This window comes from Thermogemmatispora tikiterensis (genome assembly GCF_003268475.1).
Taxonomy (GTDB): Bacteria; Chloroflexota; Ktedonobacteria; order Ktedonobacterales; family Ktedonobacteraceae; genus Thermogemmatispora; species Thermogemmatispora tikiterensis.
This window is the reverse complement of sequence record NZ_MCIF01000002.1, coordinates 4,813,332-4,871,002: the sequence shown is the minus strand read 5'-3', so window position 1 is coordinate 4,871,002 and position 57,671 is coordinate 4,813,332. Positions and strand designations below refer to the sequence as shown.

General features: G+C 64.1%; 40 protein-coding genes (2 of these 40 cut by a window edge). 17 read left to right on the top strand and 23 right to left on the bottom strand.

Going from position 1 to position 57,671, the window contains the following annotated elements; all coding sequences use genetic code 11:
• Both A4R35_RS19485 and A4R35_RS19480 read right to left on the bottom strand, forming a co-directional pair.
• Positions 1-2,547, bottom strand: partial view of a beta-galactosidase gene (locus A4R35_RS19485; protein WP_112432336.1) — the 5' portion only. 543 nt of this gene lie to the left of the window's left edge; only the first 2,547 of its 3,090 coding nucleotides appear in the window; the start codon lies at positions 2,545-2,547; its stop codon lies off the left edge, out of view.
• A gap of 214 nt (positions 2,548-2,761) precedes the next feature.
• The gene (locus A4R35_RS19480) at positions 2,762-3,874 is read right to left on the bottom strand and encodes a LacI family DNA-binding transcriptional regulator (RefSeq protein WP_112432334.1); all 1,113 of its coding nucleotides are present in this window, start codon (positions 3,872-3,874) and stop codon (positions 2,762-2,764) included.
• Positions 3,875-4,113: 239 nt separating this feature from the next.
• On the opposite strand from A4R35_RS19480, the gene A4R35_RS19475 reads away from it, so the two are divergent.
• The 8 genes from A4R35_RS19475 to A4R35_RS19435 all read left to right on the top strand — a co-directional run bounded on the left by A4R35_RS19475 (position 4,114) and on the right by A4R35_RS19435 (position 16,093).
• Positions 4,114-5,385, top strand: a complete 1,272-nt coding sequence (locus A4R35_RS19475) for a glycoside hydrolase 5 family protein (protein ID WP_112432332.1) — start codon at positions 4,114-4,116, stop codon at positions 5,383-5,385.
• A gap of 382 nt (positions 5,386-5,767) precedes the next feature.
• Complete coding sequence (locus tag A4R35_RS19470; protein ID WP_112432330.1) at positions 5,768-6,670, top strand: NotI family restriction endonuclease; 903 nt, start codon at positions 5,768-5,770, stop codon at positions 6,668-6,670.
• Positions 6,671-7,663, top strand: a complete 993-nt coding sequence (locus A4R35_RS19465; protein WP_223258414.1) for a DNA adenine methylase — start codon at positions 6,671-6,673, stop codon at positions 7,661-7,663.
• An 824-nt stretch (positions 7,664-8,487) separates the two neighbouring features.
• On the top strand, positions 8,488-9,765 hold the full coding sequence (locus A4R35_RS19455) for a hypothetical protein (protein WP_146747271.1): 1,278 nt from the start codon (positions 8,488-8,490) through the stop codon (positions 9,763-9,765).
• Between the two features lie 19 nt (positions 9,766-9,784).
• Complete coding sequence (gene cutA, locus A4R35_RS19450) at positions 9,785-10,126, top strand: divalent-cation tolerance protein CutA (protein WP_223258413.1); 342 nt, start codon at positions 9,785-9,787, stop codon at positions 10,124-10,126.
• Between the two features lie 548 nt (positions 10,127-10,674).
• Complete coding sequence (locus A4R35_RS19445) at positions 10,675-12,585, top strand: hypothetical protein (RefSeq protein WP_112432322.1); 1,911 nt, start codon at positions 10,675-10,677, stop codon at positions 12,583-12,585.
• A 69-nt stretch (positions 12,586-12,654) separates the two neighbouring features.
• A complete protein-coding gene (locus tag A4R35_RS19440; protein WP_112432320.1) occupies positions 12,655-14,961 on the top strand; it encodes a hypothetical protein in 2,307 nt (768 codons plus the stop codon).
• 4 nt (positions 14,962-14,965) lie between these two features.
• On the top strand, positions 14,966-16,093 hold the full coding sequence (locus A4R35_RS19435) for a hypothetical protein (RefSeq protein ID WP_112432318.1): 1,128 nt from the start codon (positions 14,966-14,968) through the stop codon (positions 16,091-16,093).
• 35 nt (positions 16,094-16,128) lie between these two features.
• Here A4R35_RS19435 and A4R35_RS19430 read toward each other — a convergent pair whose 3' ends face one another.
• The 12 genes from A4R35_RS19430 to A4R35_RS19365 form a co-directional block, all read right to left on the bottom strand.
• Positions 16,129-17,040 carry a class I SAM-dependent methyltransferase gene (locus tag A4R35_RS19430; protein WP_112432316.1) on the bottom strand — a complete coding sequence of 304 codons (912 nt, stop codon included), beginning with the start codon at positions 17,038-17,040 and terminating at the stop codon, positions 16,129-16,131.
• Positions 17,041-17,476: 436 nt separating this feature from the next.
• Positions 17,477-19,204, bottom strand: coding sequence for an NAD(P)/FAD-dependent oxidoreductase (locus A4R35_RS19420; RefSeq protein WP_112432311.1), 1,728 nt, complete (start codon positions 19,202-19,204; stop codon positions 17,477-17,479).
• 18 nt (positions 19,205-19,222) lie between these two features.
• Positions 19,223-21,037, bottom strand: coding sequence for a YCF48-related protein (locus A4R35_RS19415; protein ID WP_112432309.1), 1,815 nt, complete (start codon positions 21,035-21,037; stop codon positions 19,223-19,225).
• 226 nt (positions 21,038-21,263) lie between these two features.
• Positions 21,264-22,949 (bottom strand): TCP-1/cpn60 chaperonin family protein, encoded by a 1,686-nt coding sequence (locus tag A4R35_RS19405; protein ID WP_112432305.1) that lies wholly within the window; start codon positions 22,947-22,949, stop codon positions 21,264-21,266.
• The gene (locus tag A4R35_RS19400) at positions 22,946-23,665 is read right to left on the bottom strand and encodes a hypothetical protein (RefSeq protein ID WP_112432303.1); all 720 of its coding nucleotides are present in this window, start codon (positions 23,663-23,665) and stop codon (positions 22,946-22,948) included. The genes A4R35_RS19405 and A4R35_RS19400 overlap by 4 nt, the downstream gene beginning before the upstream one ends.
• Before the next feature lie 233 nt (positions 23,666-23,898).
• Positions 23,899-24,933, bottom strand: coding sequence for a carbohydrate ABC transporter permease (locus A4R35_RS19395; protein ID WP_112432301.1), 1,035 nt, complete (start codon positions 24,931-24,933; stop codon positions 23,899-23,901).
• Positions 24,934-24,989: 56 nt separating this feature from the next.
• A complete protein-coding gene (locus A4R35_RS19390; protein ID WP_189362055.1) occupies positions 24,990-25,931 on the bottom strand; it encodes a carbohydrate ABC transporter permease in 942 nt (313 codons plus the stop codon).
• A gap of 332 nt (positions 25,932-26,263) precedes the next feature.
• Complete coding sequence (locus A4R35_RS19385; RefSeq protein ID WP_189362053.1) at positions 26,264-27,958, bottom strand: ABC transporter substrate-binding protein; 1,695 nt, start codon at positions 27,956-27,958, stop codon at positions 26,264-26,266.
• Positions 27,959-28,299: 341 nt separating this feature from the next.
• A complete protein-coding gene (locus tag A4R35_RS19380) occupies positions 28,300-29,442 on the bottom strand; it encodes an ABC transporter ATP-binding protein (protein ID WP_112432295.1) in 1,143 nt (380 codons plus the stop codon).
• Complete coding sequence (locus A4R35_RS19375) at positions 29,439-30,707, bottom strand: ABC transporter ATP-binding protein (RefSeq protein WP_112432293.1); 1,269 nt, start codon at positions 30,705-30,707, stop codon at positions 29,439-29,441. The genes A4R35_RS19380 and A4R35_RS19375 overlap by 4 nt, the downstream gene beginning before the upstream one ends.
• 149 nt (positions 30,708-30,856) lie before the next feature.
• On the bottom strand, positions 30,857-31,963 hold the full coding sequence (locus A4R35_RS19370; protein ID WP_189362051.1) for an ABC transporter ATP-binding protein: 1,107 nt from the start codon (positions 31,961-31,963) through the stop codon (positions 30,857-30,859).
• Positions 31,964-32,307: 344 nt separating this feature from the next.
• Positions 32,308-33,399 (bottom strand): LacI family DNA-binding transcriptional regulator, encoded by a 1,092-nt coding sequence (locus tag A4R35_RS19365; protein WP_112432289.1) that lies wholly within the window; start codon positions 33,397-33,399, stop codon positions 32,308-32,310.
• 283 nt (positions 33,400-33,682) lie between these two features.
• Here A4R35_RS19365 and A4R35_RS19360 point away from each other — a divergent pair, with 283 nt between their 5' ends.
• Positions 33,683-36,112, top strand: a complete 2,430-nt coding sequence (locus tag A4R35_RS19360) for a TIM-barrel domain-containing protein (RefSeq protein ID WP_112432287.1) — start codon at positions 33,683-33,685, stop codon at positions 36,110-36,112.
• A 38-nt stretch (positions 36,113-36,150) separates the two neighbouring features.
• Positions 36,151-38,196 (top strand): beta-galactosidase, encoded by a 2,046-nt coding sequence (locus tag A4R35_RS19355; protein ID WP_112432285.1) that lies wholly within the window; start codon positions 36,151-36,153, stop codon positions 38,194-38,196.
• Here the strand turns inward: A4R35_RS19355 and A4R35_RS19350 are convergent.
• The 6 genes from A4R35_RS19350 to A4R35_RS19325 form a co-directional block, all read right to left on the bottom strand.
• Positions 38,174-39,781: an alpha-L-fucosidase gene (locus tag A4R35_RS19350; protein ID WP_112432283.1), complete on the bottom strand. Its 1,608-nt coding sequence runs from the start codon at positions 39,779-39,781 to the stop codon at positions 38,174-38,176. The two genes, A4R35_RS19355 and A4R35_RS19350, sit on opposite strands and share 23 nt — an antisense overlap.
• Positions 39,732-42,710 carry a GH116 family glycosyl hydrolase gene (locus tag A4R35_RS19345; protein WP_223258412.1) on the bottom strand — a complete coding sequence of 993 codons (2,979 nt, stop codon included), beginning with the start codon at positions 42,708-42,710 and terminating at the stop codon, positions 39,732-39,734. Before A4R35_RS19345 ends, A4R35_RS19350 begins: the two co-directional genes overlap by 50 nt.
• A 239-nt stretch (positions 42,711-42,949) precedes the next feature.
• Positions 42,950-44,254, bottom strand: coding sequence for a GTP-binding protein (locus A4R35_RS19340; RefSeq protein ID WP_189362049.1), 1,305 nt, complete (start codon positions 44,252-44,254; stop codon positions 42,950-42,952).
• A 568-nt stretch (positions 44,255-44,822) separates the two neighbouring features.
• Complete coding sequence (locus A4R35_RS19335; RefSeq protein ID WP_112432247.1) at positions 44,823-45,185, bottom strand: hypothetical protein; 363 nt, start codon at positions 45,183-45,185, stop codon at positions 44,823-44,825.
• 781 nt (positions 45,186-45,966) lie between these two features.
• A complete protein-coding gene (locus A4R35_RS19330; protein WP_112432245.1) occupies positions 45,967-46,296 on the bottom strand; it encodes a hypothetical protein in 330 nt (109 codons plus the stop codon).
• A 77-nt stretch (positions 46,297-46,373) separates the two neighbouring features.
• Positions 46,374-46,667 (bottom strand): hypothetical protein, encoded by a 294-nt coding sequence (locus A4R35_RS19325; RefSeq protein WP_112432243.1) that lies wholly within the window; start codon positions 46,665-46,667, stop codon positions 46,374-46,376.
• 220 nt (positions 46,668-46,887) lie between these two features.
• Here A4R35_RS19325 and A4R35_RS25395 point away from each other — a divergent pair, with 220 nt between their 5' ends.
• From A4R35_RS25395 to A4R35_RS19310, 3 genes are all read left to right on the top strand, one after another.
• Entirely contained in the window at positions 46,888-47,106 is a 219-nt protein-coding gene (locus tag A4R35_RS25395) for a helix-turn-helix domain-containing protein (protein WP_112432241.1), read from the top strand.
• 396 nt (positions 47,107-47,502) lie between these two features.
• Positions 47,503-47,805 (top strand): helix-turn-helix domain-containing protein, encoded by a 303-nt coding sequence (locus tag A4R35_RS19315; RefSeq protein WP_189362047.1) that lies wholly within the window; start codon positions 47,503-47,505, stop codon positions 47,803-47,805.
• An 89-nt stretch (positions 47,806-47,894) separates the two neighbouring features.
• A complete protein-coding gene (locus A4R35_RS19310) occupies positions 47,895-48,101 on the top strand; it encodes a helix-turn-helix domain-containing protein (RefSeq protein WP_223258411.1) in 207 nt (68 codons plus the stop codon).
• A 251-nt stretch (positions 48,102-48,352) separates the two neighbouring features.
• On the opposite strand, the gene A4R35_RS19305 is transcribed toward A4R35_RS19310, so the two are convergent.
• Positions 48,353-48,574 carry a hypothetical protein gene (locus A4R35_RS19305; RefSeq protein WP_112432235.1) on the bottom strand — a complete coding sequence of 74 codons (222 nt, stop codon included), beginning with the start codon at positions 48,572-48,574 and terminating at the stop codon, positions 48,353-48,355.
• Between the two features lie 464 nt (positions 48,575-49,038).
• On the opposite strand from A4R35_RS19305, the gene A4R35_RS25105 reads away from it, so the two are divergent.
• The 4 genes from A4R35_RS25105 to A4R35_RS19285 all read left to right on the top strand — a co-directional run bounded on the left by A4R35_RS25105 (position 49,039) and on the right by A4R35_RS19285 (position 56,181).
• Positions 49,039-52,548 carry a LuxR C-terminal-related transcriptional regulator gene (locus A4R35_RS25105; RefSeq protein ID WP_112432233.1) on the top strand — a complete coding sequence of 1,170 codons (3,510 nt, stop codon included), beginning with the start codon at positions 49,039-49,041 and terminating at the stop codon, positions 52,546-52,548.
• Between the two features lie 397 nt (positions 52,549-52,945).
• Complete coding sequence (locus A4R35_RS19295; RefSeq protein ID WP_112432231.1) at positions 52,946-53,953, top strand: ABC transporter ATP-binding protein; 1,008 nt, start codon at positions 52,946-52,948, stop codon at positions 53,951-53,953.
• Positions 53,954-53,959: 6 nt separating this feature from the next.
• Positions 53,960-54,853 (top strand): ABC transporter permease, encoded by an 894-nt coding sequence (locus A4R35_RS19290; protein ID WP_112432229.1) that lies wholly within the window; start codon positions 53,960-53,962, stop codon positions 54,851-54,853.
• Positions 54,854-55,284: 431 nt separating this feature from the next.
• A complete protein-coding gene (locus A4R35_RS19285) occupies positions 55,285-56,181 on the top strand; it encodes an ABC transporter permease (protein WP_112432227.1) in 897 nt (298 codons plus the stop codon).
• An 87-nt stretch (positions 56,182-56,268) separates the two neighbouring features.
• On the opposite strand, the gene A4R35_RS19280 is transcribed toward A4R35_RS19285, so the two are convergent.
• Both A4R35_RS19280 and A4R35_RS19275 read right to left on the bottom strand, forming a co-directional pair.
• A complete protein-coding gene (locus A4R35_RS19280) occupies positions 56,269-56,823 on the bottom strand; it encodes a hypothetical protein (protein ID WP_112432225.1) in 555 nt (184 codons plus the stop codon).
• Between the two features lie 138 nt (positions 56,824-56,961).
• Positions 56,962-57,671: the 3' portion of a coiled-coil domain-containing protein gene (locus A4R35_RS19275; protein WP_112432223.1), read on the bottom strand. Its footprint extends 841 nt past the window's final position; 710 of the gene's 1,551 nt are visible here — the last part of the coding sequence; its start codon lies beyond the right edge, outside the window; its stop codon occupies positions 56,962-56,964.

Here is a 57,671-nt window from a genome sequence, read left to right as displayed (position 1 = left end):
GCTCACCAGGGCCGTTCCACCGCGCTGGACATAATCAAGCACAGCGAACCAGGCCGCCGGCTCGCAGAGCTGCAGAGCAGGCAAGATGATCAGCTGGGGCCGATGCCCTGTCCTCTCCAGCTCGGAGGCCAGGCGCTGCTCCCCAATGAGCTGCGGGATCACGCCCAGCTCATAGGCCAAAGCTCGCACCGCCTGGCGCGTTGGCAGGGCACCCAGGTCCGGGCGCACGAACCACTGGCTATACGGGATCACCAGCCAGACCGGCGGAGGCTCCGGCGCCTCCTGCAGCTGATCCGCCAGTGCTTCCGCCAGGCGACAGAACTCGCGCATCACCAGCAGCTCCGGCTTGGCGCTGCCATCGGCGCGGACCAGGCCGATGCTATTCTCGTTCTCGCTGGTCATGTAGGCATTGGTATGCCAGAGCCACTGGATCAGGCCAGCCCCATTGGCCATCAGGCCCATGATCAGCTTGCGCTCCAGCAGCCAGGCATTGGCCTGCTCCGTACGCCAGGGACGGCCATCGACGTCGCGCACCAGCATCACACCCGTCTCCTGGATCAGATTGGGCCGCTCCGGCGTCTTGTCGAGCAGCATGTCCCAGAGCAGATCATCAACATTCCACCAGGGATGCGTCGTCGTATAATCGACAGCCGTGGCATAGAACTGCGGAGCGATGCGGGCCCCCGCCTCATCCTGGCCCACGCCGATCAAGGTCTGACTACCAGCGGCCCGAATGGCGCGATACATGCGCCGCGCCCAGGTCACAAACATCTCCTGCGAAAAACGCGTATAGTCGGCCACCTTCAGCATGGCGCGCGCCGTCGTATCGCGCACCGAGGTCGAATAGTCGGCCTCGCGCGGCAGGCGCAGCTGCTCCCAGGAAGATAGCTCTGCCGGCGTCTCGCGCCAGCGCAGCTGCAGCTGCTCCAGCGTGTAGCGCTCCTTGAGCCACTGTACAAAAGCCTGCTGCTCGTAGCGATCATAATTGGGCAACGGACGCTGAGCGAAGGCCCGAGCCGGATCGCCAAAGCTCGGCTCATTGATCAAGTCCCACGACAGCAACTCCACCTGTGCATAGCGGCGGGCTAGCAGTGAGAGAAAGCGCTCCTGAGCCTCCAGCGAGCGCGGATCGAGCCAGGGGTTCAGGCCATCGAAGAGAGGGGGAAAGAAGGCAAAGAAGGTAAAGATGACCTGCAGCTCTTGGCGGCAGGCTGTCAGCACAAAGGCATCGAGCGCGCGCAGAAAAGACTCCGTTGGCACCCCGGCCACCGGCAGCACGTCGCGCCAGGCTGTCCAGAGGCCAGTACGCAGTAGATTGATGCCGGCAGCCTTCATCTCGGCCATCTCGCGCTCCCAGCGGGCCGGATTCGGCAGGCGCCAGTACTTGCGCTGCACGCGGCTATCCATATAGGTTGTTCCGCAGACCAGAAAGAGGCGCTCGCCCTGATAAAAATAGTCACGCCCAGCCACCAGGCGCTTGCCGCGTGTCGCCGCAATCAGCGCCTCATCCCAGATCCAGAAGCCTGTCTCCTGGCTCAGCCACTGGCCGCCCACGGGCCGATACTCGGTGTGCACGCGATAGAGGCCGGCTTTGGGCGGCAGCGCCATCTGCAGATAGCGCTCGGAATGCACCGGTGAGGCCGGAGCTGCGAAATCCCAGCGACGCAGAACCTGGCCATCATCGGCCTGCGTCACCGTGATACGCAGCTCCAGATCCAGCCGCTCAGGCAGCGTCACCACCAGCGCTGGCGCCTCTTCAGGTCGATAACAGGCTAGCACTGGGCGAACGGCGCAGCAGAGCGGATCTTCCAGTGCCAGGGCCAGCAGACGCTGAATAGGTTCAGCCAGGGCCAGCCAGTCCTCTGCAGTCTCAGGCTCCCACAGCGAGAGCAGCCAGCGCCCTCCCTGGAAGCGCCCCCCCAGCTGATCAAGTACAAAAGCCGGCGTCGCCAGCCGTTCCTCGCCATAGGGCGTTGTCGCGACAGCGAAGAGCAGTGGCCGCAGCAGCGTATCGAACGGTCCCGCCGAGCCAATCTCTTCAGGGTAGTCGGACGTCTGCGTCAAACGTGGATAACAGGCCCAGAAGCGTCCTGGGCGCTCAGAAGATAGTGGAAGAGCACAATCACGCAGGAAGAGTGCTTCCGGGGCAGCGACCAGACGGAGCGAAGCAGGTTGGGCCCCGCTCGCCGCCAGATCGACCGGAAAGAACGGTCCCAGGCAGAGCTGACGCGCATAGACATCCTGCTCCGGTTCCACCTCGCCAGCAGCGGTAACAGGCCGGGCAAAAGGCATACCACCGAAGACGGCCAGGTTGCCCCCGCGCTCCAGAAAGCGCAGCAGAGCATTCCAGGCGGCTTTTGGGAAATAGGGGCCGTGAAATGAGACCAGGAGACGCGGAGCGTCCTCCAGAGCCTGGGCCAGGTGGGACGCATCGCTGACCTCAAAGGGGCCGGGCAGTAGCTTGCGCAGGAGAGCCTGACTGCAAGCTCGTGGATAGGCCGGATCAGCGAAGACCAGCACGCGATCTGAGCGAATCAATGAGACCATCGTTCCTCACACAAAAGCATCCAGACAAACAACGCACTTCCGCCCTGGCAAAGGGCGCAAAGGCTGGATCAGCCGACACGTCAAACAAGCCAGGTTCAGGATGCAGCGACCCAGACAGAGCATCGGCCAGAAGAGGGGTGGCGGGCAGCATCCCTGCTCAGCTCAGGGACGAACCACAGCGCTTCCTTCTCAGCCTGCCGGGAGCGAGCCAGGTTCAGTGGCGGACAGAGGCAGGAGGAGCACAAGCTGACTCGCGTTTCACCAGCTCTACGTCTAGCATAGAGACCACGTGCACGGGGTCGGGATGACTGATCAAGGCGAGCAGCCGCCGCAAGGCCACGGCGCCCAGAGCCTCCTTATTGACGCGCACCGTCGTCAGAGCCGGCGTCAGGTGTTCTACCATATCGATGTCATCGAAGCCCACTATAGAGATATCCTCGGGCAGACGTAGCCCGGCCTCGCGCAGGGCCTTCATGGCTCCTACAGCCATCTCATCGTTGGCACAGAAAATCGCGCTGAACTGCTCGCCGCGCTCCAGCAGCCGCTTGCAGGCCAGATAGCCCCCTTCCATCGACAAGCCCCCATCCTCGTACAGCTCTGGCACAATGGGCAGGCCAGCCTCCAGCAGGGCCAGACGATACCCCTGAGCACGGCGCTCAATCGTGTAGACGCGATTTCTCGGCGGTCGCTGCCTATGCTGCTCCGCTTCCTGGCCTGTCTTCTCCACAAAAGGACCACCCATGAAGGCGATGCGGCGATGGCCCAGACTGATCAGATATTCAACGGCCTGGCGCGCGCCATCCAGGTTATTCCCCAAGACGGCATCGGTCTGGGGAACGTAATTGTCAACGAGGACCAGCGGCGTGCCTGCCTGCTGGATGGTCTGCACGGTGACGGCCTCCGCCGGACCGACCAGCAAGATGCCCCCGAGACGCATGTCATAGATAGTGGTCAGCAGGCGATCAGGGTCCTCCTGGATCTCGCTAATGGCGCGATAGGTCACTTTGACATTGGCCCGCCGCGCCTCACTCTCGACACCGTGCAGGATATGCGACCAGAATGGATTGGTGGAAACCGTGGTCTTGGGCAGAAAGGAGCAGAAGAGAAAGCCGATCTCTCTGACAACGCGCCCTTCAACAGGTGGCCGCTCTTCGTCCCCCACTCCCTGCCTCACCCCGCTAAAGTAGCCGAGCCGCGAGGCCGCGCGTAGCACGCGCTGGCGCGTCTCTTCGGTCACGTTACCGTGGTTGTTGAGGACTCGCGAAACGGTGCCGACTGAGACTCCCGCCTCCCTCGCGATGTCTCTCAAGGTGACAGTGTTTGCCAACGCCGATTCCTCCAAGGCTGTGAAACGTTCACGAAAAAGATAACATCAATATTGATATCTGTCAATCTTAAGGCCGGCTCGTGGTCATCAGAATGATGCTCAACCATGAGAAGGGGCACCTATTGACAGAATGGTCGGTAAGATGGTACCATTCTTCCGTGTAACGGTTCATTGAAAAATTTGCATTGTTCATTGAACCATCTGGAGCGCAGCCACTCATCCAGGAAGGAGCAGAGCATATGCAGGATGCACATGCTGAGACCCCGCGACCACAAGCGAGCAGGAGAGCTTTTCTGGAAGCTATAGCCGCCGCTGGTCTGAGCTTCTGGGCGGCGGGTACGGGCTTGGGTGCGGGAACGGCTTTTGCGCGCCCCAGTGCCGATGCGGCATCATCCTCTCGTTTCACGGCGGCCAGCCTGCGGCAGCAACGCAACAGTTTCGTGAGCCGGCGCGGGCCTTTCTTCATTCTGGACGGCCAGCCTTTCTATTTCGCTGGCACCAACAACTATTATATGCATTATCAATCTCACTTTATGATCGACGACGTCCTCAAGGATGTCGCCGCTATGGGCCTGCCAGTCTTACGTATCTGGGGTTTTCTCGACGGGCAGCCGCACAATGGTTTTGTCATGCAGCCTGAGCCAGGCGTCTATCCTGAAGATGGCTACGAGCGTTTCGACTACACCGTCTGGCGTGCGGGGCAGCTTGGCATCAAGCTGGTGGTACCGTTCGTCAACAACTGGGACGACTTCGGCGGCATGAATCAGTACGTGGCCTGGTTCGGGGCCAGCGGTCATGATGACTTCTACACCAATCCCCAGATCAAGGCCGCCTACAAAGCCTACGTGCGTCACTTCATCCACCGCGTGAACCGTTACACAGGCAAACCGCTCTATCTCGATCCGACCATCATGACCTGGGAGCTGGCGAACGAGCCGCGCTGTCAGTCGGACCCCAGCGGCCAGACCCTGACGGCCTGGGTTCATGAAATGAGCGCCTTCATCAAGAGCATGGATGGCCTCCATCTGGTGGCGGTCGGTGACGAAGGCTGGTACAACGAGCCGGGCAACTCCGACTGGGCCTATAACGGCAGTCAGGGCGTGGACTGGAAGCGCCTGGTCGCTCTTCCCACAGTGGACTACGGGACGTTACACCTGTACCCGGACTACTGGGGCAAAGACAACGCCTGGTCATTGCAGTGGATCGCCGATCATATTCACGATGGCCATGCGCTGGGCAAGCCGGTAGTTCTGGAAGAGTATGGCTGGCTGGACATGGCTACGCGCGATGATATCTATCGGCAGTGGACCGACCAGGTCTATCGCTTGAACGGCAACGGTGATCAGTTCTGGATTCTGACGGGCCTGCAGGACGACGGCACGCTCTACCCGAACTATGATGGTTTCCGCGTGACGTATCCGAGCAGCACGGCCACGGTGATCGCCCAACATGAGGCCCAGATGCGGGCTAAATCCGAGCGGTCTGGGCGTGGCCCTCGGGTCGGAACGTAGCGCCGGAATGGCGTGAGCGTGCGTAGAGCACGCTCGATGAGCAAGCAGATCGCTACCATCAACCACCACACTCACACCCTCACGCCCTGGGTTTCCTGCTTGTTGTGACACTGGACTGCCTGGATCGCCCGGTCCAGGCAGTCACTTTTGAGGATGCCTGGACCGCCACTACCATCTGCTCTCGCACCCTTCTCACCTGAACAAGAAAGAGGCAACAGAGCCTTCTAAGGCCGAGAGGCTTGGGAGAATCTCTTGACAAAGGAGAGAAAATAGAGCTGACCCAGCTGCTGCGCAAGCCCAGTGACTTGCATGATCGCTGGACAAGCGTGAAAGAGAGATTTCTCTAAGAGTCCCTTCCTTTTCCTGGAGGAAGACAGCAAGCATGGTTCCGCTACCTAGACACCCCCTGGCAGAAGTCTTTGGTTTCCCCACCACGAATTTCTCTGCAGAGGCAGAGCGCCACCGACAACTCAAGCTTTGCCCTTTCCATAACCATGTGCCCACGTGTACGAAAGACAAAGCCGAACAGCCTCTTGGGGTATGCAGCGTTTTCGAGGGAAGTAACATTGTCATCACCTGTCCCATACGTTTTCGAGAAAACTGGCTTGCTATCAGAGATGCCGCCACGTTCTTCTTCCCCCCGGGAGCGCAGTGGACAGTGCTTTCAGAGGTTCGTCTGAACGATCGCTTTGGGCAGTCAGCAGGTAACCTCGACTTCGTCCTTGCCGCGTACGATCATCTGGGTAAGATTATTGATTTTGGTGCATTGGAAGTACAGGCTGTGTATATTTCTGGCAATGTTCGCGCTCCTTTTGAGCAGTATATGGCCGATCCTCAGCAACGAGCCAATATGGACTGGTCACGGCAGCGCTTCTATCCTCGGCCCGACTATCTTTCATCTTCTCGTAAACGTCTAGCTCCGCAGCTATTGTATAAAGGGGCAATTCTCTCGTCTTGGGGGAAAAAGATGGCAGTTGCTGTTGAAAGCAATTTTTTTGCCACTTTGCCACAGATGGAAGAGACCGCTCCTGAGTATGCAGAAATTGCCTGGTTGATCTACGATCTCCAGTATCGGGAGCAGGAAAACCGCTATCATCTTACACGCACAAGAACTGTTTACACTGCTTTCCAGACAGCCCTTACAAAAATTATTACAGCGGAGCCAGGCCATCTAGGCGATTTCTTGCAATTGCTCCAGAGCCGGCTTGACTCCAAGCGGGAAAACGGAGATCGGCAGAAAAGCCTCTTTCAGCTTTCGGAGCCGCATGAGTGGGAGGAGGATTGAGTGGCTTCAAAAGAACAACCCTTCTCGTTGATGGTCCCTCTCTTTGCTGATGGCCCCGTGGTCAGCAGCTCCAGCAGCCCTATCCCCAGCCAGGGGGAACTGGCACGGCCCATCAATGTAGCCAGCGTGCCCCAACGTAGCCCCTTTCGCTATCCAGGTGGCAAGACCTGGCTTGTCCCTTACATACGCCGCTGGCTCTCTCCCGCGAGCAGAGCGGCCCGTGGTCTGTCGCCAGCGCGCCCGACTGTGCTGCTAGAACCCTTCGCCGGTGGCGGCAGCGTCAGCCTGACAGCAGTGGCAGAGGGCCTGGTCGAACGGGCGCTGATGGTAGAGCTGGACGAGGATGTAGCAGCGGTCTGGCAAGCACTCTTGCAAGAGAGTGCACGCACTCAGCTTCTGCAGCTTCTGCACTCTTTCGAGCTGACACCTGCAGGAGTGGAGGACTGGCTGGCCCGCGAGCGCCACTCTCTTGCCCTCGCCGAGCACGCTTTTCAGACCTTGCTCCGCAACCGCGTCAGCCACGGCGGTATTCTGGCCCCGGGCGCCGGTCTTCTCAAGCACGGCGAAGGTGGACGCGGCTTGCGCTCGCGCTGGTATCCAGCCACGCTGCGGCGGCGCATCGAGGAGATCGCCCGCCTGAGTCCACGCCTCACCTTCAGACAAGGCGACGGCCTGGAGTTGCTGCGCCACTACCTGGAACGCCATGACGTGGTCAGCTTTATTGACCCTCCCTATACCCTCACCGGCAAGAGAGCCGGGCGCCGTCTCTACCGCTACGCTGAGCTTGATCACGAGGCCCTCTTTAGGCTGGTGAGCCGCCTCGCGGGCGATTTTCTGGTTACGTACGACGACACACCAGAGGTACGCGCACTGGCCAGGCGCTACGCTCTGACCCTGGCCGCCGTGCCTATGCGGACAACCCATCACACGCAGCAGATGGAGCTGCTCATCGGGCGTGACCTGCGCTGGTTAGAGACATCATGGCCATCATAGAGAGAAGGGCCTTGTTTGCCTGCCGGTCTTTTTGGGGAGCAGACAAGACCCTTCTCCTGAGAGCCTGGCTCTCATACTCTACGCTGTCCTCTCAGCAAGGAAGGCAGAGGAGGCCCCTTCGCTTCCTCCTCTTTCCAGTTCGATAGCTCTGTCTCCCCATTTGGCGTCGATCTAGGGCCTGCGATAGGAGAAGGACGGACGCGCCAGCCAGACACCCAGGATCAGCCCACACAGCAGACAGAGCAGAGCAATCGTACAGAGCAGCCAGACATCTAGCGTCACCATGTGCAACCTCCTGCTTATTATTGACATTCAATATATCCAGAATATAATTTATATAGAAAGCCGTCATATCTCGCTCTAAGCATAGCACGCCCCTGGGACGCCAGGAACCTCCAGCAAGGAGCCAGCGCAGGAGCAGCAACGGGGCCAGGAGCATACAGGACAGGGGCCAACAGGGGGCCAGCTAGATTTTCTCCATCTTCTGCCCGAAATACCCTTGAAAGGTGGTCCCTCCCTGAGTAAACTGAAAGTGAGAGCAGCGATGAGCGACGGGGCCAGAGAAGCACCTTCAACCAGGAAGGCCAATCAGCTGCTCAGGCGTGCACGCGAGCTGCGCGGCTGGTCACGCCAGCGACTGGTTTTGGAGCTGCAGCAGCGCTTTCCCGGCGTGGCGGTTACCGCTAAGGACATCGCTCGCTGGGAGCGGGGGAAACGCAGGCCAGGCCCATACTATCGAGAGAAACTCTGTCTGATCTTTGAGCTGACCGCAGAGCAACTTGGCTTTATCGAATCGTCGCCCGCCGCAACAACGGCAGAGCCTTATGTCAGCCCCCTCGCCTTTGCCCAAGCCCGAGCCACGCGCTCAGCCTGCTCATGGGATACTGTTGGCTTCGCCCCCGGCCAGGCAGGACTCAGAGCCGGGCGATCTCGCTACCTGGCTCGGCCTCAAGCTGGCGCAGATCGTGCGGATGATCAGCACCTGGCAGGGCCACGCTCTCGCCTGTGAAGAGGTACAGGCGCTGATCGATCAGGAGCTAGTCATGATCGACGATACGTTGCAGCACTACAGCAGGCACGAAGAGTTAGAGCTATCGCGGCGCGAGGCGCTCGTCACTATTGCCGCCCTCCCCACGATCTTGCTCTCCTGGCGCCGCCCCGAGTGGACGAACGAGATGCTGGCCGAAGAGTTCCTTCCCCAGTGCTCCGCCAGCCTGGCAGCCTGCTGGCATCTGCTCAAGGGCAATGGCCTGACCACCGTCCAGGAGATTCTCCCCCGCTTCGCCCCAACACTCATCCTGATGGCCCGCCAGGCGACGCGCTACCAGCGAGTGGCGGCGCGCCTGGCCACGCAAGCCGCCATTCTCCAGGCCATCCTGGCGATGCACCGCCTGGACATCGCCGGGCGGGAACGCTCCTGCCTGGAGGCCCTCCGCTGCAGCCGTGCGGCTGCCGATGAGCGCCTGGAGTGCGCGGCGCTAATGTACCTGGGCTATACCTATTCGTTTTGTTACCGCCCGCGTCAGCCCCGCAAGGCGATCGCGGTCTTTGAGGAGGCGCTGCGTGTGCTGGGAAGCCAGGATTCGCTTCTGCGCAGCGATGTGGCAATGGGACTGGCCGAGGCTTATGCTCAGTGTGGCGACGAGCGTCAGGCGCTCCACTATATGACGCTCGCTCAGGACGCTTTCCCTACTCGCCCGGAACTCGACCCTAGCTTCGCCTATGCCGAATGCGGCCTGAACGTACTCTACCAGTGGGAAGGAAAGATGTGCCTGGAGCTGAGCGCTCACTTCCCCGACTTTGGCTATCAGCAGCGTGGCTGGCAGGCCATTGAGCTGAGCCTTGCCACCCCGTCGATCTCAGAGCGCGCCAGCAATGAGTCTCTTATTTATCAGGCCGACGCCGCCCGTCTGATCGGTGAGCTGGATCTCTTCGCCCGCTATGTACGCCAGGGGGCCGAGCTGGCCCTGACACTGCACAGCCAGAAACGCTATAATGAGGTCCGCGAAGTCTTTCAGCGGGCGCCGCGCTCCTGGCAGCATGAGCCACAGATCCAGCGGCTGGCCCGTGATTTCTTCAAGCCGTTGCCTAGCTCAGGTTGAAGGAAGGATGACGCAGACAATGGCAGAGTTTCTTGAGGTACGCACAACCATCGATTCGGAGGAGGGCGCACGCCGGATCGCCCAGCAGCTCGTCGAGCAGCGCCTGGCCGCCTGCGTGCAGATCTCCGGTCCTATCCAGAGCGTCTACTGGTGGCAGGGAGCCATCGAGCAGGCCCAGGAATGGCTCTGTAGCGCCAAGACGCGCGCCGATCTCTACAGCGCTGTCGAGCAGGCCATCCGCGCAGCCCATTCTTACGAGGAGCCGGAGATCATCGCCGTGCCGCTCGCCGCCGGCAGCGAGGGCTACCTGCGCTGGCTGACGGCTGAGACGACTCGCCCCACGAGCGACAACCCACAGTGAGCCAGCGCTGAGTAGACAGCGGACAGGAGCGGAGCCTGTTCCCCTCCTGTCCGCCGCTTTTCTGGCGTGACGCGACTTGACGGAAAGCCAGGCAAGGATCGCCGGCAAAAACAACTCCCCCGTTGATCCTCTCATCATGAGATCAGACTAACTTGCACATCCTGCCAGCTTCTCATCAGTCAGGCAATCTTTGGATCATCGACCTCCCAGCACCAGCTATCGCCCCGCCAACGGTGACCAACCCTTGCCGAAAAGGGAAGCTCCTCAGCCAGGGTTTTGCAGCGAAGAGAAGAGTGTTTCTCTTGATTGTGGCTCCTTCTTTGGAGTATAGTAACTCTCATCAATGGGGCTGCGTCGGGAAAGAGAGGTGTCCGCGATGGCCGCGGGTGCCTCCACTAGTCGATCTTGCCTGATAGCCAGGCTGTAGATCAGTTCACCTCTTCCTGGTGGGAGAAGGCCCACCAGCGAAGAGGCCTATTTCTCCCAAGGCCAGGTAATTGCGGTGGGTGGTTGCCATAAGCAGCCCGCGAGATGGTGGGAGCACGCTGATGGCTAAGCTCTTTCTGGCGAAGGACGAGAGCCACTACTATATTGTCGCAGGCAAGAGTCAGGGCACCTTTCAGCTCTCGCTGGCGGGCCTCTTCTGGCTGGCTCAGATGCAGACTCCATTCCCCCGCCCTGGTAGACAGAGAGATGAGGGCGTCCCGCTCACATGGGGTACATTTCGTAAGCTGAGAGACGAAGGCTACCTGTTTACGAAAGGCCCCTCTCTCTCAGCCACTACCAGCCGGCCTGGCCACCACAAACACGACGATGACGATCAGGAGCAGGATACAGACGAGGCCCCTGTACCGGCAGGGCTTCCTTTGCTGCTGCGCACGGAAGGAGAAGGCCCCGACGAGCACTGGCAGCTCTTTCTCGATCTCTCCGACCTGAGCGAGGAGACCTGGCAGGAGCTGCAACAGCTCGCTGGCTCGACAGCTGGTGCTCGCTTGCTGGCCGGTCGAAAGGAGCTGGCCAGCAGCGAATCACTCAGGCATCTCTTCTTTTCTCCTCTTCTACCGGTCCATCCCCAAGCCGAAGCCTATCAGCTCTGCTGTCAGCTACCAGATGGATACTACGAGCTGGGGGCAGCACCCCGGACGCCTGGTCTCAGCCCGACCTGGCAGGGCACGCTCTTTTACCAGGAGGAGGAGGCCGAGCTGCCTCGGCGCCTGCTCCGCGGCGAACGCATCAAGCTCTATGCCGGAATACGGCTCTACTGGCTTGTACAAAACACTCATGACGTTCAGCGCGGACTGCTCCGGAACTGGCCAGGCTCGGCGCGCCCGCTTGGCCCACCCGTCGCTGACTGGCAGCTGTGGGAACTGGAGCTGACGCCCTCAACCCTGGCCACCCAGGATGCAGAGGCCCGGCTTGAGCGCTGGCTGAACTACAGCGAACTGAAGTTGCAGCAGCCGAGCTGGTCGCTGATGCTGCTCAGTCCGCCCCTGCTGCTCCCGAAGGCGGGATCACCCGTGCTAGGTCCTCACTCTAAGGTGATCATCGGCTGCAGACCACCCGCTACCAGCCTGGCCCCTCTCCAGTCAGGGCGAGCTGTCGCCATGACGTTGGATCTGCGTCTTTCTAAAGAGGGCAATGGTCCACCTCTAGAGCGGCGGTTTTCACTGACCGGAGAGGCCAGCATGGTTTACGTGGCACTGGACAGTTTGGAGCCAGGGACATATCAGCTCGGGCAGGGGAACCTGCCGGATCGCTTGACCTTCACTCTTGATCCCTGCGCCGCGCAGGCCGGGACTGATCCCTTGCCGCCGGAATTGCTGGCGGGCTTGCGCTGCACTGCGGTGACCGAGGGCGACGCCCGGCAGGAGTTCGCCGCCTTCAGCCCCACGGCAGAGGAGGCAGCGGGAGCCACAGAGTCACGCCGCCTTCTGTTGAAGAGCGCAGAGGAGGGAGCCACGCTGGTATGGGAGCTGGCTCCGTCGGGCCTGCCGGTCAGCGTTTCCTGGCGCTGGTGCACTGCAGAAGCGTTCTGGGACCAGGGCCGTGCCTTCTCTCCGGTGACCACGGGCGAGAAGCTGACAGCCCTCTGGCAGCAGCAGATCTGGCCGGCGCTCGCCAGGGCCAGCCAGGCCCGTCTGATCTTCGACGGGGGTGCCCTGGGCTGCCTGGAGATCTCTCTAGAGCCTGCACCCAGACCGGTCGCTGCATCACTACGGATCAGGACTGCCCAACGCGCGCAGTTGCTCTGGCTGGGCAACTGTCTCACCGCCCTGCCAAGGGCTGAGCTTGCCCATACGCCAGGGCTTCCGGTCGCTCTGCAGCAGCGGCTGCGCGCTCTGGAGCAGGCCGCCCGTCAGGATGATCCGCCGCTGGCCCTGGCGCTGCGGCGCCTCCTGACTGCTCGCTTGCAGCCCTGGATAGTGGCCCGCCTAATGGCCGTCTTCCAGGAGCACTAGCACGATCATTCGGCACACTCTTTGCTCTGCTCGCCTCGCTGTTCCCTTCGGATCGGAAAGGCTTCAACCATGATCGACGTAGAAAGCTATCAATGGATTGGAATTATTCATCAGGACAATTTAAAGGAAAATGTTGCTTTTCTTACCCCTCTAGCGTTCTTCGATGATGAATCCCGGACCTGGGAGCCTCTCACCTGGCAGGCTCACAAAAGCTGCTTTCCCAACGCCGGTAAGGTTGCCTGGCCACGCGGGCCGAGTGAATGGAGATCAGAGCTGCTCTATAGCTTTCGCGTTGAACCGGCGCAGGGTCGCGAGGAGTTCAAAGATTCACCGACCTACTCATACTACCGCATCGCTGGTTCCCCCTGGCCCTCGCCCGAGGGACTGGCCCAAGTCCTCGACTGGAGCACTACCCCGAGGGAGCGGCTCGTTGCCAGGCTGAGCGAATCTTTCACCAGGCCATGCTATACGAAAACCATCTATATCCAGCATGGGCGCCAGCTCTATGGACCCATCCCGCTAGACAGCGAGCGGCTGCGTCCTCTCGCCTACAGCAACGGCACTACGGAGCAGACGCTGCATGTCAGCGTCTGCGACCCTCCCCAGGATGAGCAGGCTATCCTTACCTTTCAGCTTGACAATGGCGAAGAGCTGCGCCTTCTGGCGGTCGAGCCTCGCGCTGGCACCGAGCAGCAGGACTGGTCGCCTCCAGGCGTCATTATCAAACAGCTCATCAAAGCCCATCGCATGCTGTCCCAGGTCGGAGATGACGATCTGGGGCAGATGCGGTACGTTCTCAAAGCCTTCAAGCATGCCCTCAGCACCCAGGAGCCGTCAGTGTGCCCACTACTGCCGGATACCGTCGCACGCGCCTGCCTCCTACTTCAGGAGGAAGAGCAGGCTATCGCCTCCCTGGCAGAGTTCAGCGACTTCCTGCTCCAATTGCCCACCGTCCAGCGCCAACTGAAAGCAGCCTGCGAAGAGGCCAGCCAGCAAGCCTATGAGGCAGCTCTGCAGCAGGTCCGCCAGGAGCTGACCCTGTTCCGTCACAAGCAGGAGGAGTCAATCGCGCGCGAGCTGGAGGCCCGCTTTGCCGAACAGCGCCAGCAGCTCGCCGCGGGTCAGAGACAGCTTGATAGGCTGACACACTCTCTGAAAGAAGCCTCCGATGAGCTTGAACTCTATGAAGAGGAAATAATCAATAAAAAGAAAGAGATAGAAACACAAAAGCGCTTGCTTCAGAAAGAAGAGGCCCAGCTTCAAGCCTTCGAAGCCCACTTCCGACAGCGGCTGGAAGAGTTACAGCAGCAGCCGCTAGAAGCGCTGAGCCAGGTGCTTGCGGATCACTGGCTCCTGGCGGCCAGCGCCGGTAGAGACAGTAGGCCAGGCAGCAGTAGCGACATGGGTAGCGGCAGAGGTACAGGCCCCGCCCACCCTCAGAGCGCCGAGCAGCTCTGGCCAGAGCTGGCCAAAGCCGGGTCGGGTAAGTTCATTCCCGATCCTTCTACCCTGCTTGATCTGGTGACCGTCCGTCAGGCGGCCCGGCAACACGGCGCCAAGCCGGCGGCTGTGCGCCTCTGTATCCTTGCCCTCCTGGCGGGTCTCATTCCCACGCTCAGCGGCCCCGTCGCTCTCGCCACACTGGAAGCCCTTAGCCTGGTGCTCAGCGCCGGACGCCTCTGCCGGGTCGCCATCCCGCTGACAGCAATGCAGCCGCTCGACCTCTTCGGCCAGCTCAGGCCCACAGAGCGCCTTTTCCTACCCGCCAGCTCATCGCTGGCCGATACCGTACTCTGGGCCGCTGAGCATCCCGAGCAACTGGCCATCGTTGTTCTCGAAGGGCTGGACCGTCTTCCCGGCGCTCCAGTCTACGTGCCGCTGCTACAGCAATACATCGCCCTGCAACAGCGTCCTGCAGCCAGGCCGACACCGGTGCCGCTCTTCCATCCCCAGGCACTCCCCTCTGACGATCCCTACCGCTCACTGGCGGCCTTTCGCTGGCCAGGTAATCTGCTGCTGACCGCGACCTGCGATGACGATCTGCACAGCCTGCCGCTACCCAAGATCACCAGGGGCTGGCTGGTCCACCTTGATCCCAGCCAGCTTACGCTCAACCGCAATCAGCAGCAGCTTAACGGTCGCCAGGAGCGGAGCGAGATCGCCGCCACGGACTGGCACCGCTGGCGCCTGACCGTCAATCAAGCGCTCGTGAGCGCAGCCAGCAACGAGGCAAGTGCCAGCGCGTCCTCTCCCATCGTGGGTCTGCTCAAGCAAACTGCCAGCTGCTTCGATTGTTCCTTCGATGAGCATCTTCTCAGCAAGGCGGCCCTTGATCCCAGCACCGGGCCTGCTGCTTCCCTGGAGGAGGTGGACTAAGGCCATGACCGTCGATATCGAGCTGCTCCAGGGCGAACAGGCCAGATACTTCGTCACTTCCTCGCTGCTGGGAGCTATCCAGGCCGCGCCGGCGGCACTGCAGGCCGAAGCCGTACGCGCAGTTCTCTGGGCCTTGTGCCGGGGAGGCACCAACTCCTTGGGCGGCGACACTCCCGTGTCGACACGCACCCTGCTCTATCACGCACGCCGCCTGCTGCTGCCTTTCCTGGAACCACAGCCTGCTTCCCTCAGCGCCGACCAGGGCCAGCCTGACGGCTCCGGCTTCGCTTCCACACAGGCCAGAGAGCAGATCGATCGCCGGCTCCTGGAGCGCCTTGCCGAGCAAGGCGATCTCCTCCAGATCAGACACACAGAGTGGCATTGGCTACCGGCCCCTCCGCGTCTCGTTCCGCTGGGCAGCCGCTATCTGCTCGCCGGTGGTCTCCCCCTGCATGCGCTGCCCGGGACGCTCCAGAAGCAGATCACGCTGCGCACCACTCTGCGCCTGCTCCGGCTCGCTGCAGATAAGGACTGGCCCTACACCTACCAGAGCCTGGCGAGCTGGCTCGGCCCTCAGCCACCCAGCCTGCGCGAGCTACAGAGCGCTTTCCTGCAGACCCCGCTCGCTCCCGTGGAGAGAACCCCAACGGCGAGCGACCAGATCGAGGTCTATCTACCCCAGGGTCACGGCCCCCAGGAAGAACGCTGGCAGCCGCTGATACGCGCGGTCACGGCGTCGGGGCGCTACCTGCTGCGCAGGCCAGGCTACTGGTCACCTGGACGCTTCCACTACAGCATCGTGCTGCTGCGGCAGGGGCAGATTCTGCAGGAATCCCCGCTTGAAGATCAGGACATTACCCGCCTCTGCTACGCCCTCGATCAGGCTGCTGGCAGACGCACAATAGCCCACTGGTATGGCCAGGCCGGCGGCCAGACACTGGAGCTGCACCTCGAAAGCCGCCTGCCCCGACGCGAGTACCGCCTGTTGCTGGCCCTGAGCGCACGGCTCACTACCGAGCGCAGCACCCCTCTCCGCTATCGCTGGCAGGGCATCGCCGTCGAAGATAGGCCCCGCCTCGAGGAAGCGCTGCGACCCCTGGGCCTGACCTTCGCTGAACATTTCAGCCGCTGAGTCGAGACCCGTCGCCAGCGCGCGTCAGGCCCACTTCAGGGCCGCGGCTTGCGGCCAATGGTGACGTGAAACTGGAACTCGGTGCCGTAGTTGCGCCACTCCTCCGGCAGCGAGGCCAGCAGCTCACGCCATTCTTCTACCGGCATAAAGGATGCCACGCGCTCGGTGAGCGCCGACATCACAGCCAGCATATCTTTCTCCAGCAGGCGCCCACCCTGGCCGCCAGCCTCACCCATCATCACACCATAGGTCCGCTTCTCGACGGCGATCGCCCCCGCCTGCGTCAAGAGGGTCGGCATATTGAGGGCAATCAGCGGATCAAAGCCCCAGCCCGCAATCGCCCGATTGACCAGATCGCGCAGATGGGCCGAGCGCGGCCCCGGATGATTGAAATACATGCCAGCCTCCGTCAACTGCAACCAGCCGCCAGGACGCGCCAGGCGCAACAGCTCGCGCAGCACCTGCGGCCAGGCCGAGGCCGGCACCGCCAGAATCAGCAAACGCTGATGGACCAGATCAAAGCTGTTCTCAGGCAAGGGCAGCCCCTTGAGGACGTCGCCATAGACATAGTCAACGTTGGCCGGCACCGTCGGCAAGCGCTCCGGCGGCTCAACGTCCACCCCCACCACCTGACAAAGCGGATAACGCTGCCCTACCTCGCGGGCCCATAGTCCCGTGCCACATCCCACATCGAGAATCGCCCGCGGATAATCGTCGAGCGGCGCAATAATGTGCTGCTTCTGCACGCTCATGAGCGCGTAATGCTGAAAGTTGAGGCGATCGATCTCGGCCTCATCCTTCGGTAAGGCATAGGGGACATCCTGGAGATAGCGGCGCTGCCACTGCTGCTCTTCCTCTGCCCGCGCATCCTGTCCACGTGGCGTCAGCTCCCCCGTCTTGATCGCCGGCAGTCGCCGCGTCCTCCTAAACAGGCCCCATAAAGGCATCCTGGCCTCCTTCTCATGATGAAATACCTATACCTGGCTCTCTCCGTCCGTCCCCTGGTGAAGATTAGCACGCTTGCCCCGTGCGCTAGAGGCCATCACACATGGAGACTGCCGCCCATCCAGGCGGCACAGGTTCGCCAACCTGCCAGGCTGGACAAGAGGCAAAGAGAGCGCCTTGTTCTCATCGTTCAGAAGAGAGTATACCTGGTCATCGTCCAAAAATGGAAGGATCTACTTGAACAGCAGATCGCTTATTCGATTGCTTCGCGCTTCCTCACAGCACAGTGAGCGATTGCAGCAATAATATCCGGCAACCGACCCCCCCAAAAAAAGGGGCGCCGGCAGCCTTGACCAGGTGGCAGCCGCGCCCGTCTGTGATGGCCTGTCACGGCCTGCGTTCTTCCAGGGTCGGGGGAGCACGCACAGCCAGCAAGCTCTAGGCCAGCACCCCAATCATCTCTAGCTGTACCAGCAGCTCAAGGCCCGAACGCAACGGCAAGCGCTCCGTCTGCGGCAGGGCTTGCAGCGCCTTCGCCGTCTCCTCCAGGTGAGCCAGGGTATGTGCACCGTCGAAGAGCGAGAGCAGCACCTCCTCACCAGGATGCAGGTCCAGATAGCGCCCCGTCTGCCGATTAAGCACACGCCGCGTCTGGCGCACCGCTCCCTGATAGTAGTAGAGGCCCTCGCTCAGCTCCACCTCCTTGAGACGCAACGGGCGCCCGGCGTACTGGGCGACCAGCTCCTCGCGGCAATAGGGTGCGCCAAAGAGGCCATTGACCAGCTGCTGCGCCTCATGCAGGGGGTAGCTGCCGAAGAGACTCAGCGACTCCGCTCGCGTCGCATAGCCCGAGGCCAGGCGCGTAAAAGCCTGGCGATCCGAGAGGTTCAGCTCACTGCCGCTGCGCGCCAGAATGCGCCGCGCCTGCCAGAACCAGCTTTCCAGCGAAAAGTTATTGCTATACCAAAACGCCGCCATATCGCGATAGGCTTGCAAATAGGTGCGATAGGTCTGGGCATAAAATTCCCAATAGCGGCGGACCTCCTCATCGTTGCTGCAGGCAAAGCTCGACACCAGAGTGTAGGCCGCCTTCTGCCCCAGCTCATGGGCCAGCATCACACCCGACGAGAGGATCGGATCGACAAAGCCCGCCGCATCGCCAACCATCGCCCACCCGGGTCCGGCCATCTGGCGGCTGCGGTACGACCAGTCCTGAATAGCGCAGACATCGCGCCGCTGATCGGCAGCAATGCGCGTCAGATGGGCCTCCTTGAGCAGATCGCGCACCTCATCACAGGCCTGCAACTCCTCCAGATAGAGCTGATCCGGTCCCGCGGGCAGTTGTTTGAGCGTCTGGCGATGGGTCACAAAGCCCACGCTCATGACATCGCGTTTCAAAGGAATATACCAGATCCAGCCACGCGGCGTCGTGATGATGCAGATGCGCGTCAGCTCCGGGTAGCCGGTATACTCATAGAGCCACTTCGCCCCCTGCCAGTAGGCAAAGAGGGCATAGTTGTTCATCTGAGCATCGTACTCACGCAGTTTGAGGGCGTGGCCGAGCAGGGCCTGCTGTCCGCTGCAATCGAGAACCCAATCGCAGTAGACCGTCTGCGGGCCACGCTCATCGATAAACTCGACGCCGATGGCCCGCGGCGCCGCCCCAGGCTGGCCGCCTGAGCCGTCGGCCCCCTCCTCGCTCGCCGATTGCTCAGGGGCGCGATCCCAGAGCACGCGCGTCACCCGCGCCCGCTGACGCACGTCGACCCCCAGGCTGGCGGCGTGGCGCAGCAGCAGATCATCGTACTCAGCACGCCGCACCTGCCAGGCCCGCGTGTAGAGTCGCGGCAGGCGCTTGCCCTGAGCCACGAGTTGCGAGATCAGCTCATCGAATTCGAAGCCCCACGGCTCGCGGCTGCGCCCCCAAATAAAGGTCGCCCCCAGCTTCTCCAAAAAGCCCGCGTTGGCCACCTTCTCATAGGCGCCCATCTCCTCCAAGACGGGCGAGGCCCCCGCCAGCAGCGACTCCCCCACATGGTGGCGGGGAAAAGCCTCTTTTTCGAGCAATAGTAGACGCAACTGCGGTGCATAGCGGCGGGTCAGGGCTGCCACCGTGCTGCCCGCCGGCCCGCCGCCGATAATGACGACATCGTAGCGCCTGGTCATCGTTGGTGCCTCCTTTCCCTAGAGGCGACGCAGACAGACCACTCCTCCGCTGAGCAAGGCCACGAGCCATGTTGACGTACAGGCAATATCGGCAATCCGCACCAGCGGCAGCCCCTCATGCTGAGCCTGCCAGCTCTGGCCCAGATCATCCGAGCGGAAGATGCCGCCGCCCGCCAGCACGAAGAGCAGACGCTGCCCGGCTCGCTCGCAGGACACTATCCGCCGAATACCACCGCCACCGTGGCCGACCGCACTGCGGCGCCAGTTGCCGTCGGGTCCCGCCAGGAGCAGGATATTGCCGACACCCAGCGCCAGCGGCTCAGCGCAGCTAGCTACCAGCGGCCAGTTGGTATCGGCCTCCAGTCCGCGTATCCAGTTGCTCCCATCATCGGTTGAATACCAGAGGCAGACATGGTACTGCCGTGGATCATAGGTCGCCGCCACCAGATGCTCGGGGGTGGCCTGCAGGGCCGCCAGGAGCGTCACCCCAAACGGCGGCGTCAACTGGCGCCAGCTTGCGCCATCGTTAGCGCTGTGCCAGAGGTGGCGGCCATCGCCGCTGGCCACCCAGAGATGACGGTTCGGAGCGCTACCGGCCCAGGTGATCAGCGTATTGCCCTCCAGCGGCTCCCTCAGCAAGAGCTGATGCTCACCGCTGGCCGGCCAGAGGCGCAGCAGGCCCTCGGGTCCCGCCAAGAGCAGCGTTTCGTCGTCGACGGCGGCGCAGCCGGTCAACGGCAGGCTCAGCCCTTGCAGGCGCTGCCATTCCGCCGTCTCGCCCGCCTCCTCCTCTGTCAGCCTGGCCTGCAGCGGGGCCGTATGTGTCCCCAGCAACCACAGACGCTCACTCTGGGGCTGCAGACGCAGCAGATCATGCAGCGGCGGCGCTGGAAGAGCACGCCAGCTGTGACCATCGTCGTCGCTGACCAGCACCCCTTCAGCAGTGCCCGCATAGAGCCGGTCCTGGCCGCGGCCCTGGCGACAGATATGCACCATCCGCCCGTCGACCGTCTGCCAGCTCCTGCCGCCATCGGTCGAGCGGAGCAGGCCGCGCTGCGTTCCCAGCAAGAGCGTGCCGGCCTCCGTCGTGAAGAGCGACAGAGGATGGACCCCTTCCAGGTCCACCACCGCCTGTAGGGATTGCCAGCGCTCGCCTTCGGCATCAGCCTGTAGCAGAGTGCCATCCTCCAGCACCGCCAGCACCTCCCCACCCGGCAGGCGCGTCAAGACCTCGACCGCTCCCTCACTGCTCTCCAGGACCCGTCGCCAGCCGCGGCCACCGTCGCGCGAGCGATAGATCCCCTCATCGGTGGCCGCCAGGACCGCCAGCCGGTCCAGCCAGAGGAGATCGGTGATCTCCTGACTGTGCAGACCAAAGGAGACGTTGCGCCAGGTGCGCCCGCCATCGCTGCTGCGCAGGAGGCCATTAGCCAGCGTCCCGGCCAGCAAGGTATTGTCGCTGCCAAAAGTCGGCGAGGGCGCCAGCACCGTCACCCCAACGCTTCCGTCCTCGATCTCGGCTCGCTGCCAACCTGCGCCACCCGTGAGCGAATATGCCAGACCACCGTTCCCCCCGGCCAGCAGGAGATTGCCATAGGCCAGCAGGACCGTGACCGGAGCCGGCGGCAAGAGCACCGGCCCCGGCTCCCACGTTCCAGCCTCTACCTCTCCCGGCTTCTCGGAAGCCGCTCGATAGCAGGCGATACCTCCCAGACCACCGGCCCACAAGCGCCCCGGCGCCGGGGCCAGGGCATAGACTGGCGTCGGCAAGGCCGGCACCTCCAGCTCACGCCACGTCTGCCTGTCTGACTCTGATCCTCTCCCCGTGGTCATGCTCAAAAGCAAACACCTCCTTCCTCATTGCTTACGGCACAGCTTCAGTTTCAGCGCCCAGCCCAGCAGGCGCCGCACCGTCAGCCTCTTGTCATTATCGCAGAAAGCCGCAAGCGCGCCCGTTCCCTCACCGTTCAGCGGCCACAGAGTCACAGCCCAGGCCCTGTCGAGCAGCAGACCTTCTCGCCTGCGCCGGCTCAGCTCAGATCGCTGACCTGCTCGCAGCTCACCCGTGAAAAACCACCGCATCGGTCGTCACCAGCATCGTCGCCAGGCTGACTGCCGCTCGCAATGCCCCACGTACAATGCTGCAGCAGTCCAGGATGCCCCGCTCCCACATCGAGACCACCTCACCACGCAGGGCATCAAAGCCATAGTCGGCCCCCCGGCGACGCACCTCCTCTAACACCAGCGGTGGATGCACAGCTCCATAATTGCGCACAATCTGCAAAAAAGGCTCCTGCAGCGCAGCCTCCAGCAGCGCTACCCCTTGACATTCGTCAGCGTCGGCACAGGAGGCACGCGCCCCCTCCAGAGCTGGCAGACAATTGAGGAGGGCCACTCCTCCACCAGGCACCAGGCCACCCTCGTAGGCCGCTTCCAAGACGCGCAGCGCCTTTTCCGCCTGCTCTTTTCTCAGCTCCAGCTCATGCTCGCTGACAGCTCCAATCTTGAGAATGCCAATCCCGCCCGTCAGACGCGCCAGACGCAGGCGCAGAAACCCCCACTCGCTCTGTTTCCCGCGCGCGGCCTCGCGCAGCTCGGCCCGCACCGCCGCCAGGCGCCGCTGAATATCGCGCGTCCGTCCCTGACCGCCGATGAGCGTCACCCCTGTGGGGGTGAGGATCGCCTGCTGCGCGCGGCCAAGGTGCTCGCGCCGCAGATGACGGCAAAGCGTACCAGTCAGCTCCGAGAGCACCGTACCACCGGTCAGGGCCGCCATATCGGCCAGATCATCGTGCACCAGGGTCGCACCGCTGGAGAGGACCAGCAGGCCGAGCGTCACCAGGCCGCGCACGTGATTGGCCGTCAGCATGGTCAGGGCCGGCCCGCGAATGGCGCGGGCGACCACCAGCAGAGGGGGCCGGGCTGGCTCGGCCAGCACCAGCTCCAGCATGGGCAGCACCTGCTCAACTTCGCGCAGCTCCTCATCGGCGAGCACAATCCAGGGCTGGCGCAGGATCAGCCCGGCCTCACCCTCCGGCAGGAGGGCACGCGCCGGGATGTAGCCATCCCACTTGCCACCACGAATGTACTCGTGGTCGAGACCGGGCCTGGGCAGCTCTTCAGTGACAATGGTCGAGCACGGCCCCAGCACCTCGAACATGCGCGCCAGCACCTCGCTCAGTTCCACATCGCCCGTCGCCCCCAAAACCAGAGCCTGCACCTCCCGGCAGCTCCCCAACGGACGAGCCTGACTCTCCAGAGCCGCCTCCGCCGCCTCGACGGCCCGCTGCAGTCCACGCACCAGGGCCGGCGGACTGGCCCCCGCCGCCAGCCGGCGACAGGCCTCGTGCACCAGGGACCGCACCATGACCGCTGCCAGCGCTACCCCATCGCCATAGCGCTCGTGTAGCTCCAGCGCCATCTTGCGCAACAACATCGCCCCCAGATTGTCGCTGCGACTGCGCAGGGCGATCACGCGCCGCGCAATGGTGCTGGCGTCGGCCAGGACCTCGCACTCGCTGCGGGTGCGTTCGTTGAGAACCAGGGTACGCGCCGGTCCCAGGGTCAAGGCCAGGGGCCGGGCCAGCAGATCGATGCCTCGCACCAGGAGGCGCAAGGCTCGCGGCAAGAGGATCAGTGAGGGCTGCTGCGCCACCCGCCGCAGCTCCGCAATCAGCCGTCGCGCCTCCGCCAGCCGATAGCCGGTCGTGACGTCACGCGGATTACGCGGCCTCATCGTTGTCATGGCACGCCTACCTTCAACTCACCGCGACGCGCCAGCAGCACCAGCGCCCGCCTCCATAGCAGCAGGGCCGCCAGAACCGGTGCAATCAGGAAGAAGCCGGCGATCGAGAGATAGCCGACAAGCATCACCGCCAGGGCCAGCAAGAGCGATCCAGCGGTCGGCAACGGATAGCGCCAGGCCAGGCGCAGCGCCTGCCAGAGCAGCGACCAGGCTCCCTGCCCCGGCTCCACCAGGAAGAGCGGCCCCCAGTAGACAGCGCTGAAGCCCAAAATCAGCAGTAACAGACGCAACAGCACATCAAGCGGCAAGAGCTGCAGCGGACCGACCACAACGATCAGCAGACAGAGAAGGCCACAGAGGCCCGGCAGCGGCGCCAGCGTGCGCAGGCTCGGCAGGAGCAAACGACCCAGCTCGTCGCGCACCGTCGCCAGGTCCAGCGGCTCCTGACGGTTGAGGCGAGCTACGCCGCTAAAGAGCACGGCTGTCGCCGGCATCAGGGCCAGGGCGCTGTAGAGCACCAGGGGCAGGCGCAGCGCCAGCGGGAGCACCGGCCAGGCCAGAGCCACCAGCGCTGGTACCAGCTGTACGGCCCAGCCCACGTTGAGAGCCACCAGCCGCTCTAACTGATCGCGCAACAGGGCAAAGGCGCCCCAGATTGGACGGCGCAGGGTCCCCTCTGGAAGGACATCGGCCTCGAACTCTTCAAAGAACGGCATCGTCTCTGTTCTCCCTGTGCCCGGAAAGCACAACAGAACCCAATAAATATGTCACAAATGCGTTAAAATGCATGGCAGACAGCACCGGCACGGCGGGCAGGTATGCAGACGCGCTGTCTGTCGCTTCTACCCGCCGTGCCCCGCGGTACCCGTTGATGTCGTCGGCCAGCCGAATGCTCGCCGACGCCTGCCCAGACGAGTCGGCTGGCCACCCAGGCGAGACGGAAGCGGGCCTACTTCAGGCCCTGGATACGCACACCGCGCAGTAGATACTCACGGCAGAGAATAAACATGATAAAGATCGGAAAGGTCTGCAGAAGGGCCAGCACCATCAGGCCATTCCACGAGAGGCCCGCCGCCAGGGCCGAGCGCATGGCCGCCGACTGGCTCAGGGCCGTAGCGCGGTCCATCACGCCCGAATTGATAAAATTGTTCATGACCGTGTATATGGCCAGGGCCGTCGGAGCCTTATCGTTGCTCTGAATCACCAGCTGCGGCCACAGGAAGCTGTCCCAGACGGCATAGAACTGAATCCAGGCCACTACCGAGTAGACCGGGACGCTCATCGGGAAGACAATGCGGCGGAAGATGTTGAACTCCGAGCCACCATCGACGCGCGCCGCCTGCAGCACCGAGTCGGGGATCGTGTCGAAGTAGCCCTTGAAGATCAGGTAATTGTAGGCATTGAAGATACCCGGCACAATAATGGCCCAGGGCGTATCGTAGAGCGAGAGCGTCGGAAAAGGCTGATCGGTGCCCGGCAGATTGGGAATGGAGGCCCCCGGTAGAGCGAAAGGGAAATTGAGCGTCAGGAAGAGCATCGGTATCAACAGCACCGCCAGCGGAATCATCAGGGTGCCGATAAAGAAGAGGAAGGTCCAGCGTGCGCGCCGTCCACGCAGCAGTTTGCTGGTAGCATAAGCGGCCATCGAGGTCACCGGCAGCGAGATCAGCAGAGTCACGGAGGTCATGAAGAACGAGTTCCAGAAATAGACCCAGAACGGTTCTCCCGCCGATCCGGCCAGCAAAGCCCCGGAGCCGCTGTTCTGGGCCCACTGGATCACCAGCTTCCAGGCCGCCAGCGTGGGATGCAGCGGCCAGAGCACGGGCGTCGTCGATAGCGTGTCCTGCGCTGGCGTGATCGAGGTCACGATCATGATATAGAACGGCACCAGGTGGGTCAGGACGCCCAGGGACAACAGGATCACCATCAACCACCAGCCCAGCCTGAGCAAGGGCTGCTTTCTGCCAACCTTTGGGAAAAGCATAGACACAACAAACACACTCCTTCTGCTACCTGACTGACTTGCGCGCTCGTGCCCGGTCAGGCATCCGGGTCCTCCTTGAAGAAGGTGCGGAAGAGCACCACGATGGCAAAGATCACCAGGAAGAGATAGATCGAGAGCGCAGTGGCATCGGCGTAGCGCTGGTTCTGGATATAGGAGAAGAGGTAGAGCATCACCGTGCGACTGGCCCCCTCGGGCTGGCCGCCCGTGAGAATCTGCGGCCAGGTATAGTCTTGCAGCCCCTGGATGATGCCGTAGACCAGCATGACAGCGATCACTGGACGCAGGCGCGGCAGGGAGACGGTCCAGATCTTGCGCCAGAAGCCGGCCCCCTCGATCTCCGCCGCCTCAAAGTAGGAGCGCGGGATGCCCTGCAGAGCCGCCATATAGGCCAGGCCGGCGACGCCCGGTCCCGCCACGACCACCGCCGGGAAGACCAGCCAGAAGAGCACCTGATGGGGATCGTTGAGAAATGGCTGGTGCGGCAGATGGAGGATCTCGGTGGCAATGTACTCCAGCAGACCGTACTGCTCATTGTAGAGGTAGCGCCATAGGATGCTGTTGGCGATGACGCTGATCGGCAGAAACCAGAGGATCATCATCCAGCGCATCAGGCGAGGCGGCAGCTCCATCAGGAAGATGGCAATCAGCAACGGGAAGATGAAAGTCAGGGCTACCAGCATGCTGCCGTAGAAGAAGGTGACGCGAAAGGCTTGCCCAACCAGGGGATCGTTCCAGACCCGAAGATAGCTCGCCAGTCCGGTAAAATGGCTGGGCAGCATCGGCTGGGCGTCGGTGAAGCTGATGAGAAAGGCCATCAGCAGCGGATACCAGCCCCAGACAAGCTGAAAGAGGGCCGCCGGCAACAGAAAGAGCCAGGTCTCTAGCCGGCTGCGCCGCCGCAGGCGCTGAGCCTGGGCCGGCTGCTCCGCTTCGCTCGCGCTCGCTGGAACCGCTACTTCGGTGAGCGGCTCAGACATTGCTCTCGTACTTCCTTCCATAGAGGGCCACTTGCTTCCATTTCTATTACCCTCACCGACCCGACCGGCCTGTGCACTGTGCCTGGCTCTGAATACGGCCCGGGCCGTGCTCAATCCAGGAGGGCGCCCGCCGCTGCGCCAGCTTCGCCAGGGCGCTATCTTCCCTGGCCAGAAGCGCGTCGGGGGAGCGCAGGGCGCCAGAAGGGCGGACTGGCCAGGGCTGGCGGGTCCGTCGGGGCCCGGCTCGCCAGCCCTGCCAGCCAGTACAGCGACACTGGCCCTGCGCAGGAGGCCGGGGAGGGTACGTCTGCTTCGGTAGGAGACCGCCAGGCTCAGCCTCCCAGAGCCGGCAGAACCTTCTGCACATACCAGGGGTGGAAGAGTTCCGCCGAGTAGAGCGGGGCGTACCTGGCCCAGAAGGCATCGAGATCGGCAAAGAACTTCTTCGCACTGGCAATGAAGGTATCCTTCGACACGCTGGAGGACAGCGAGGCGAACTGCGCGTTCTGGACGTTCTGCAGCTTCATGAGCACCGCCGGGATGCTGTCCTGGGTGTAGGCCAGGCCAGAGTTGGCATCGTTCCAGGCGTCGCCCGTCGGACCCGGATTCTGCTCCGCCGGGAAGTAGAGGCCAGGGTCGGGGAGCTGCGGGATGGCAGCGGCGGCGTTGACGGCCTGCATCGTCAGCTTGCCCCAGGCCTGTTCAGCCGTGCCATTGATGCCGTAGTTGATCTGCAGCTTCGACATCGGCGGCACCTCCAGGAAGACATCCTTGAGGTCATGCGTGACCTTGTAGATCTCCTGACGCTGCTTGACCAGCTCCTCGCCGATGATAAACTGCACCAGGAAGTCGAAGGCTTTGGCCAGGGCCGGCTTGTTGCGCTGCAGATGGGGATCGATGGAGCCGATGGCTGAGCCGGCCTGCGTGGCTCCGAAGGAGCCGAGGTAGCCGATGGGGTGCGAGATCCAGCCGACGACCTCCTCAAAGGGCTTACCCACTTTGACGGCAATGTTGATGGCGCTCGTCGGGTCGGTCACCGGGCGCGTGAAGAAACCCGTATTGTTGGCCATCATGGCTACGTCGCCACGGGCAAAGGCCTGGGCCACGTCGCTGTCGCCGGTCGAGAGCGAGGAGGTAATCGATTTGTCCGTGAAGTACATGCCGCGCCAGTTCTCGATGACCTGCTCGTACTGGCTCAGCCAGGGCGTGAGGTTGTAGCGCCAGGGCCAGGCGTTGGAGGGCGTCGGCTCCAGGCCCAGGCCGCCGTAGCCGGTGGCGCCAGAGTTGAGGCCATTGGCCTGCAGGCTCTGGTCGAAGACGTAGAACTGGAGGGCCGCCCCTTTCATGTTGGCGCTGGTCAGGGCCTTGGCCAGCTTGCGGAAGTCGCTCCAGGTCCAGCCCGGCGTCGGCTCAACCAGCCCGTTCTGCTGGATCAGGTCACGGCGGAAATACATGCCGTCGCCGGCTCCATAACCGCCTGGGGTACCGTAGTAGCGCCCGTTGACCTTCCAGCTACGGTAGACGGGCAGGTAAATATCGGTGAGCTGGCTCTCTAGCCTGGTGCTGACCACCAGGTCGGTGACGTCCGCCGCCAGGCCACGCGCAAAGGCGCTGCGCACGACGTTGTTGATGAAAGAGCCAAGGATGTTGCCTTCAAACCAGGTCGGGGCCGTGCCGGCAGCGATGGCCTGGGTGACCGCGGACTGACTCCAGATGTTGGTGTCAGTGTGCTTGATCTTGACGCCGGGATTCTTCTTGAGCCAGTCGGCCAGGGCGTCAGCGTAGGCTTTGAGGGTGATGTTGCCTTTCTGCTGATCAGCGGTGGGCATGGCATCGCCCGGCCAGCCATTGGTCAGAAACGTGACGTTGACAACGGTGTTGGAGCTGCTCCCTCCACAGGCGGCCAGTAAGGCCCCACCCGCCAGGGCTACGCTCCCCGCAGCCGCAGCGCGCAGAAGCTGCCGGCGCGTCAGGGTCCCCTCAGACGCGAGCAGCGGCTCTAGAAGGGTGCGCGTCTCGTCATCCATGATGTCATCTCCTTCTTTGGAAGCTGTTGAATGGTCTGGGTCCATCCTGTCGTCCTGCATCTGAAACCCTTTGCTTTGTCTCGTCCTTGTCGGTCTGGCCTCCGTTACGTAACGCGCTGCCTGTCTGCTTGTTCGCCTGCGTTCCTTCCTTCCAGTACTCTGCGCGCCTGCCGTCGACGCCGTCTGTCTTAGCTGTACATCAGTTCAACCGCGTGTGCGGAGAAGCATAGCTCCGCTTCATAGTGGCTCTCACTCAAGTTTCAGTCTTGGGATCGCTCCCACAAATCTAGTGCTAGTGTACCTGACAAAAGGATAACTGTCAAGCTTGCTACGACATAACTCTACTCAGTTTGCAAAGCCTGCTCGGAGTGCGGATCGAATAGCATCAGACGCTGTGGATCAAGGCCAATCTGCAGCTCCGTCCCCTCTTCCGGCAGATCGGTCAGCTCCTCCGGCTCCGGCCAGACCGCCACCAGGTGCGGGGCCGGTCCCTGGCTTGCTGGCAGCTCCAGGGTGACCTCGACTTCACCGATCAGGGCTTCGACCGTCAGGGCGCGCGCCGGGCAGCGACAGAGCGGGGCCGTCGCCTCGGCCTGCTCCAGCTCCCAGGGCGGTACGATCTCACGCGGGCGCAGGCCGACGATGATCCGCGGCTCCTGACGCGCGGCCAGCACGCTCTGCCAGGCGGCGGCGAGGGGGAGGCGTAGCGCGCCAAGCTGGCAGAGATAGCGCCCCTCTTCGCTGACGATCGCTCCCTCTAGCAGGTTCATCGGGGGGTTGCCCAGGAAGCGGGCCACGAAGAGGTTGGCGGGGCGCTCCAGGAGCTCGTTGGGGCTGCCGACCTGTTGCAGGCGTCCTGCGGCCATGATGGCCAGGCGGTCGGCCAGAGCCAGGGCCTCGCTCTGGTCGTGGGTGACGTAGAGGCTGGGGACGCCGCGCAGGCGGTGCACGGCCAGGACGTCACGCCGCGCTTGATGGCGCAGGCGCGCGTCGAGGTTGGCCAGCGGCTCATCGTAGAGAAAGACATTGGCGTCGCGGGCCAGGATGCGGGCCAGAGCCACGCGCTGCTGCTCGCCGCCGCTTAAGGTGTCGATGCCACGGCGCAGCAAGGGGGTGAGCTGCAGCTTCTCGGCTGCCTCCAGGACGCGGCGCCGGATTTCGTCCCGCGGCAGGCGCTGGTTCTCCAGGCCGTAGGCAATGTTGCCGTAGACGTCCATGCTTGGGTAGAGGCCGTAGTCTTGAAAGACCATGCCAACGTTGCGCTGACGCGGGCTGAGGCGGGTGACGTCTTCGCCCCCTAGCAGGACGCGCCCTTCGTCGGGCTGCTCCAGGCCACAGATGATGCGCAGGACAGTGGTCTTGCCGCTGCCCGATGGCCCGAGCAGGACGAAGAATTCTCCGTCTTCGACGCGAAAGCTGACGTGGTCGACAATGCTGCGCCCGTCATAGCGCTTGACGAGATCCTGTACTTCGAGTGTGCTCACGCTTGCTCTTCCCTCTGTGTGCTGGCTTCGCTCGTCTCTCGTTCGCTCGCTGGCTGCTCCGCCGGACCGTCCGTCGGCCCTCCTGACGGGCTGACTGTCACCCTGACGGGCCGGTCACCGGTGGCGATGGGACCGTGGAGCAGTGCTTGCCCATCTTCGGGGTCAAAGAGATGGATCTTGCGCAGGTTGACGGCCAGCGGCACTTCACGCCCGAGATAGCTGCCGGGCAGGCGCGCTTTGAGGGTGGCCACGAAGTCGCGCGGCGTCGGCTCCAGCGTACTCAGGTAGACGGTGCAGCCGCTGACGGTCGGTTCGATGACGTTGACCAGGCCGCGAATGGTGCTGTCTTCGCTGACGGCGAAGTCGGCGCGGCGCGGGGGCTGCAGGTGCTCGGGCCGGATGCCCAGGTTGAGACGCCGGCCCGTGTAGGGGGCAACACGCGCCTGAAATTCTTCGGGCACGGGCAGGCGAAAGGCCGCATGGACCAGGCGCAGGCTCCCGTCCTGGTCGGGACGTACCTCGACCTCGAAGAGGTTGATGCCCGGCGAGCCGATGAAGAAGGCGACGAACTGGTTGCAGGGCCGCTCGTAGAGGTCCAGGCCGCTGCCGACTTGCTGGAGCTTACCGTCGCGCATGACGGCAATGCGGTCGCCAAGGGCCATCGCCTCGGCCTGGTCGTGGGTGACGTAGACCGCTGGCTGCCCTTTCTGTCGGTGCAGGGTCAGGATGTCTTCACGGGCCTGATGGCGAAGTTGGGCGTCCAGGTTGGCCAGCGGCTCATCGTAGAGATAGAGGGCGGCGTCGCGCACCAGCGCCCGCGCCAGGGCAACGCGCTGCCGCTCGCCACCACTGAGTTGGCGCGGCTTGCGCCTCAGCAGGTGCTCGATGCGGAAGAGACGGGCCGCGTTCGCTACACGCTCGCGGATCAGGTCGCGGGGCGCATGGCGAGCACGCAGGCCGTAGGCGATGTTCTCGAAGACGGTCAGGTGCGGAAAGATAGCGTAGTCTTGAAAGACCAGGGCGACGTTGCGGTCGCGCGGGCGGATGTCGTTGACCAGGCGCTCGCCGAAGTAGATGCGCCCGTCGCTGACCGGCTCCAGTCCGGCCAGCAGGCGCAGGGTGGTGGTTTTGCCACAGCCGGAGGGACCGACGAGGACGAAGAGTTCTCCCGGCTGGATGTGCAGGTTGAGGTCATCGACGACGGCCCGTTCACCAAAGCGTTTGACGAGATGCTCGATGACGATGCCTCCGCTGGCCAGACCCATAGGCTTCTCCTTCTGCTGTTCCTCTCTGTGTACTCCTTGCACGTTATCTGCTCTTCCGGTTGCTGTCTTGATGTCCGCCGCGGCTCTCGCCGCCACTGGCCGGCGCGCTGGCGGCTGGCTCCTTCCCTCCAGAGGCTACCGCGCCTGGCCTAGAAGAGCGCGGGCGGGCCAGGACTGTAGAGGAGATGCTCGTCATCGGCGGCAAAGTAAAGGAGCTGCTCCCAGTCGGGCCGCAGGCGCTGCAGGCCACGGCTGTCGTCGGCCTCCTCCAGCGGCAGGGAGACGATGACGCGCTGCCCCAGCCAGTGACCGTGTACGAGGGCGATGCGCTCGGTGGGGATGCGCTCGCTATGGCTGATCTCCAGCGGCAGGCCGTCCGGCTGGTCGCGCAGCCAGTGCTCGGCGCGCACGCCCAGACGCAGGGGGCCTGATGGCAGGTGCCCGGCTAGCTCCTCGGGCAGCGGCCAGCTCTGCCCGGCGATGTGCAGGCGGCCCTCGCTGAGGGCGGCTGGCAGGACAGTGAGGGGCGGGCTGCCGATGAAGGTGGCCACGAAGAGGTTGACCGGCGCATAGTAGAGGTCGTCAAAGCTACCCACCTGCTCAATGCGCCCCGCGCGCATGACGGCCAGGCGATCGCCCATGAAGATGGCTTCTTGCTGGTCATGGGTGACGTAGAGCGTGGTGACGCGGAAGGTGCGCAGTAGCTTTTTGATCTCGATGCGCGTCTGCTCACGCCGCTTGGCGTCCAGATTGACGATCGGTTCGTCCATGAGAAAGATGGTGGGGTCGCGCACGATGCAGCGGGCGATGGCGACGCGCTGCTGCTCGCCGCCGCTGAGGGTCTCGGGGAAGCGGCCAAGCAGGTGCTGGAAGTCAACGCCCATCAGTTCGGCGGTGCGCCGGACGCGCTCCTCCATCTGCTCGTGGGTGTAGGCATGGTGCTCGAAATAGTAGGCGAGATTCCCTTTGCTCTTCATGGCAGGGTAGAGGGCGTAGTCCTGAAAGACCATGCCCACGCCGCGGTCCTGGGGCTTGATCTCGGTCATGTCAAGGTCGCCGTAGTAGATGCGTCCGTGGGTGGGGAATTCAAGGCCGGCGACCACTTTGAGAAGGGTGCTTTTGCCACAGCCGGAGGGGCCGACAATGGCCAGGGCCTCGCCGTCACCTACTTCTAGCGAGATGTCGCGTAGGGCCGGCTGGCGTCCCCCGGGGCCGTCGTAGTCCTTGACGATGTGTTCGAGCCGCAGGCTGGTCATGCCTGTGTTCCTTCCTCCCTGAGCTACCCGGTGGCCGGCCCGGCCCGGCGCTGACCGCGCTCTGGTCTGCCCCGCCATGATGGCCGACTCCCGGCGATTCCTTTCCGTTCTGTCCTGTTCTGTGGTCACAGATACGCTGCTGCTGCGCTCGCTTTGCCTGGCCTGGCCTGACTTGCTCTCCTTCGGTTCGGCTTCCTTGCGCTCCCGCTCAACCCCTTCCGGCTACCTGAGATTCTGTATTCTGTATTCTCTGTGCGCGGCTGGCACTTGCCAGCCCTGGCCACTCTCGCTGGCTCCCTCTCGCTGGCGTGGGTCTGATCGTCCCGCCCTGCCTGCCCTTCAGTTCAGCTGGCGCGCTGCTCGTCGTCCAGGGCGGCGGTCGCGCTCTCGGCTGGGGGGCTGAGATGCGCGCTTCGGCGGCGATAACCGCAGGACTCGCGGATGATGAGGGTGGTGGGCAGGATGATCTGCGCACGCTCGCGGCGGTTATGCTCCAACTGATCAAGGAGCAGCTCGGCGGCACGCATGCCCATTTCCACGCAGGGCTGACGGATGGTCGTCAGCTCGGGAAAGATCATCGTTGTCTGCAGGAGGTCGTCGAAACCGACGATGGCCAGATCGTCGGGCACGTTGAGGCCGCGCTCCTGAACGGCGCGCACTACTCCGGCGACCATCATGTCGTTGGACGAGAAGAGGGCGGTCGGCGGCTCCGGCAGGTCGAGAAAGCGCCGCGTCCAGGCGTAGCCACTGGCCGGGGTCCAATCGCCGTCTCCGACGAGGGCCTCGTCGAAGGGGATGCCGGCGGCGGCCAGGGCCTGACGGTAGCCTTCGAGGCGGGCATGGGTACAGACATCTTTGGCCAGCCCTTTGAGCATGGCGATGCGCCGATGCCCCAGGGCGATCAGGTGCTCGACGGCTACGCGCGCCGCGGCGACGTTATCGACGTCTACGTATTGCAGGTCCTGGTCGTCCTCGGGATCGTGCCCGACACGCACGTAGGGCATGCCAGCCTCGCGCAGCATGGCAGCGCTGCGGTCCTGGCGGTCGCTGCTGATGAGGAGGACACCGTCGAAGTGGCGCCCCCGCAGGAGACTGAAGAAGGTAGCCTCGTCCATGTCTTGCCGCCCGATGAAGAGCATCGGGGTATAGCCTCGCTGAGCACAGACCTGGCTCATGCCGCGCGCAATCTCGGCAAAGATAGGGTTGCCAAAAAGATGATGGGCGTTGTCCGGTAGGATCAGTCCGATCAGACGCGTCTTGCGCATGACGAGCTGCCGCGCCGCCGCCTGCGGCGCATAGCCGTAGCTGTTGATGACTTCCTGCACGCGGTCTCTGACGCTCGGTCTGACGTTCGGTTGCCCATTGAGCACTCGCGAGACTGTTGAGCGAGATACTCCGGCAATGCGCGCGATATCCTCGATCGTTAATTGCGACATGAGCCAACCTGCGCGCCTTCAGGGCGGTTACACATTTACTTTTGGCTGAAGTATCGTGTACAATACCTCGTGGGATCGCTCCCACGGCGTTGCTATGTGCAAGCTTACCCGATCCTCCTCCTTCCTGTCAAGGGGTGAGGTGCCCGCTCTGTCGCCTGTCACTTTCAGGCCCGGCCCAGACCAGCACCGCTCAGGCGGGCAGAGACGGGGACAGCTCGGGCGGGCTGAGGACAGGATGTCGGTACTATCGGACAAAGCAATTACGCATGGAAGGAGTCTTTTCATGGCAGAGCCGGTTCCTTTGCTTCCGTACAACCTGTACATGACTGAGCCGCCGCGCTTGCCGGTGCGGGGGCCAGAGGATACGGATGGTCCCGATTATGTGGTGGAGGCAACGCTGCTGGAGTGCAGCGAGCGGGCTGCCCGGCTCCAGGGGCGTACGCTCAGCGGTGGGACGGTCCTGATCACTCTGAGCCTGGTGGCTGATGGCATCGTGCGCGTCGTGCTGGAGGAGGAGCCTGATCCGACGCGCGTCCGCCTGGCGCACGAGCTGCCCCCTCCCCCGGCAGACGCTCCGCTGCTGGTCCAGGAGCAGGCGACGGGCCTGGCTCTGCTCTCCCCTGCGCTGCGCCTGGAGGTCACGCTACGTCCCTTCGGCCTGCGCTTCCTGGATGCCGCTGGCCGCACGCTGCTGGCCCAAAACTATAGCGAGCTGACCAACGTGCGCATGAAGCTGACGATTCTCCCCTTCGGGCTGAGCCGCGTCAACGGTCAGCGGGTGGCCTTCCACGATACCTTTACGGCGGAACCCGATGAGCATTTCTTTGGGCTGGGCGAGAAGTTTACGGATTTCGATAAGCGCGGCCAGCGCATCACGACCTGGAACTGCGATTGTGGCGGGGCCTTCAGTGAGCGCGCCTATAAGAACGTGCCTTTCGTGGTTAGTTCGCGCAAGTACGGGATCTTCGTCGATAGCCCCTGCGCGGTCGATTTCGATCTGGTGGCCAGCAATACGGCGACGTTTACGCTGATCAGCCGCGATAGCGCTCTCGATTATTATGTGATCGCCGGGCCGGATCTGAAGACGATTATTACGCGCTATGCCTCGCTGGTGGGCTTTCCGATTCTGCCACCGAAGTGGGCCTTGGGCACCTGGATCTCTTCGGGCTTCCAGCGCGATAGTCAGGCCGAGGTGCTGGAGCGGGCCCGCTTGATCCGCGAGCATGAGATTCCCTGCGATGTGCTGCACCTCGATTGCTACTGGCAGCGCTTCGGACGCTGGTCTGAAGTGCGCTGGGATGAGGAGCGCTTTCCCGCTCCGGCGGATCTGATCGCTCAGCTCAAGGCTGAGGGCTTTAAGGTGTGCCTGTGGATTCATCCGTATCTGGGAACGGCCAGCGAGCGCTTTGCCGAGGGGGCGGCGCGCGGCTACTTTCTGAAGAATGCCGCCGGCGAGCCGTATGTGGCTGATCTGTGGGGCGGCTTTCATCCGCCGGTGGCCATGCTGGATGTGACGCACCCGGAGGCGGTGGCCTGGTTTCAGGGACTGTTGCGCGAGCAGTTGCGCCTGGGTGTGGATGTCTTTAAGACGGACTTCGGGGAGGGCATCCCGACGGATGTGGTGGCCTATAGCGGGATTACCGGCGAGCGTTTGCATAACCTGTACGCTTTGCTCTATAACGATGCGGTGGCCGAGGTGACGGCGCGGGAGACGGGCCGCGCGGGCCTGGTCTGGGGACGCTCCAGCTACGCCGGCGGCCAGCGCCATGCGGCGCAGTGGAGCGGCGACCCTAATGCCACTTTCACGGCGCTGGCTTCGACCTTGCGCGGCGGGCTGAGTATCGGGATGTGCGGCCACGCCTTCTGGAGCCACGATATCGGCGGCTTCACCGGCCAGCCTTCTCCAGAGCTGTATATCCGCTGGGCCCAGTTCGGTTTCTTCTCTCCTCTGACGCGCGCTCACGGCAATAGCTCGCGCCTCCCCTGGGACTTCGGTCCGCAGGCCCTGGAGATCTTCCGCTCGTATGCCCGCCTGCGCTATCGCTTGCTGCCCTATATCTATACGTACGCCTGCATCGCGGCCCGCACGAGTCTGCCGCTACTGCGGGCAATGGTGCTGGAGTTCCCCGATGATCCGGCGACGTATACGCTGGATCTGCAGTATATGTTTGGCGCGGAGCTGCTGGTGGCCCCGCTGTATCGCGCCGGCGGCCAGCGCCCGGTCTATCTGCCCGCCGGGACGTGGGTCGATTTCTGGAGCCGGACCGTGCTGCAGGGGCCGACGACTTTGCAGGTACAGGCACCGCTGGAGCAGCTTCCGCTCTATGTGCGGGCCAATGCCCTGATTCCGACGACGGAGCCGGCGCCGTTCGTGCGCGAGGAGCCGTTTGCAACAGTGGTCTTCGAGGCCTATCTGCTGCCGGAAGGGACCGGCAGCTTCACGCTCTGCGATCTGGACGGGGAGACGACGGTGTCGGCTCGCCGGCAGGGGACGACGCTGGCGATCGAGGTGACGGGGGCGAAACGCCGCCTGGGGCTGCATCTGCTGCCGTTGAGCGGGCTGGCCGGGCTGCCGCCCGTTGAGACGGTGCTGCTCAATGGCCGCCCGTGCGAGCGCTGGATGGGCGAGACGGCCCCGGCTCTGGCTCAGGCCAGGGCTTCGGGCTGGTTCCCCTTACCCGATGGAGGGATGCAGGTGACGATGGTCCTCTGAGATTCGTCCTGTCTGGCATCATACCCAGGAGGAGAAGCATGGAGGCCTTTCCACCGCTGAATCCGCGTGCTCCTTTTATCTGGTACGGTGGCGACTATAATCCCGAGCAGTGGCCGCGCGCGATCTGGGATGAAGATCTGCGCCTGATGCAGGAGTGCCGCTTTCGCGTGGCGACGGTCGGCGTCTTTAGCTGGACGGCGCTGCAGCCGGCGGAGGAGCGCTTTACCTTCGGCTGGCTCGATCAGGTGCTCGATAAGCTGGCGGCGGCGGGCTGCCGGGTCTGTCTGGCGACGCCGAGCGCGGCGCAGCCGGCCTGGTTGTCGCAGCGCTATCCCGAGGTGTTGCGCGCCGATCCGACGGGACGCCGCCGCCACCACGGCTGGCGCGTGAATTATTGCCCCACGTCGCCGCTCTATCGCCGCCTGGCCGCGCAGATGGCGGCGAAGCTGGCCGAGCGCTATCATGCACATCCGGCGCTGGTGGCCTGGCATGTCTCCAATGAGTATGCCCCGGCCTGCTACTGCGAGCAGTGCGCGGCGGCTTTCCGCGAGTGGCTGCGTCGGCGCTATGGCAGTCTCGATGAACTCAATCGCCGCTGGTGGACGCGCTTCTGGAGCCATACGTATACGGATTGGTCGCAGATTGAGCCTCCTTATGCCAACGGTGAGGGTTCGATTCATGCGCTCACGCTGGATTACCGCCGCTTCCAGAATGAGATGTTGCTGGAGTGCTTTAAGCTGGAGCGCGAGGCGATCCGCCAGTTCTCGCCCGATGTGCCGATTACGACCAATCTGATGCGCTTCTATCGCGACCTCGATTATCGCCTCTGGGCGCGTGAGATGGATGTGGTGGCCTGGGACTGCTATCCTTCCGTTGAGGATGAGCCGCTCGATATTGCGCTGGCTCACGATCTGATGCGCAGTCTGCGCGATGGGCAGCCGTTCTTGCTGATGGAGCAGTCGCCCAGTAGCCAGAACTGGCAGCCGTACAATACGTTGAAGCGGCCCGGGGAGCTGCGTCTGCAGAGCTATCAGGCGCTGGCCCACGGGGCGGAGTCGGTGATGTTCTTCCAGTGGCGGCGCAGTCGCGGCGGCATCGAAAAGCTGCACGGGGCGGTGATCGAGCACAGTGGGCGCAGCGATACGCGCGTCTTTGCGGAGGTGCGGGCGCTGGGCCAGGAGCTGGAGCGCCTGGGCGCGCGCACGCTGGGCGGGGTGACGCCGGCTCAGGTGGGGCTGCTCTTCGATTGGGAAAACTGGTGGGCACTGGAGGATTGCAGCGGCCCAACGCGCGAGAAGCGCTATCTGGAGACGTTGCGTGCCCATTATGCCCCGTTCTGGCGGCGCAATGTGGCGCTCGATCTGGTCTTTAGCGATTCGGAGCTGGGGCGCTATCGCCTGCTGGTGGCGCCCCTCCTCTATCTGCTTAAGGAGGGGCTGGCCGAGCGCCTGGCGGCCTTCGTGCAGGATGGGGGAACACTGGTGACGACCTATCTGTCTGGGATGGTGGATGAGTGCGATCTGGCGTTTGAGGATGGCTATCCGGGGCCGCTGCGCCATCTGCTGGGGATCTGGAACGAGGAGATCGATGCGCTGCCGCCGGGACGAACGAACCGCCTGGTGTTGAACGATGGGCGCAGCTTTGCCTGCGGCCATCTGTGTGCGCTGATCCAGAGCGAGGGGGCGGAGGTGCTGGGGCGCTACGGCGAGGATTTCTATGCCGGGCGCCCGGCCCTGACGCGCCATCGCGTGGGGCGTGGCCAGGCGTTCTATCTGGCCTGCGAGCCGGAGCCAGCCTTTCTGGAGCACTTCTACGGGGAGCTGCTGGGAGAGCTGGAGATCGCGCCGGTGCTGGAGACGCCGCCAGGCGTGGAGGCGACGCTGCGTCAGACGGCCCGCGAGCGCCTGGTGTTCGTGCTCAATCATGGGCGCGCGCCGGCGACGGTGATGCTGCCGCCGGGGCGCACGTTTGAGGAGCTGCTGACGGGGCGGTCGCTGAGCGGCTCGCTGACGCTGGCCGGGCAGGAAGTGGCCATTCTGGCGGAGCCGCTCGCTTCTGAGTCTAGCCGGCGGGCAGGATCTTGAGGACGCCGCCGCGCTCGCCTGGCGGGGTGGTGGGTAGCGTGATGTGCAGGCCCTGGTCGTCGCGCTGCCAGGGCAGGGGGGCGTCGCCGCCGAGCAGGTGGACGGCGCCGACCTCCTGCGGGTAGTGAGGGCTGGCGGCGGCCAGGGCCTGGATGCTGATTCGGCCCTCCTGCGGCCAGACGGGCAGTAGCACGTAGAGGATCTGGCCGCGGCGGGTGAAGCGCAGGTCTTGCCCGGTAAAGGCGGCCTGCTGCCCTTCGCTGAAGGCGCCGGCGGCGCTGGCGGTGGGGCCTTCGCCGTGGAGGTGCCAGGGCTGGCTGTCGTAGATGGCTTCGCCGTTGATGGCCAGCCAGCGCCCCAGGCGACGCAGCAGGTCAATCTCTGGCTCGGGAATGCTGCCGTCGGGGCGCGGGCCGATGTTGAGCAGGAAGACGCCATTCTTGCTGACGGTGTCGATGAGGTCGTCGAGCAGGGCGCCGAAGGGCTTGTAGTCCTGGGCGGTGGTGTAGCCCCAGGAGTTGCGGGCGACGCTGGTGTCGGCCTGCCAGATGCGTGGGCTGATAGCGGGACGGCGTCCGCGTTCGATGTCTTCGACGGCGCTGGCTTCGTCAAAGGCGCCTTCTTTGTAGGTGATGACGACTTCCTGCCCCCAGTGGGCGGCGCGGTTGTAGTAGTAGGCGGCGAAGCGGGCCAGGTAGGGGCGGAAGACGGGCCGTGAGATCCACCAGTCGAAGTAGATGAGGGCGGGCCGGTAGCGTTCGACTAGCTCGTAGAGCCGGGCCAGCCAGTCGTCGAGAAAGGCGCCGTCGGGCGGCTCATCGTCGGGCCGCGCGGGTCCGTAGAGGTCGGCGTACTGGGGGTCCTGGACGTCGCTGGGGATGGTTCTGCCGCCGTTGAAGAACCACCAGTGCTCGGCGCGGTGCGAGGAGAGGCCGAAGGTGAGGCCGGCAGCCCGCACGGCGGCGGCCAGTTCGCCCAGGATGTCGCGCCGCGGCCCCATGTCGACGGCGTTCCAGCGCGAGAAGGAGCAGCGGTACATGGCGAAGCCGTCATGATGCTCGGCGACGGGGACGACGAAGCGGGCGCCAGCTTCTTTGCAGAGGGCGGCCCAGGCGGCGGGATCGAAGCGCTCGGCCCGGAAGCGGGGGATGAAGTCTTTGTAGCCGAAGTGCTCCGGCGGGCCGTAGGTGGCCAGATGGTGACGGTGGGCCGGCGTGGCGGGCAGGTACATGTTGCGCGGGTACCATTCGTTGTCGTAGGCCGGGACGGCGTAGACGCCCCAATGGATGAAGATGCCGAAGCGCGCGGCGGCGTACCAGGCCGGCACGCGGTAAGCGCGCAGCGATTGCCAGTCGGGGAGAAATGGCCCGGCAGCGGCCAGGCGCTCGATCTCGCTGAGCGCTTCCTGCTGCTCATACCGCTCTTGCGGCTGCACGGAGAGGCTCCTCCTTTCCGTTCCGTTCCGTTCCGTTGCTGCTTCTTTTGTTGCTGGGCCTGCCGATTGTCGGCGAGCCGGGTGGGCCAGGCCGGGCCGGCTAGAGGCGCACCTCCAGGGTCTGGCCGGCTTCGATGAGGAGCGGCTCATCGAAGTGCCAGTTCGCTCCTTCGCGGCGGCCTGCGATAGGGACAGCGGCCAGCCAGACGGCCTGTTCGCCCGGGGCCTGACGCGGCGTGGCGGCCTCGGCGGGCAGGGTCAGCCGGCGCAGGCTGAGCTGCCCCTCCTGGATGTGGAGCAGGAGGCGCCCTTCACCGGCGCGGTACTCGATGTTGCCCCAGGCGCCGGGCAAGACCAGCGGCTGCCGCCAGTGGCCGTCGGCGGGCTGCAGGCGCGGCTGCAGGCTCAGGGCCTGGCGCGGGGCATCGTAGCTGAGGCCGCCGAGGGCCGGCCAGGCCAGCCAGATGCTCAGCGCTCGATAGTAGTGGCCGCCGCACTCTTGATGGTCCCAGGTCTGGCCGGCGCGCTCGTAGCGCGTGTACACCTCGTGGATCACGCTCAATCCTTCGCTGACGAGGCCCTCGAGCAGCATCTGGACGGCGACGGCGTATTCGGTCCCCGACCAGACGGTCTCGGCCTGATGGCGCGGGTCGCCGAGGGTCCAGTGATCGGGCCGGTCGGCGCGCCTGCCGGCTGGGAGCATGCCGTTGACCAGGCCGCGCCCGGGCACAAAGTTGTAGCGATAGATGGCGCGCAGGGCCGACAGGATGTGCTCACGTGGCAGAATATCCCCCAGGCCGAGCAGGGTGGCATAGAGCTGGCCGCTGAGCTGATCGGCCATACAGGACTCGTTGCGCCGTCCGCTGCGCGGATCGACCCACAGGTTGTAATACTCCCCGTTCCAGAGCAGGCGCTCCATGCTGGCCTGGCTCTCGGCAAACTGGCGCTCCAGGTCGCGGGCGTAGTCCTCGTCACCGAGCAGGCGGGCCATCTGGGCGCTGGCCTTGAGGGCCGCCAGCCAGATTGACGAGACGTAGGCCGAGTAGCCGATGAAGTCCCAGGTATCGTACGTCTGGGAGGAGATGGCCGTCTCCGAGGGGGCGTGGTCGTAGTGGTAGGGCAGGCCGACCTTGAATTCGTCGATGCGGCGGGCGTGCTCCATCGCCGCCTTGACCGCCGGCCAGAGCCGTTCCAGGGCCGGGCGGTTCGCCGTCCACAGGTAGTCGCGCCAGACCTGCAGGGCGAACTTGGGCATCAGGTCGACCATGTGGTAGGCGTCGACGACGGCGAAGCTGCCAGGGAAGAGGTGCGGGATGCGCCCGCTGGCATCCAGGCCGGTTTCGGCGGCCACTGCGCGATAGAGGGCCTGGCGGCGCTGGGGATCACGGGCCAGCTCCGGTTCGCGCTCGATGCGCTGCCAGACGCGCTCACGGTTAGGGGCGAAGGCTAAGAAATAGTCGTCGTAGCGCGGCGAGTCGGGCGTAAGCTGGAAGTCGGCGGTCATCTGGAGCTGGCGCTCCTCCAGCTCGGGGAAAAGGAGGGCCACGGCGTGGGAGCCGTAGTACGAGACGTCGAGGGTCTGCAGGCCGCAGCAGCCCAGGCCCTCCCAGATGCCGAAGCGCCCGTCGCGCACCAGCCAGGAGGATTTGACCAGGGTGGTGAGCTGGGCGTTGATGGCGTCGGCCAGCCAGTCGGGGACGGAGGCGCCGTACTGCAGATCGTGGAAGGCGCGCGTGCGGGTGTAGAGGGCCGCTCGGGCCTCGGCGACGTAGCGGGCGACATCGAGGGCGTCGCTGAACCAGGTTTCGTAGCGATGGCCGAGGTCGTCGCCGACGTTCTCGCCGCGGTGGTTGGGAAAGTACCAGGTCAGGATAAAGGTCAGATCGCGCTCGCTCCAGGGGGCCAGCTCCAGCACCGGGCTGCTGATGACGCCGTGGGTGCGGCGACTGGCACGGGCGTTGAAGAGCTTCGGGGCCTGCTCGCCGAGAAGGCGCGCCAGGGCCCCCAACTCGCTGAGGCGGGCGCTGGCCTGGACGGGGTCGCGCTGCAGCTCGGGCCGCGCCTGGCGCTCCTGCTCGTACTGGGCGCGCTCTTCGGGCGTCAGGTTGAGTTCGAGCAGTAAGGCCCAGCGCCAGCGCGTATCTTGATAGCGGATGGGATCGGCGGCGATGCGCTCCTGCAGCTCTCGCCGGTCGGGGACGAGAGCACTGTCGACCATGCCGCGCAGCAGGCTGGGCAGTTGCCCGTAGGCGCTGGCCGGGTCGAGTCCTTCGCGGACGATGCGCTCGAGCAGGGCGCGCAGGGGGTCGCCGCCCACCGGATCAGGGACAAACTGGCCGCCACCGGCCCAGCTCTGCCAGGCATTGAGGTCGCCGACGTCGCGCAGCTCGGCCACCAGCTCGGCCCCGTCCTCTAGCAGGGCGAAGACGAGCGAGCCGCGCGCCAGCGGATGGTCGGCGGGCAGCCCGGCAGCGCTGAAGACGAGGGCGCTCAGCCCGGGCGCCCGCTCGCGGCGCGTCTGGGGCTGGCCGTGGCCGCCGCTGAGAGCCTCCAGGCTAAAGACCTGCGGGAGGAGGCCGAGCAGAGAGACCTCGATGGCTGTGGGACTGGGATTGCTGAGGTGGAAGGTGAAGAAGGCCGCCGGCAAGGCCGAATGCTTGACATCCCCCGGCACGAAGCTCGACCAGGCTTCGAGGCTGACGGCCAGCGGCAGGGCCGGGTCGCGATAGTCCAGCCAGGCAAAGGGGAATTCGCCACTGAAGTGGATCTCCTGGACGCTTTCGACATATGACAGGGTGTAGGTGAAGCGCGCTTCGCTCTCGCTGCGCTCGCGCAGGATGCGCACCACTGCCGGCTCTGCCGCCTGGCCCTCAGCCGGGGAGCGCTTGCGTCGGGCACGGATGGCGAAGAGGGTGTCGCCGGGCCGCACGGGCGAGGTGATCGGCGGACTCCAGGGGGCGCCGCGCCCACTCCAGGGCGGATTATTGAAGATCTGCCATTCGTGCAGGGCGCCATCAGCGCGGATCTCGATGCTGCCGGTGCCCAGCCCTCCCAGGGGGATGCCGGAGAGCGGGGCCACGCCCCGCCTGCTTCGCGTGCGAGCTACTTTCATGGCTCCGTCCGTTTGCTCCTGTGTCTTGCTCCTGTGGGGCTGACTGTGACACGTCTGGGACCGGTGGCCGCTGGAGCGCGCGCCCGGCGCGGTTCGGCCTGCGGGCGCTGCCGACTGACAACGGCCCCGGTGGGTTGGGTTGCGTTGGGCTGCCGTTGGGCGCCGGTTGGGTCGCCAGGCCAGCGATCTGCCTCTGCCGGGTCAGGTCAGGGTCCAGCTCTATGCTGGCTGGCGCCCGGCCCAAAACGGTAGTGCGGCTGGGGCGGCGCCGGCTGGAAGGCGCTCAGCTCCTCAATTTCGGCCCGCAGTCCAGCAGGAGCCGCCTCCAGGACGGCGCGCACGTGCTTTTCGAGAACGGCGGGCGCACAGTCGACGCGCGCGTTGAGCAGCCAGATGGCCTCTTCGGGCGGCAGATGGACGCTGCGCGCGTCCCAACTGATGGCCGCCGGCTTGGGACCGCAGAGGCTGGCTTTGATCAGCCGCTCGTGGAGCGGCCCCTGCTCGCTGTCCGCCGCGGCACCCGAGAGCTGGCGCTCGTCCGGTTCCTCGCTGAGGAGGTGCCGCAGGGCCTGCGGGGCTACCAGCAGATTGATATGAGCGATAGCCAGCCCGGCGCGCGCCAGCCGCTCCTGAAGCTGGCTGAGCAGGGCCGCGGCCCAGGCCAGCACCTGGCCCGCCTCGCCATCGATGGCCCCGATCGGACGAGAGGGCTGCAGACGACCGCGGGCGTTGAGCCAGCCCAGACGCGCCTCAGCTCGCGCATAGCGCGCGTAGTCGAGGTCGTCTAGGCGATGGGCTTCGGCCTCGCTGATGCTGGCCGCGTTGACGTCCTGCAGCAGATTATCAAGCCAGAGGGCGACGCTCTCGCGCCGGCGCGCCGTCATGGAGAGGACCGGCACCCCGGGACAATAGGCCCGCAGCCAGTTGCACAAAAAGAGCTGCTCGTCGCTGCCGAGCAGGTCGCTTTTGTTGATCAGGAGCAGGTCCCCCTCTTCGATCTGGCGCGCAAAGAGATAGGCGACATCGTCGTTGAGCAGGCTCAGGTCGCCATGCCGGATCAGGTGGGAGAGGCGCGGACCATCGACGACGATGCTCAGACAGGCTGGACGGTAACGCTCGCGGTAGAGGTGTAGGAGGGGCAGGATGACGGTGGCCTGCAGGTCGGTGCAGCTCCCAACCGGCTCGGCCAGAATAACGTGCGGCTCAAGGCGCCTCTCCAGGTCGGTGATGGCTTCTAACAGGTCGCTGAAACGGCAGCAGAAACAGCCCGCGGTGACCTCGGCGACGGCCTCGCCCGGCCAGGTGGCGGCGGCTCCGCTTTCGCTTGCGTCGGGAGCGAGAGCGGCGGCGGCCAGGGCGGTGTCGACGAGTTCGCGCCCCTGGTCGTTGGTGATCAGGGCGATGCGCAGGCCGCGCTGACGCAGGATGGCGGCAGCCTGGAGCAGCAGGGTGGTCTTGCCCGCCCCCAGAAAGCCACCGGCGATGATCAGCTTGGGCCTGGTTTGCAGCACTACGCTCCTCTTTCGTTGGTTAAGCGGCAGCTACTCCCTGCGCTGGACGCGGAGCCTCGCCCCTGTCCAGGCGCAGACGCGCGCTCAACGCTGGCCGGCAGATCACCCGCCATCGTGCGCGCTCTACAGGAAAGGGTAACAGAGGCACCTTCGCCCTGTCAAGCGAGAACGCTCTCAGGCCCGGCGCGGCCTCACGCGCTGCTACCACCCACCCCATAACCAACCGGAAGCCAGCCAGCCAGAGAGGGGAGTGACGATGACGGGCCAGGAGGAAGAAGCGGGCCTTCCAAAAAGGACACAGCGACAGGCCCGGGAGGGCGTCGTGAAGGGGGTTACGACGCCAACCCGGCACCTGTCGCCGCGCCCGGATCAGAAGAGGGCGCTACAAAGAAGGGCAAAACACTGAAACAGGAGAGAGGTATCTGGTAAAAGAACCGCTCACAGCTTGTGTATGCGCACGAGGCGCAGCGAGGTATGACCAGACCTCGCCTGATATGAGCCGGGGCGCCCGGACTCGTCCGGTCACGTCACGCTCAACTGCGCCTTCCTCGCTTCCTCGCTTCCTCGCTCAGAGAATGCACCACGGCTCGCCGTCGAGCTGCGGGTAGTCGCGCTGATGGATGCGCTCCGCGCAGGGAGCACAGCAGGCGGCGAAGGTGATCGATGCATATTCGAGCACCTTGTGCAGACAGAGATCGCTGGCGATGCGCAACTGCCATTTTTCCGGCAAATAGCAATACTCGCGGGCCACGTAGTCGCGCAGCTCCTGGGCCAGCCGGGCGGGCATGCGCAGGCCGTAGCGATGCTCCGTCAGGCGGCCACAAATACAGCGGGCGCAGAAGCGCGGATCGAGAGAGGAGGTCGCGGCATCCTGGGAAGATGGCTGGCCGGTGGTGTCGACGAGCGCGGCGCTCTCACTCTGCTCTGACATCGTCTGCTTGCTCCTTCTTGCTTGCTTGCTTGGTTTTTGCTTGCTTGTTTGCTTACTTGCTCTCTCTCTCCTGGCGCACAGCTTCACAACGAGGCGGGCAAGCCTGGCTGGGCTGGTAAGGGGGACGGCGCCGGCCAGACCGACATCTGGCGTCTGACGTCCTGGTGCCCCAACTCCCGAGAACCAGGGAGCACCACACTGGCGCCCCACGCCCTGATGCCTGACTGCCGGGCCGGGCCGGCCCCCGCCCTGCCTCCCTGCTTCTTCTCCTGCTCTTCCTCCTGCGTCCCTGATGCTGCGGGCAGCGGATCTGGTCGGCCCGGTACCGCCTCCTCCTGGGCGCGGGGAGCTGCCGCAAGTTGCCCTGCTCCGCTCTGTGCTGCGCCCGCTGTCGCGGCGCCGGTGCCAGGGCTAGGGATCAGGGCCGGCGCTGGACAGCGAGCCAGTCAGCCATTCACAGGGCTACCACGCGGCCCCAACGGCCCGCCCGCATGAAACGCGAGAGGCGAGCGGGCCGGGGGTGATGGCTCGCAGGAAAGGAGCGTCGGTACGCGACCACGATCCGCCCGGTATCCCTCCGGGCCTGTCGCTGGCTACGCCTTACGCCGCTCGCACCCACACGAACGGCCTCGGGGCAGACCGCTGACTCGCCCGCCCCGGCCTGGCCGGGCTCGGTTCACTGCAGCCAGGACCGGGACGTAGCGACACGACGGGGCCACCCCTGCGGGCCGCCTCAAGGGCAAGCCGGCTACAGGTGCATCCAGTTGAGCAAGGAAGAATCTCAAGGAAAGGCAATGAACCGGGAACGTCCCCCCCGCGCTGACGGGTGGGTGGGCGCAACGTCCCGCCTGCTTGTCACTCCCTGGCGCACCACCGCGGCAGCCGCCGGCGAGAGCGAGGACGGCAAGAGGCGAAAGCGATAGAGAAGATCGCGCTCGCCGTTGCTTGCTTCCCGGTACCAAATCTGCACCTCCACTGGCTCAATCACGAAACGCTTCAGCCGCCGGCAGTGCGCGAGTAACTGGTAAGGCCAGCGATATGCTCCCACCAGCGCCGCTGGCTGGCCAAAGCTCTTCCGTCGCGGATAGACGATCTCTAGTTCGTATCCCATAATTCACGGTGCTCTTAAGTTCATTGTACTCGCGGGCCAATAGCAATGAATCAGTGTTTGTTCTGCGTCTTTAGTCGCTATAACGGCTCATAAAGACCCTGACCATCCTCTCCAGGTTCCGTCTCCACCGCCTTCCCCTCCAGAGGTCGCAGCATGCGCCGCGCCCCAAAACGCAGGATCTCCCGCCCCTCCCGCTCAACGACAATGGTGAAAGGATCAAAGAGCGGCTCCGCGCTGAGCTGCTCCAAAACACGCCGCAAACAACGCTCACAGGCCGCAGGCAGCAGGAACATGTCCCCGCCTTCCTCACGATAGCAGATCACCAGGTACGGCGCCTTCCCCTTCCCCTCCCCAACCGGCGGCAGGTTCATCGCTCACCTCCGAGTTCTTTCAAGACGTGAAAGCCTGTTTTCCTCTACAAGATTAACATCTATCTTTAGACATTTCCAGTATCTAATTAAGTGACTCACATAGATAATTCAAAAAAGTCACGCAGTTGCGTGACTTGATCAGGATACTCCCCACAGGTCCATCCGCTCCGCTATACTCCTAAGCAAATCTCATCAATGAAGCTTATTCGCGAGTGAGGATATGTTTAGATTAAGAGTTAAAGAGGTAATTAAGAATCAAGGCAAGACAGTAGGATGGGTCGCAAGAAAGGCAGGCTTGTCTCATTCAGTAGTCAGGAGAATGGTCAAAGATCCTAACTACACCCCGCAAGCTTCGACTCTACTGAAGGTAGCGAGAGTCTTAAAGTGCAGCTTAGAGGATCTTATAGAATATATACCTGAAGAGGAACAAGAGGCATAAGATCCTCGACACCTCCTAAGCCCTGTCCATCACTCCGCGCTTTCTTTCTCCTCCTGAGAAGGGAAGCCAGACCGCTAAAATCGTTGTCAGCTCAGTAGAGGAGCGGCCTGGCTGCCCTTCCTTACACCTATCTGATCAGATTGATCCAAAGACATATATCTATTTATGCTTATCACTAAGAACAGGTATTACTGAGCGGCTTCTTTTACATCTAGGTATATACCTATAATTGATCTAGTGGAGCAAACAGAGCAGATAGCTCACTCCATCCAATTGCATCCCCTTAATTCAGTCTCCCCTATTGAGGGTCAGAGAGGGATTGCTTGCCCTCAAAAGGAGGCCATTTCTGGGGGTGTTAATTACACAAGAAGGGCAATGAACAGGAAGGAGCAGAGAATGTACCGTTTACGAGTCAAGGAGGTCCTTCAACAGAAGGGCGTCACTCAGACATGGCTCGCACGGCACACCGCATTGACTGAAGCAATGGTAAGGCGACTGGTACGTGATCCCTCGTATCTCCCCTCAATAGCCACGATGGCCCAGGTAGCGAAAGCGCTGCAGGTGCACATCGACGATCTGATCGAAGAGATCCCTGACCCATCGCCATTTGCTCCCAGGTCCTCAGAGCCTGCACTCTCCTCCCAGCAGCAGCAGCCAGATCAGACAAGGCAAACCAACCAGGAGTCGCGCATCAACTGACGTGCGCAGCTAGAGCAATCAGGTTGTCTGGATGAGCAGGAGTCTTGGCCTGTTTTTGTCAGGGCTCGCCAGGCGAGGAGAGACAGGAAGTGTATCGTAATCGACTGCACAAAGCCTTGAGGGAGAGAAGAATGAGTCCCGAGCGTCTGGCACAGCTCGCCTCGGTGCCAGAGACAACGATTAGCCGCATGATCAAAGATCCCGCTTATATGCCTCCTGCATCGACGCTTGCCAAAATCGCCCGCGCCTTACAGGTTCCTATGAGAGATCTTCTCGAAGAAATTCCTGATCGCTAGTTCTCCTGAACGGCAAGGATAGACGGGACAATAGCAGCGCGCCTGGCCTGCGGCTCACATCCGCTGACCAGGCGCGCCATATGCAAAACTCGGAGGTAACCGCATATAGGATAAAGCAAAGCGCTGTGGCTGTCAAGCCGGGGGGTCTGATCTCCTGGCTCAACGCGCTTCCCTCCCTGGCGAAGGCATTAAGCGGGCTTCATCGCTGCGGATTGATGACCGTGATCACCTGTACACGGCGCCCGCCTCGCTCACGACGGCGAGCGAGAGCGCTGCCACAGGTAGGCGAGGAGTGCCAGCACCAGGCCCACCACCAGGCCAATCCAGGCCGCCGGCCTGATAAACGGCTCCTGCCTCGCCTGCAGCAGCGTGACCTCCAGCAAGCCGGAGCCGACATAGAGAAAGACGGCCAGCACCAGCAAAGCCAGGCCCAGGCCCAGCACCACCGGCAGCAGCCGGCGTCGATCAGACATCGTTTTTGCTCCTTTGGCCCTCGCGCCGCGCACGCAGCGTACGTGGCGCGTCACCCTATCAAGACAACGGGCCAGATTCCGCCGTTCGTCACCTTTTCTGCTATTTATTTGTCTATATAATACCAGCCAGCCCGGAGGGCCGCAAGGAGGAGCCGGGGCTGGGGCCGGCCCCGGAGAGAGCGCCGTCGAGCACGCCCCTCGCACCAGTCCCCCTTTGCGCTGCTGCCGCTTCTCCTTCCCAGAGCGCGTCTGGAAGAGCGCGCCCGAACTTTGATATACTTGGGGGGAGGCAGGAAGCCCCGGCCCGCCCCAACGCAGCAGCGAGCAGCAGAGGAAGACCGCCGCCAGCCGAGGGGAACAGATTTTGTTGCTATTGTGGTTATTGGGAGCATCCTGGGCCGGGACCTGCGCCGGGCCTGACGAGCGGCCCGCGCCGTCCCAGGTTCAGGGGAGGAGAGGACACCTTGCACAGCGGCGAATCTGCAACCCCACCACCGTCAACAACTCACACCGCGATCGAGATTGTCTGGTTACCCAAACAAGAGGAGTACGTCCTGCGTATCAAAGCGGACGGCGCGCTTGCCCCTCTGCCGCGTCAACCGGAGGAGTGGCGAGCCTGGCTAGAGAGCCAGAGCGCCTTCACCTTCAGAGGGCAGCGGGGTCGACTGACCCTGCGCCGCGAGACCCGTAAAGGGCGTCCCATCTACTGGTACGCCTTTCGTCACTGCCTGCACCGCACCTTTAAGCAGTACGCTGGCAAAACCGAGTCCCTCACGCTCGAGCGCCTGGAGGAAGTCGCCGCCAGGCTAGAGCTTAGCTGTCGCCGCCTGCGCGACTACATGCGGGCCCGTCACGAGCCGGGACTGCGCGATGGCCGAGGGCCGCTGCTGCAGACCAGGCTCAGGCCGCCGGCCCTGCCTGGCGACCTCATCCGTCGCGAGCACCTGCTGGCCCGCCTCGACCGTGGACGCGAGCGGCGGCTGATCCTGCTCTGTGCCCCGGCGGGCAGCGGCAAAAGCAGCCTGGTGTGCCAGTGGCTGGCCCATCTCGCCGAAGAGGCCGACGCAGAAGGCGCCCCACCCGTGGCCTGGCTCACCCTCGACGCCGCAGACAACGAGCCGTCGCACTTCTGGCGCTACCTCGTTGCCGCCTGCGCACGCTGGCTCTCGCCCGAAGAGAGCCAGCGCCTCACCCCAACGCCAGCCAGCTCCCTGGCCACCAGCCTGGCCGGACTGGCCCCCGTCGGCGTCGCCCCCAGTGCCGTCAGCGAGACCCTGGCCGACCAGCTCGTCTTGCTGCTCAATTTCCTCAGCCAGCATGAGGCCCGTGGCCTGCTCATCCTGGAGAACTACCACCTCATCAAGGCCGAGGCCATCCACCAGGCGCTGGCCTTCCTCGTCGGCCACCTGCCCGCCGGCCTCTGCCTCGTCCTGCTCACACGCGAAGAGCCGCCACTACCACTGGCCAGCTTGCGCGCCGCCGGCGCTCTGCTGGAGCTACGTGGCCCTGATCTCCGCTTCTCCCAGGCCGAGAGCGCTGCCTTCCTGCGTCCCTATGGTCTGGCCCCCGGGCAGCTAGAGCAGATCGACCAGCTCATCGCCGGCTGGCCGGCTGGCCTGCGCCTGCTTTCCCTCCTCTTAGAGAGCGCCAGGCTGGCCGGCGAGCGCGACGGCAGAGCGTTGGCCCCCACCGCCCTGGAGCGCCTCCTGAGCGACTTCCGCGGCAGTCAGCGCCCGCTCTTCGACTACTTCAGCAGCGAAGTGCTCCAGAATCTGCCGCCGCACCTGCAACACTTCCTCCTGCGCACCTGCTGGCTTCCGCGCCTGCAGCCCGACCTCTGCTGCGCCGTCAGCCCCCACAACCTTCACGGAAGCGCCGCCTTGCTGGAGGAGCTAGAGCGCAGAAACCTCTTTATCGAGCCGCTTGACCCTCCGCGCAGGATTTACCGCTATTACCCGCTCTTTGCCGAAGCCCTGCAGCACGAGGCGCGGCGTCGGCTGCCGCGCGAAGAAGTGCGCCTGATCCACTACCAGGCCAGCCGCTGGTACGCCAATCGCGGCCAGCTCGAAGAGGCCATTGAGCTGGCGCTGCAGTCCGGCGTCAACCCGTGGGTCGCCGAACTCATCGAGCGCTTCACTATCCCCCTGCGTTTCCTGAGTTGGGGTGACCACAACGCCTTACAGCGCCTGCAGTGCTGGCTGGAGGCCGTGCCCGAGCCACTCATCTGGAGCCGGCCCCAGCTCTGCCTGCTCGGCGCCCTGGTCATTCACTCCTCCCTACGCGACCAGCGAGCCAGCTTCGACCCGGCGCACCAGCCAGCGCAGGCCCATATCACACGCATCAATGATCTGCTGCAGCGCGCCGAAGAGCTATGGCGCCAGAGCGACGATCGGGCCGGCCTGGGGCGGCTCTATGCCTGTCGCATGCTGACGCTGGAGTACCTGCCGACCTCGCCCAGGCAGCCCGGCCAGCGAGCCTATCAGAGCGCGGTCTACGCGCGGGCCGCCCTGGAGTACCTGCCCCCCGAAGAAAGCGACTGGCGCCTGCTCTGCCTGGGCTACCTCTTTGGCTACTACCTGCAGAGCGGCAACCTCAAAGAGGCCGAGACGATCAGCCGCGACATCGAAAGCCTCATGCAGGTCAGCGCGATCGAGCAGCTCGCTCCCCCCAGCGAAGAATGGTTGAGCGGCTTCAGCAGCCTGCGCGCCTTTCTAGCTACCCTGGCCGGCAAGTTGCAGACCGCGGCCTACCATTACCGTTACCTGGCCAGCGCCAGCCCGCCGCAGCGCCCCCACGCTCTCATGGCCTTGATGGGGCAGGCCCAGATCCTCTACGATTGGAACGACCTGGCCGGAGCCGAAGAGCAGCTAGATCTTCTGGAAGAGCGCCTGAGCACCCTGCCAGCCGGTGGCAGCGACGAACACGACACTTTTCTCTTCTCCCTGCTCAGCCTGGACGCCCGTCAACTGCGCGCGCTCATCAGCCAGGCCCGCGGCCAGCTCGACGCCGCCCGTGAGAGCCTTCGCCTCCTGCTGCTGCAGATCAGCGCCACCTTCCCTCACCCAGGCTACAACCACTATCCGCGCGCCGAGCTACTCACCCGGCTGGCGCGTCTCGACCTTGCCCGCGGCGACCTTGAGGCCGCCCGCGAGAGCGTTGAGGAGCTGGGGCGGCTGCCTGGCCTGGAAGGCCACTACGAGCTGGCGGCCAGCGCGGACGGGTCGCAGCCTTTGCTGGCGATGGCAGCCAGTCCGGACCCCGCCGCCGGGGGGAGCGCGGGGACGACTTCGCTGGCAGCAGCGACCCCCGCCGTCTCAATCCCCATCGAGAGCCAGGGCACCCAGCTCGTCGCCGGCGACCAGACTCCCAACGGCCTGGTGCAAGAACAATACCGGCTGCTCGTGGCCCGCCTGCTGCTGGCCAACGGTCAGGCCCGTCAGGCCATCCCCCTCCTGGAGAATATCCATGAGCAGGCGCGGCAAAGCGGGCGCGGGCGTGGCCTGCTGCAGGCGCGCCTCCTGCTCGCCCGGGCCTACGCCCAGGAGCACGACCCGGTGCTGGCCGGCACCTTCCTCGGCAGCGCCCTCGAACAGGGGCAGATTGAAGGGCATCGACGCATCTTCCTGGACGAAGGCGAGCCGCTGGCCGCCCTGCTGCGCGAGCTGCTCCCGCGCGTGCGCGGGCAAACCCTGCGCGCCTATGCCGAGAGCCTCCTGCAGGACTTCGCCGCCGCGTCCAGCCAGCAGCCGCCTATCATCACCCCCGTCGAAGTCCCTCTCCCTGAGCCACTCTCGGCCCAGGAGCTGCGCATCCTGCGTCTGCTGGCCGCCGGCTACAGCAACGCCGAGATCGCTGAGGAACTCATCGTCTCGGTCAACACCGTGCGCACCCACATCCAGCACCTCTACCAGAAACTCAACGTCCACAACCGCCATCGCGCCATCGCCACTGCCCGCCGCTACGGTCTTCTCTAAGCGGCTGGCCGGCCCGTCCGCCTCTCAGGCCAGCCCCCCCCAGGAGGCTGGTCGCCGCGCGGACGGCACAATCATCCAGCCTATCATCCAGAAGGATGATGCCCCCTTTCTGGGCATGGGTTACACTACCATCGGCAGCACAACAGTTCACACCTCCGGGGAAGGCCAGATCAGTGCCGCAACGTCTGGCAGGACTGGGCTGGCCTTTCCCCACTCAGCGAGCGACGGCAGACCAGCCCAGGGGCGCGCGCCGACGAGTGCGAGAACAGCACCCAGTTCAGACAACATCGATGGCGCGCCTGCTGCAACGAGGTGCAATGAGTGGACGACGAGCCAGTCTTGTACCTGATGAGATGAGGGGAATCACGCCACAGCAAAGAAAGAAGGGACCACAGCCATGCAAACCGCCGTCACCGACGAGCACCGGCCCCGCCAGCCGGAGCAGACCACTGTCGAGCCTGTTATCCAGGTTGAGAACCTGGTCAAATGCTATAAAAAAGCCCGGCGCAACGCCGTGGATGGTGTCAGCTTCAGCGTGCCCGCCGGTAGCCTCTTCGCTCTGCTCGGGCCGAACGGGGCCGGCAAAACCACCGTCATCTCTATCCTGACCACCACCCTCAGCCCGACAGCGGGCCGCGTGCGCATTGCCGGCTATGATCTGGAGACGCAGTCGCCCCAGATCCGCCGCAACATCGGCATTGTCTTCCAGAAACCAAGCCTGGATCAGAACCTGACCGCCGAAGAGAACGTCCGCCTGCACGCGGCCCTCTACGGCATCTATCCCTATCGCCCGGGCTTTCGCCTCATGCCCGCCGCCTATCGCCAGCAGGTCGAGGCCCTGGCCGAGCTGCTCGGCATTAGCGAGAGCCTCTTCAAACCGGTCAAAACATTCTCCGGCGGCATGAAGCGCAAGCTGGAGATCCTGCGCGGCCTGCTGCACCGGCCCGCTGTTCTCTTCCTCGACGAGCCGACGACCGGGCTTGATCCCGAGAGCCGTCACAGCCTGTGGGACTACCTGCGCCGCGTGCGCGCCACTGGACGGACAACCATCTTCCTGACCACCCACTATCTCGAAGAAGTCGAAGAGGCCGATGCTGTCTGCATCATGAGCCGCGGCAAGATTGTGGCCGCCGGCACCCCCGAGCAGCTCAAGACCAACCTGACGCAGGCCAGCCTCCTGCTGGATTCGCCCGAGCGCGCGCGCCTGCGCCAGGAGCTGCAGCAGCTCGGGGTTCCCTTTCAGGAGGGAACCGTCTTTGAACTGCCTGTTGCCGGCCCCCAGGTGCAGCACCTGCTGAAGAGACTGGAGACGCCGCTCAGCCTGGTGCAGACGCGCACGCCATCCCTGGAAGAGGCCTATCTGCAGATTATTGGCCAGCACATGCTGGAAAATGAGGAGGAGTAAATCGCTATGTCCGCGCTCTCTCGTCCCGCTGCCACCGTGCGCGTGGCCTCCGCCACAGAGAGCCAACACGACGAGCTGCTGCGCCTCATCATGGAGGCGCCGACGCAGCGCCCACTGCATGTCACCTGGAACAGCTTTGTGACCATTGCCGCCCGTGAGGTCACACGTTTCCTACACGACCCCACGCAGCTCGTGTTTGCCCTGGTCATGCCCGTCCTCCTGATTCTAGGGCTGGACGGGCCGCTACAGAGCAGCTTCGGCAGGGCCGCTGGCTACAACCTGATGGGCTTCGCCATCACCGGCATGCTGGCCCTGTCCTTCTATCAGCACACCCTGATAGGCATTCTTTCGCTTCTGGAAGACCGCGAGAACGACTTCACCCAGGAGCTGCTCATCGCCCCCATCTCGCGCTACGCCCTGATCTTCGGCAAGATCGTCGGGGCCTCGGTAGTCGCGCTGCTGCAGGGGGTCCTGATCACCCTGCTGGGGATCCTCTTCTTCCATTTCCCGGTCTCGCTGCCGGGCCTGCCCCTGCTCGTGCCGGTAGCCCTGCTGATCTGCTTCTCGGGCGGCGCCTTTGGCGTGCTGCTCATCTCGCTCTTCAGCAGCCAGCGCAGTGCCAGCCAGGTCCTTCCGCTGCTGCTCTTCCCGCAGTTCTTCCTGGGCGGGGTCTTCATCCCCATGCACAACCTGCCCTGGTATCTGGATCTCCTGTCGAAGATCACGCCCCTGCTCTACGCCGCCGACCTGCTGCGCAGCGTCGTCTACAGCGGCCAGCCCGAGTACCGCCAGGTCGTCTTACAAGAGCCGCTTATCAACCTGGTGGTTGTCTGCGCCCTGACGCTGCTCTCTCTGGTCGTGGGCACGATCCTCTTTGTCCGCAGCGAGCGCGAGCGCTAATGAAGGGAGCGTCCCGCGTGCCCGCCCCGCGTGCCAATGTCACGCCAGCTCGATCCAGCACAGAGGGAGGCAGAGGCCGATGGTCACCTGGGCCAGGAGGAGAGGCCGATGACAGCTTACCAACAGCGACCGCCAGCCCTGACCTCACGGAGGAGAGATACGATAAAATGAAGAGAATCACACTGCCGGACGAAGGCCGAATACAGATATACACTATTGTCATCAGCGAGAGCCAGACCACACGCTCGCGTTGAGGAGAGCAGCCCAGCCAGATTGAGGCGAGAACTCGCTCGCTCACGCTCCCGGGGCGCCGCGCTGCTCAATCTGGTGCAGAGGCGCACCAGCAGCGCCAGCATACCGGGCCTGGTAGATGCCTGGCTGTTACCTCTCGGTCAGCACACCTGCAACAGTGAGGAGGAATCACGTTCTTTATGTCCGCCATTACCCAACCGTCGTCTGCGCTCAGCCCGCGCTCCGCTGCTGAAGGCAAGCGCCACGACGAGCTGCTGCGCCTCATCATGGAGGCGCCGACGCAGCGCCCACTGAATGTCACCTGGAACGCCATTGTGACCATCGCTGCCCGCGAGGTCACGCGTTTCCTGCGCGATCGCATGCAGCTCGTGTTTGCCCTGGTCATGCCCGTCCTTCTGATTCTAGGGCTGGACGGGCCGCTACAGAGCAGCTTCGGCAGGGCCGCTGGCTACAACCTGATGAGCTTCGCTGTCACTGGCATGCTGGCCATCACGCTCTACCAGTACACTATGAGCGGCATTCTTTCGCTCCTGGAAGATCGTGAGAACGACTTCACCCAGGAGCTGCTCATCGCCCCCATCTCGCGCTACGCCCTGATCTTCGGCAAGATCCTGGGGGCGGCCCTGACCTCCCTCTTGCAGGGGGTTCTGATCACCGTGCTGGGCATCCTCTTCTTCCATTTCCCGGTCTCGCTGCCGGGCCTGCTCCTGCTCGTGCCGGTAGCCCTGCTGATCTGCTTCTCGGGCGGCGCCTTTGGCGTGCTGCTCATCTCGCTCTTCAGCAGCCAGCGCAGCGCCAACCAGATCTTTCCGCTGCTGCTCTTCCCGCAGTTCTTCCTGGGCGGGGTCTTCGTTCCCATACGCAACCTGCCCTGGTATCTGGATCTTCTGTCGAAGATCACGCCCCTGCGCTATGCCGCCGACCTGCTGCGCAACGTCGTCTACAGCGGCCAGCCCGAGTACAACCAGATCGTTCTGGAGGGGCCGTTTGTCAATCTGGTGGTTGTCTGCGCCCTGACGCTGCTCTGTCTGGTCGTGGGCACGATCCTCTTTGTCCGCAGTGAGCGCGAGCGCTGAGGGAGGGCCAGGCCGTCCGAGCGGCGTGAGGTCCCCACGCCGAGCGGCCCCGTGCCGGGCCTTGCCGCTCGGCGTGCCGGCACGCGGTTAGAACAGAGCTGGCGGGCACGTCTGAAGATGCTCCGTAAACAGGTAGACATCGACCGTCACCGTGCTCTGATCCTGGCCCAGCGTATAGAGCGGATCGTAGAAAGAGGTACAGGTAAAGGCAAAATGCTCCTGGCTGCCCATCTGAGCGAGCAGGCTCATCACCTTGCGTGACACATCGAGGGAGGTGCCGATGGCGTCCACCGTCGGCGCACCGTCATAGACGATGACGAGGCCCGCCGTGCGCCCAACGAGAAAGGACTGCGCCCGCACCTGACGCTTGAAAGCCGCCACAGCCCCGGCGTCGTTGGTCAGCAAGCCGTTGGCATCGACTGTCACCGTAAAACGGTGATGGTGCAATTCCAGGCGCGGCAGCACCGTCGGCGAGGGGGTGACCGCCAGCCTGGTCGGCGTTGGGGTCGCCGGCGGCGGCACCTTCGCATAGGTATTGGCGGCCAGAAAGATCACCGCCAGGCCGAGCAGCAGATCGGCGAAGAGCCAGCCGGCCAGCAAGGTGCTCTCACGCACGCGGGGAGGACGAGGAAAGCTGGACATCGTTAGACGCTCCTCCTGGCTTCGCTTCTGACAGGGCCTCGCAGCCCCCCAGCGCCCGCCCTGATCCGCCCTTCTCTATCGCCCTCGGCGAGCAGCGGGCAGCAACGGCGAGAGAGGCAGAAGAGGCCGCTTCTTCGTTCAGGGCTGCCGTTCGCCAGCGCCGGCCTGGGGAGGCAGCGTCACAACGGGAGCCAGAGTGCGGAAAGCCCTGGCCACCTCGCTGATCAGCGTTGCCGCCTGCTGCAGCTCGCCGGCCCCCTGGCGCAGGGTCTGCACGGCCTCGCTCAGGCTGCCGGGCGCGCCCGGCGCGGGCAGGCGTCCATCTTGAACCGCCGCCGCTTGCAGGCGCAGCGTATCTTGCATATCGACGGCGATGCTGCGCAGGTAGATGGCTCCCTGGCCCAGGGCTCCGATGGCGTCCTGCAGGTTGGTCAGGGCCTCGCCCAGACGCAGCGCCATCTGCTCCTGCGCCTGGCGCTCCTGAGAGAGCGTGTTCAGAAAGCCCCTCCAGGTCTGGGCAGTGTTCTCCAGAGTGGTGGCCAGGCTGGCCAACTGACCCACCGCCAGATCGAGCGTATCGATGCTGTTCATCAGACGCTGCCAGTCCCGAGCCAGCGGCGTCAGCGAGTTCGAGACCTTCTCAAGCCGATCATTGGCGTCGACGAACTCCTCAAGCAGGCGCGCATGATGCTTATCCAGGCGCTGCACCGGCTCGCTGATCTTCTGCAGCCCATCGGCAATGGCCTCGCTGGCCTCCCACAAGGTCCTGGCAGCCTGCAGCAGCTCATCAGCCAGGCGCCCGCTGCCGTCGAGCAGCTTCGCCAGGTGCTCAAGCTGCTTCTGGCCAA

Coding starts and splice junctions, on each gene's coding strand:
- A4R35_RS19365 (WP_112432289.1), bottom strand. CDS start 33,399: ATGTCGCAATTAACGATCGAGGATATCGCGCGCATTGCCGGAGTATCT.
- A4R35_RS19350 (WP_112432283.1), bottom strand. CDS start 39,781: ATGAGCCGCTCCTCATCGAAGCCGGCCAGACCCTGGAGGTGCGCCTCT.
- A4R35_RS19360 (WP_112432287.1), top strand. CDS start 33,683: ATGGCAGAGCCGGTTCCTTTGCTTCCGTACAACCTGTACATGACTGAG.
- A4R35_RS19375 (WP_112432293.1), bottom strand. CDS start 30,707: ATGGGTCTGGCCAGCGGAGGCATCGTCATCGAGCATCTCGTCAAACGC.
- A4R35_RS19315 (WP_189362047.1), top strand. CDS start 47,503: ATGTACCGTTTACGAGTCAAGGAGGTCCTTCAACAGAAGGGCGTCACT.
- A4R35_RS19395 (WP_112432301.1), bottom strand. CDS start 24,933: ATGCTTTTCCCAAAGGTTGGCAGAAAGCAGCCCTTGCTCAGGCTGGGC.
- A4R35_RS19295 (WP_112432231.1), top strand. CDS start 52,946: ATGCAAACCGCCGTCACCGACGAGCACCGGCCCCGCCAGCCGGAGCAG.
- A4R35_RS19330 (WP_112432245.1), bottom strand. CDS start 46,296: ATGGGATACGAACTAGAGATCGTCTATCCGCGACGGAAGAGCTTTGGC.
- A4R35_RS19430 (WP_112432316.1), bottom strand. CDS start 17,040: ATGCCTTTATGGGGCCTGTTTAGGAGGACGCGGCGACTGCCGGCGATC.
- A4R35_RS19370 (WP_189362051.1), bottom strand. CDS start 31,963: ATGACCAGCCTGCGGCTCGAACACATCGTCAAGGACTACGACGGCCCC.
- A4R35_RS19290 (WP_112432229.1), top strand. CDS start 53,960: ATGTCCGCGCTCTCTCGTCCCGCTGCCACCGTGCGCGTGGCCTCCGCC.
- A4R35_RS19415 (WP_112432309.1), bottom strand. CDS start 21,037: ATGACCACGGGGAGAGGATCAGAGTCAGACAGGCAGACGTGGCGTGAG.
- A4R35_RS19440 (WP_112432320.1), top strand. CDS start 12,655: ATGATCGACGTAGAAAGCTATCAATGGATTGGAATTATTCATCAGGAC.
- A4R35_RS19445 (WP_112432322.1), top strand. CDS start 10,675: ATGGCTAAGCTCTTTCTGGCGAAGGACGAGAGCCACTACTATATTGTC.
- A4R35_RS19285 (WP_112432227.1), top strand. CDS start 55,285: ATGTCCGCCATTACCCAACCGTCGTCTGCGCTCAGCCCGCGCTCCGCT.
- cutA (WP_223258413.1), top strand. CDS start 9,785: ATGGCAGAGTTTCTTGAGGTACGCACAACCATCGATTCGGAGGAGGGC.
- A4R35_RS19470 (WP_112432330.1), top strand. CDS start 5,768: ATGGTTCCGCTACCTAGACACCCCCTGGCAGAAGTCTTTGGTTTCCCC.
- A4R35_RS19385 (WP_189362053.1), bottom strand. CDS start 27,958: ATGGATGACGAGACGCGCACCCTTCTAGAGCCGCTGCTCGCGTCTGAG.
- A4R35_RS19455 (WP_146747271.1), top strand. CDS start 8,488: ATGTCAGCCCCCTCGCCTTTGCCCAAGCCCGAGCCACGCGCTCAGCCT.
- A4R35_RS19400 (WP_112432303.1), bottom strand. CDS start 23,665: ATGCCGTTCTTTGAAGAGTTCGAGGCCGATGTCCTTCCAGAGGGGACC.
- A4R35_RS19390 (WP_189362055.1), bottom strand. CDS start 25,931: ATGTCTGAGCCGCTCACCGAAGTAGCGGTTCCAGCGAGCGCGAGCGAA.
- A4R35_RS19405 (WP_112432305.1), bottom strand. CDS start 22,949: ATGACAACGATGAGGCCGCGTAATCCGCGTGACGTCACGACCGGCTAT.
- A4R35_RS19335 (WP_112432247.1), bottom strand. CDS start 45,185: ATGTCAGAGCAGAGTGAGAGCGCCGCGCTCGTCGACACCACCGGCCAG.
- A4R35_RS19325 (WP_112432243.1), bottom strand. CDS start 46,667: ATGAACCTGCCGCCGGTTGGGGAGGGGAAGGGGAAGGCGCCGTACCTG.
- A4R35_RS25395 (WP_112432241.1), top strand. CDS start 46,888: ATGTTTAGATTAAGAGTTAAAGAGGTAATTAAGAATCAAGGCAAGACA.
- A4R35_RS19475 (WP_112432332.1), top strand. CDS start 4,114: ATGCAGGATGCACATGCTGAGACCCCGCGACCACAAGCGAGCAGGAGA.
- A4R35_RS19435 (WP_112432318.1), top strand. CDS start 14,966: ATGACCGTCGATATCGAGCTGCTCCAGGGCGAACAGGCCAGATACTTC.
- A4R35_RS19280 (WP_112432225.1), bottom strand. CDS start 56,823: ATGTCCAGCTTTCCTCGTCCTCCCCGCGTGCGTGAGAGCACCTTGCTG.
- A4R35_RS19355 (WP_112432285.1), top strand. CDS start 36,151: ATGGAGGCCTTTCCACCGCTGAATCCGCGTGCTCCTTTTATCTGGTAC.
- A4R35_RS19305 (WP_112432235.1), bottom strand. CDS start 48,574: ATGTCTGATCGACGCCGGCTGCTGCCGGTGGTGCTGGGCCTGGGCCTG.
- A4R35_RS19420 (WP_112432311.1), bottom strand. CDS start 19,204: ATGACCAGGCGCTACGATGTCGTCATTATCGGCGGCGGGCCGGCGGGC.